The sequence below is a fragment of the Cytobacillus oceanisediminis 2691 genome (genome assembly GCF_000294775.2).
In the GTDB taxonomy this organism is placed as follows: domain Bacteria; phylum Bacillota; class Bacilli; order Bacillales; family Cytobacillaceae; genus Cytobacillus; species Cytobacillus pseudoceanisediminis.
Genome location: NZ_CP015507.1, coordinates 346,029 through 386,866, shown reverse-complemented (window position 1 = coordinate 386,866; position 40,838 = coordinate 346,029). Strand labels below are relative to the sequence as shown.

The window sequence follows — 40,838 nt, the reverse complement described above, 5'->3', positions numbered from 1 at the left end:
CCGTATCATATCAATGTGTAACGTGCCAAGGTCTCTGACTCCAGAGAGGTCTTACCCTTCTTGCCTTTGACAAAGGATAAAATGTAGCTTTCTGCACGCAGGTAAGGCATCAGCCCTCTCGATTTACAAACGTTTATGGAGCTCAATCCCTTCAACCATATGGCTTTCGGCCCGCCACCTAACTGTCTACGCTTAAAGACTAAAGTTACCTTTAGCCCTCCAAGACTCGCTACGAGCGAATGGCTAGTTCTTACTCGGCGGGAATCCCACCCGCTATATGATACGACCTACGCTCGGCCGCACACCTGCCCCGTTTGTTAAACAAGAAAAAAGATCGCTCCAGCGATCCATTAACTCCTTGTTAGCCTAATAAATACATACCTCTAATTTTGAAACTAACTCTTTGTATTTAGCAAAAAAATCTCTTGTCGGCAGAACAGCAAAATATGAAGAGACTTGAGCATCGGCTAGTAAACATTCATCATAAATTAAACTAATGTTCAATTCCTTTTGTGGTTTTATTCTCTTTTGAACTAGCAAGTTTGCCAAATCCCAATATAGCTTTTGCCCCATTTCATCAATAGATCTTTCTATTGAAAAACGACCTGCAAAGCTGTTCCACCACACTTCGAATGTTTTATAAGTCTCATTAAAATCCATTAAAGTATCTGCATCAATTACAAATAACCTTTGATAAAATAAATCCTTTTCTTCATTAAATATTTTTACATCAATTTTATTATCATCAGAAATTCTTTGTGAAATCTCATTCCACAGTTCTTTATATTTTAATTCAAAGTCTTCTTTAAACATCATTTTTGTTGATAAATAAGGGAATTTTAAATCCACTTGATTTCGATTTTGATTGAGAAAAATATTTTGTAGGTATATCAAAAAGTTCAAAGCAAAGGATGTATCTGTCTTCATAATTAATGAATTTTCCATAATTCACACTCCCTTTGATTAATGTCATTATTTCAACACTTAGGGAAATACTCAAACATTTCTTCTTTAACTAACCTGCTCCTTTAGTTCAATAAAAAAAGCCACCGGGTATGGCAGCTGGAGCTAAAAGTAACCACCTTTTACTTTAAGTAAATTCCTTCTATAGCTTTATCGTTTTGCTTTAATAATTAAAAAATGGGGATTTTTCATAAGTCTTTCATACCTAACCAGATCTAATGATTTAAATTCTATTGTTGGTTGAGGTTCGATTATGTTTTCGATAGAAAAATACTGAAGAATCTTGTTCAATATTTCATTCAAAGGCCGACGGTAAAATGGGACATCTATCAACTTACCTTGTCTTTCCCATTGATCAATAATAAGCTCGGTACAAAAGTACTCCTTATCTTTAGAAAATTTAATATCCATAAATGGGTGATGGGTTGAAAATTGTAGTATCCCTCCTGGTTTCAGAACCCTTTGAAATTCACTAAATAACCTATTCCAATCTTGAATATAATGCACTACTAGTGAACTAATTATGAGATCGAAATAATCATTTTGAAAAGGCAGTTCTTTTTCAAGATCTAGATTAAGAACCGACGCTTTGTTACCAACACGCCTTTTAGTAGCTGCTACCATTTCAGAACTGATATCAGTTGCAGTGACTTCTGCACCAAGCTTTAATAACTTATCTGTATACCAGCCTGCTGCACATCCTGCATCAAGTACCTTGAGGTTTTTCATATTTGATGGGAGAATGTTTAACATTGCCGGTCTTTCATAAAATATGTTAAATGCATTCTTAGTGTCAACATTGTGTTCATAATCACTTGCAAGTTTATCGTATGCTTCTCTAACTCTATAGCTAGACATATCACACATCCTTACGGCATTAATAAAAAAAGTTCAATTTTATTACATCTGAATTCAACAAAAAAGAGCTCAACTCCTTCTAAGTTAAGCCACTCTTTAAATATACTTATTGAATTAAACTGCCCCTCAGTTCAATAAGAAAAGCTGCCTTTAATGGCAGCTCCAAACTTATTCAAGTCGGTTCCAAGTTATTAGTCCTACATTTCTTATCTCAACTTCACCATTACTAAATAAATGAGGAATGAAAGGGAACAAACCATACCTGTTACCTCTTTCATTTTGAATTTTGTAATATTCAAATGTTTCTCTTGGTATTCCTTTAATTTCTTTATAATCCTCAATATCCAATAGCTTAATTTCGTCCTCTTCTATATCTTCAGCTGGACCTCTGTATTTTTCTTTTGTATAAAAGTAATAAGCATTCTTATTATTTTTGAGTTTCTCAATGGGGATTTTGAAAAAGAGCTGATTCTCTTTAGTTTTTATACCTAAACTGGTTAATGCTTCATAGACGTAATAGGGATGTAGAGGTAAAAAATGAAGAACATCATTCCATAAACAATTAAGTTTTGGAATCTGTCTAGTCAGTAATTCTGTTCTCTCCGGTTGGTCGAAATACTTCTTTGAATACTCGTTATACAAATTAGGATGAGCTTCCTTTAATGAATTCAGAGGAATTAATCTGTCTCCCTTTATCTCTCTTGGAACCATATGATATACAAAACTCTGCACCACAGCACCTCCAGGTTTTAATAATATTCAATTAAAACCCCTTATTCTCCTGCAAAGTCTTGCTCCACTAACCAGCCCCGATAGCACAATGAAAAAATTTCACAGTGAAAATCACAGTCAAAAACGCTGTTGTAAAATTATTAAAGGATTCCGATTTGAGGTGCTATTTTAAAAAAAGCACCGAAATGACAGTCCTTTTGACATTTCAAACGACATAAAAAAAAACTCGCCCTAAAATTGGCGAGTTTTCACTGTTATAAAATTCCAACCCCTCTTAATAAAGTACCCTATAGTTTAAGTGCATTTTTTCACAAAGTTTACTTCTTGCTTCATAAACTCAAAAAAACCGCCTAATAAATAGCGGTAAAATAAAAGGGATTTAGTGAACATCAAAGTAAAAAACTTTCTCAGGAAGGTACTTCCTATTTTCCGTTCCTTAAAAGAATTTAACGTATATACACGATCAAATTTGGTGGGACAGGTTCAAAAATATAAACTTCAGGATTATTAAAAGGCTTGTACTTCAGATAATCTGCCAGATTAGTCATACTTTCCCAATACTCTTTCATTAATTCCTCCTTTGAAGGTAATCCTTCAACAAGGTACTCTTTCCCTCCGCCAGGGATAGCTTCAATATGAGCAAATAAATCACTTGAAATATCGAAGTTAAAAACTAGAATTTTATCACTAGAAACAGGAAAACGAAAGTAAGGTATTTCAAATGGTTCCAAATCTGCACCAAAAGCAACTTTAAAATCAATCCATTTGGGAAGATTTACGGGTCTGAAACGCTCTGTTAGTTGTGGAAAGAAATTAGCACCTCTTGAATACCATCCTGTTGCTGTTTTATGATTTAACCCTTCCTTTAAAACCCTTTGGGGACTAATATTTTCCCCGTTATTATTGTGAATTACCATATGATATAAAAACAAAGAATTACCTCCTTCCAAATACTTCCTCAATCACTTTTATTTTACCGCATATTTACAAATGGTTAGAAACCTTTATTGACTAACCTGCCCCTATAGTCGAATAAGAAGATGAGCATCAGTAGAACTCTGTGTTAACCGGCAGCAACCATTATTTAATGAGAATTTTTAATATAGGAATTCATTAGGTCTGTTTCTTTCTTTAATAAGTTTGATAGGAAGATTAATTGAGGAAATGGCTCTAATACTAAATTGTGATCGATGTCTGTTTGAAGGAGAGAAATTCCATCTAGTTTATGATAGTCGTTTAATGTTATGGCATCATTACAAATAAGATCTATATTTGCTGGAGTTAGCAACAATAACCCCTTTGTCTCTGAAGAAGGAATAGGTTTTGTTAATGCATATGAAAGATACATCACCGTATAGGAGGCTTCTTCACTCCCTTTAATTAGTATTGGAGAAATTGGTTCATTTACTTTTACTCTAGCTGGCTCGTCATTCCATTCTTTAAGATAAAATGTTTTCTTAGGATTTAAAGGAATGATGTTTAACTTAGCCTCTTCGAAAGCTTCCCGCTTTGCCGTGGCTAATGCTGTTTCATTACCTTTTCTGTGTCCTCCTAATCTAACCACCCCAAGTTTATCTCCATCTTTTGTTGGACCTACCTGAAATATAAATAACCCTTTATACAAAACATAGGCACCCGATGTTCTTACATCTTTTGAAATATCCATTTTTCTACCTCTCCTTGCACCTTCATAGAATTTCTGATTATTTAGGATTACAAAAAGCTGCCGATGGAAGCAAAACTTTTTACCTCTTTACCCTAGTTTATGAATGGGAACGGTTTGACATTAACCATTTAACAGCTCTCTAGAGGGAATTGTTGCAGCCTATTACAGGAGTACTGCACTTTTAGTCAACTCTAAAAAGGGCTGCATTTAATGCAGCTACATTTTACCATTCGAAATTAGGAAGCCATATTTTCATCTATATTTGAATCAATAAACTTAAAGTATGGTAGAAATATACCTAATAAAGCCGTCGCACAAATGATTGAACCAATCATTAAGTATAATGTACGAATCCCCCAGATTTCAGCAAAAAAACTACCAACAAATACACCTAATGGCATAGCTCCTCTAATAATGAAGAGTCGTACTGATGAAACCTTCCCCATTAAGTTATTTGGGACAGTTTGTTGAATTATTGTTATATTTTGCACACTAAAAAATGCCATAGCAGCCCCAGCGATAATCTCAGTGAGAATAGCCAAAATGATACTATGATTAATACTTAAAGAGATAAATGTTAGACCACCTACAACTAATGCTCCTAACATTACCACCCTACGACTTTTATAAGTCACTTTCCCAACCAATATTGAACCTACTACGTAACCTAAAGGAAAGCCTGCCATAAAATATCCATATTCGGAGTAACTCCCCGATAATTCCTCAGTTATATATGGTAGAGTGATTACCATTGTTACCCCTACCCCAAACTGTACAAATGCCAAGAAAACTCCCAACCAAACAATAATAGGGTGTTTGAAGAAATAGGATATACCTTCTATAAATTGTTCTATCCAAATCTTCCGTACATCGGTTGTTACTTTCGTCTCTTTTATTAATAACAATAATGTTCCACTTGTAATAAGTACGACACTAACAAAAATTAATGTCGGAATAACACCTATGTACTCTACAACGAAGCCACCTAATATTGGAGCAAGGAATGTCACTAATCTGACCGTTCCATCAATATAAGCATTTGCAGTACTTAATTGCTCTTTACATACTATAGTTGGTGTAATTGCTTGATTAGCTGGTGTATAAATAGGAGTAATTAAACCTACTATTATTTGAACTGCATATATATGCCACGTTTCGAGGTTTCCCATTAATAAGGCAACAAGTGGAATTAGGAATATTAGTCCTCTAGCCCATTGAGAAAATATCATAATCCACTTTCTACTCCATCGATCAACAAACGGACCAATGAATAATTGTAAAATGAGAGACGGTAAGAAATATAGCAACCACATACTTCCTAATGCCATTGTTGAATTCGTTAACTGATATATAAGGATCGAATTACAAAAAGTACCAAAAGCACCTCCTAATTCAGAGACACCATTACCAAGCCAAACAAAAACAAATGAGCGATTCTTCCAAATACCACTGCTCACACCATCACCCCTTTATATTTTGGTCACTTATTCAAATAAAGGATTAATTCTTTAGCTAAAGATTCAACAGATTTCTTTTTAAGTGAATACTTTAAATCGCTTATTTCGACTAGTTTAGCTGCCCTAAGTATCTTAAGGTGGTGGTGAATCGTAGATTTACCAAGGTTTAATTGGTTCGTAATTTCTTGTAAAGTTTTGTCTTCTTCGTACAATAATTTGACAATACGCAATCGCACCTCATCGCCCAATGCCTTATGTTTAAGTACAAGAAAGTTGTTTGGAGTGTATCTATCATATGGAGAGATACTTTCATTAGCTATTGGATAATAAAATACTTTTGTCCCCTCTATATCTGCTTCTATATTCCAAGGTCGATAAATATATTGTGGGATTAAAAGAACATTATTTACACTTGGTTCCGGTAAATAAGTTACTCCTCCAGTTGACCATTCAACTAGTTCTTCAGGAGTCATTTTCTTAAGCATTTCTTTTTTTGTCTCATAATCAGTTCGTAAAATTGCATTAAGATTCTCTATATCTTTTTGTATAACAATGTCATACCATCCTGTCATCACGCCAATTAGGTGTTTTTTTAGATCATCAACATTTGAATGACTTATGAATTCAATATATTGAGGAAAAAAGGGATTATCGCTTGTTAACATTTTCATTTCATTGATTCCTGCCTCATCACCTACGGCCGCTTTCTTTCTAATTTCCTGAAATTCCATTCCTATAAAGGGTAAACAAATAAATTTCAATTCATTATTAGGAATAACCTTTATGTAAGAAGTGAACTGCGAAATATTAGAAAACTTCTCCTTGTGTAGTAATTGAAGTATTGCTTTCCACGTATTATTCCTCTCTACATATTCTAAATGTTCCAGTAATTCCGTTGATAAAGAACCTTTTATTTCGTTCCAATAATCTAGCGGTTTTTCTAATGTCTTAATAAGTGGTGTATTTGTTATTGCTGCTATCCCCAAAGCACATTCCCACAACACTGAGTAATCAAGCTGAATTCTATAAGTTTCTCTTTTCCTGCTAGTAAGATTAAGAACCTCCAAATATAACACCTCGTTTTCACTTATTAATTCGTCCGTACACCTAATATTCTATAGTTATCGAACAAAGTATTCAATATTTTTAGAATATATATTTAATAAACGTAAAAACCCCTCCTATCAAGGATAGTCAAGGAAGGGTTTCAGATATGGAGCTATTAAATAAAACTGCCCCTTTTGTATAATAAAAAGGCCACCCAATTTGGCAGCCGTATATCAATTAATGCACCCGTTTATTTAGCTCAATGTATCTTAAATCAAAATTCGATATAAAAAGGATGAAGTTTTTCGTTTAAACAAAACTCAATTCTTTGCCTGAAATTTTTCCAAGTGACCATTTCCAAGGCTTTTTTAACTGGAAAGAAACCTACCTCTAAGCTCTCTGGAGATGTTCTCAGTTCTCCTCCGATTGGTTTTCCCAAAAACAATGTGTTACATATAGAATCACTTACATTTTGATATACTCCACAAAATTTTAAAACTTCAATATCTATACCAGTTTCTTCTTTTGTTTCCCTGATTGCAGCGTCCTTTAATGATTCTCCTTCTTCAACCTGTCCCCCAGGCATTTCCCATCCTCTGCGAGGACCTTTAATTAATAAAACCTCTTTTTGCTCATTAAGTACGATAGTTGCTGCTGAAACAATATGTTTTGGTGGTAACATATCCTGACCTCACATTAATAGAATACTTAATTAATTCGCTACTTTTTTTCTTTCACCTTCTTCAAGGCACCGCCCCTTTAATTCAATAAAAAAAGCCATCTGGGATGGCAGCTATCATAATCACCTTTATTAGAAGATGCAAGAAATAATTTCTGCTATTTCTTTATGTGGAGTTCTTCCCATTCTTCTAAAGATACCTTTTCATTCTCTCTTAAATGTTCAGGTACTTCAACGTAACACATCAATTCTAAACTATTTCCATCAGGGTCTTCAAAATACACAGAAGCATTTCCCTGATAAGGTCTAACAAAAGGTTCTACAGATGTTCTACTTCCAAATGGAACAGCTGAAATCCCTTTACTTTTTAACCATTCTAAGGAACTTTTCATATCCTCATAAGAGATAGTAAAGGCTAAATGCCTTAATGATGGGTGGGACGGGGTTTTAAACTCTTTCCCTTCCCATAACCCTAGCCAACTTTCCCCTTCAACTATTCAGAAAAATGCGGTTTTCGAACTACGCCAAGCTAGCTTTAACTGTAACTCACGATAAAATTCAATAGATCTATCTAAATCTTTGACAGGTAAATGAGCTTCATAAATCCCTTTAATCATTTATATAACCTCCTTACATTCAATTTTACATTCCTACCAATTTATTACCTCCAGGTATAGACTGAAATCCCCTACAACTTTTGCTGTAGAAATATTTTAAGCCCATTTCGCTGTTCAATAACGCTGCCCGTTTGTTCAATAAAGAATACTAAAAAAAGCGTCAACCCTATTCGGAATATACGCCACCTAATTTGTTAAGCTGCCTGGCTTTGTTAGCTGAGCCTGAAGATAAGGTTAGTTTAGCTGCATTAACCTGCATAGCTTAATTATTTTTTTTAATAAGTTTAATTACTCCCATTATCCCCCAAACACCAATCGATAAAGATACAGCTATTAATGCCAAAACGATTAAAATACCAACTATAGTTCCCAACATTATTATCTCTCCTTTTACTTCTATAAGGATGTTAACTAATCAATCAAAGTCAATCTTAACTTTCTATTAAGTTATACGGTGGATTACACAGATGGTTTCTATATTTTTTATGTCACTAAACTGCCCCGTTTGTTAAAAAAGAAAAAGCCACCTGATTAGGCAGCTGATATTGAACATAGGCACCTTATTGTATTAATAAAGGTTGGTTTAATCAATTCTTCTAATTTTATGAAGGATGTTATACCCTTGTAACACCTGGCTATATAAGAATTGCTCCTCTAAAAAATATCTTTGTTTAAACTATCCTAGGGTTGGATGAGTAGATTCAGTTGAATAGATTCTTTCAGAATGAGTCAATATTCTCTTCAATTTCCCTCGATCAATCTCATAACCTATTCCCAATCCTTCTGGAACCTGGATGTATCCATTTTCCATTGTGATTTCGGGCTTTACTATATCATCTTCCCAATAATGAGAAGAAGGGGCTGTATCACCAGGCATTGTGAAATTAGATAGTGCTGTCATATGAATATTATGTGCTCTTGCTATTCCAGTTTCTAGCATTCCTCCGCACCATACAGGGATATTATGCTCTTCACATAAATCATGGATTCTAATAGATTCTTGGAGCCCTCCAACACGGCCGATTTTAATATTTATGATCTTGCAGCTGCCAAGTTCAATTGCCTTTCGTGCATCTTCAAAACTATGAATACTTTCATCAAGGCAGATTGGTGTAGAGATGTTTTTCTGCAAAATAGCATGATCAATAATATCATCATGGGCCAAAGGCTGTTCAATCATCATGAGGTTATATTTGTCCAACTTTTTGAGGTGTTCAATATGCTCTAAGGTATAAGCGGAATTAGCATCAGCCATAAGGGGGACATCGGGATATTTCTTGCGAACAGCATCAATATATTCAATGTCAGCTCCTGGGGCAATTTTTACTTTTATTTTTTTAAATCCTTCCTTAACATACATCCCTACCTTTTCAACTAATTGGTCAGGTGTTTCTTGAATACCAATGCTTTTTCCAACAGCTATCTTTTTCTTTTCTCCTCCAAGAACCTCTGATAATGAACTTCCATTTTTTTTAGCAAAAACATCCCACATGGCCGTTTCAAGGGCAGCTTTTGCTATTTGGTTTCTGCGTACAAAAGAGAGCATTTTATGGACTTCTTTAGGATGGGAGATTTTTTTTTGAATAACTTTAGGAATAAGGAAATCTTTTAACATATAAACTGCGGTATAAGTTGTTTCCTCATTATAATATGGTTCATTGCTGGTAACCGTTTCTCCCCAGCCTGAGATACCAGATTCGTCAATTGCTTCAACGATACAAACATCCTTAGTTTGGATAGTGCCAAAACTTGTAGTAAAAGGGGCTTTCAAAGATACCCTAGTATGATGCAGTACCACCTCTTTTATATAAATTCCTTTCATATCAACACCCCTTTTTACTATGTAGAATGATAATTTCAGATAAAATATTTATTCCATTGAGTAAGGAATCTCTATTAAAAGTCATATTCGGATGGTGTAGGCCAGGTTTTAGGTCGCATCCTAGCCCAACCATAGTTGCTTTTAAATGTGGCTTTTTAATCGTATAAAAATGAAAATCATCTCCACCAGGTGTAATCAGGGGGGCCGCCAACTTTTCTTTACCTAAACAATTAACAATTGCTTGCTCAGCCATTTCTAATGCCTCATTGCTGACTTCAGCTGCCGCAATTCCATAATCATTCGTCAAAACGATATCTGTATTAAAAAGTTCACTGGAGGATTGTAAAATTTCGAGCACTCTCTGTCTTAATTTTTCCATAATTTCATTTGTCTGCGAGCGTAAATCAATAGCCAAAGAAGCACTGCCAGGTATGATATTCGTATTTTTTCCTCCTGAAATGAATCGAGTAGCTTTTATTGTGTGAGCCACATTTGGATCTAGGTGAATTGTATTAAAGGAATTTAGAATAGAGTTTCCAATTTCAATTGCATTATGAGTTAAGTGAGGACGAGCACCATGTGCATCATCTCCTCTGATTTCAAATTCCATAGAACCTGTGGCACCATGCATAATAGCGGGAGTAACATAGCCATCTGGTGTTTCTTGGACTGGTCTTAGATGAATCCCATATAGAAAGTCGACATTATCAACGATTCCTTTATCTACTAGTTTTAGTGCTCCTGCACCAACTTCTTCTGCAGGCTGGAAAATAAACCTTACACCGACCTTGTCTTTAAGACCCTCTAGCTCTTGTATTTTCCAGAGAACGCCCAAAACCATAGTCATATGGGCATCATGTCCGCATGAATGATTAGCCTGTAATTCACCGTTGACCACTTGCCAGAGTGCATCCATGTCTGCACGAATTGCAACAATTGGCACATCTCCTGAGAAATCTCCATAATCCCCTATTACTCCTGTACAATCCTCAAACGTTTTGACTGAACATCCTGCCTGTTCCAAACGCTTTTTAATATATTCTGTCGTATTAGTTTCTTTCCAGCTTAGTTCTGGGTGTGAGTGTAAATAATCAAATGTTTCATCGATCTTCTCTTTTAGATAAGCTACCATTGTTATCACCTTTCATTGAATATAGTATCGATTAGTGGGATTCACAAAATCGAGCTTTCCTACCTTTTGGGCTATATGGAGCAGAAGTGCGTTTAAAACAGAAAAGGTTACAGGCCCTTTTTCCAATAGGGACTTTTGTGATGTGTTTATAGTTAAAACAAGATCTCCATATTCCACAATTGGTGAGATCTGTGAATCCGTAATGACGATAATATTATTCCCATTTGATTTTGCCTCTTTTGCTAATCTAATTGATTCCAAAGCATATCGATAATAGGAAAAAATTAAGACCGTATGTTCATTACCATCTTTAGTGATACCAACATCAGTTTCAGGGCGATATAAAGTGGTGTTATCCAAAAGACTATTTAGAACGTATGAAAACCAATGTGCATAAGCAAAAGATTGGTAATACCCCACTATTTTTACTGAACGAGAACCAACAATCTGATCAACAATATTTCTAGCAATATCCCATTCAATATTTTTTGCAACCTGATGGATAATGCTTTCATCAATACTCATTACATTTTCAAACGAATCAGATGTATCGGGAGAAACCTCTTTACCTGGCGGCTGAATCGTTAACAATCTGTATTGGACATCTTTTTGTAATTCTGCAAAGCCAATGTAGCCTATAGCTTTACAAAAGCGGATAACCATTGTCTCGCTTACATCAATTAAAGAAGCTACTTTTTTAGCTGGGTGAGTGGCAAATAAAACTGGATTGGAGAGTAATGATTCAGCTACTTTTTTTAATCCTTTAGTTAAGGAATTATAGTGTTTGTTTGTTTTTTCAATATAAGACATGTTTCAACTCCAAAATAAAGTATTTAATTTATTGTTGTTAAAATAAAGTTTATGCTTTATTATAATAAAAGTCAATGAATATTAAGAAAATTCAAACGGAGGTGTTTACAATGGAGAAAGCAAAAGAAAAGAAAGGGTTAAAATGGGGTATACCTGATGCCTATGTTATTTTATTTGGTATTTTAGCCCTTATGGCGGTTTTGACTTATCTTATACCAGCTGGTGAGTTCTCTAGAGAAGAAATAGAAGGTATAACAATGGTAGTACCAGATAGCTATCAACAGATAGCTTCCTCACCTGCAAGTCTTCTAGACATATTTCTTGCCATTCAAGAAGGGATGATTAGTTCCGCTCCTTTGATTTTCCTAGTATTAATCATTGGAGGATCGTTTGCAGTTATCGAATCAACTGGTGCAATTGATGCAATGATTTTAAAAACGATAGAAAAAACTAAAAATAAAGAATTACTTTTGATAACAGTTGTGTGTATTCTCTTTTCAATTTTTGGAGCACTAGGGATTATCGTTAATGCGGTAATAGCATTTATACCTATAGGTATCATTCTGGCACGTTCAATGAAGTTGGATGCTATGGTGGGTGTATCAATTATATATCTTGGAGCATACGCAGGATTTAATACCGCTTTCCTTGACCCGCTAACAACAGGTACTGCACAGCAAATTGCCCAGCTGCCTTTGTTTTCTGGTATCGGGTACCGAATTGTCATTTATATCACAATACTAATTACAACCATTGCCTACATTGCTTATTATGCAAATAAGATAAAAAATGATCCTGCTAAAAGTGTATTGGGGAATACCCCTTTTCCGAAAATCGAAGAGAAAAATCAGTTAAATAAACAAGTTGTTCTCACTGGTGTACATAAACTTGTGTTGTTCTGGCTTGTAATCGGAATCGGAATCTATGTATTTGGGGTTTTTCAATACAATTGGTCTTTAAATGAGATGGCTGCAATATTTCTAATAATTGCAGTGGGAACTGCGATCATTTCAAAGATATCACCAAACAAACTTATTGTAGAATTCTTTAAGGGTGCTAAGGGATTAGTGTATGGAGCAATGATTATTGGAATGGCTCGTTCCATTGTAGTGGTGTTAGAAGATGGGAAGATTTTAGATACAATTGTTCAGGGTATGGCAAATCTGATGACACCTTTTACTAGTGTTATGGGTGCGTTGGTAATGTTTATTGCCAACTTATTATTTAATATCTTAGTTTCTTCCGGAAGTGGCCAGGCCGTTATAGTTATGCCAATTATGACACCATTGGCAGATATTATGGAAATTCCCAGACAAGTTGCAGTACAAGCATACAAAATGGGAGATGGCTTTACTAATGTAATAACACCTACATCTGGGATATTGATGGCAAATTTAGCAATTGCAGGTGTATCGTGGATAAAATGGATTCGGTTCATTTTTCCATTACTTATGATTTGGATCATCCTGGGATCAATTGTCCTTGTAATCGGCGTATGGATGAATTGGGGACCTTTTTAAATTGCGTTTTTAGAGCTGCCAATCACAGCCTGGAAAGTTATAATGAAGGTATACTGTAATTAAGAGCCTTCTTTTCTCTTATATAGAAAGAAGGCTTTTTTATTGTTATTAAAATACAAGTGCATCCTACCTGACCTTCATAATATCTTTTAAAATATCATTTTTTATACTCACCTTGTACCTCCTCCATAGCTTTTTTTATTCTGATTATTTAGGTAACAAAATTTCTGCCTATGGAAGCATACCTGTTTACTTTTGGACTCTTAGTTTATGAACAGATCAGTTTGACATTAACTGTTTGTATTGTGTTTTATAATAATAAAAGGGATGCCTGTACTTTTGAAACTGCTTCTTTAACTAACCTCCCTCAATAAAAGAAACGTACACACCCGATTACTCCTGATTTCTTAGATTTTCATAGCTGCCCCGTTAGTCGAATAAAAAAAGAGCTGCCGATCTCATTAGATCTTCAACTCTTGCACCCGTTTAGAATATAAAAAAACTAGAATTTTTATGCTAATATACCAAGTAAATCTAATTGAAAGACTATTACTATGAAAATTACCAATAAAAACATTTCACTAATAGTCAGAATAGATTGTTTGGGGTTCTGTGAATACTTCCACTCAAAAAATGCCCTTATCCCATAATCTAATACAACAAAAATGACTAATGCAAATACCCAAAGTTCAATAGAAAAGCTTTGGAAAAGCACTAAATAAAGGAAAATTAAATTGGTAATAATAGAAGAAATTCTTAAACTCCAATCAATTTTTCGATGTATTTTGTTTATGTGGTTATAAGAAAAAAATTCCTTTTTCTCTTTCTCGATATTAAGTGTCTTTCTCAAACAAAGCTTAACTACTGCAATAAGAGCAAAAGTAAGTAACGCAATTATTGCCAATTTAGCCAAACTTAATAATCCCCCTTTTTAAACTCTACTGCCCCATTTGTTCAATAAGAAAGTGATAACCAAAACTATATAAAGTTGACCAATTTATCCTTAGAACAATAACTACATTGCTTAACTTCTCTTTTGATTTCGCCTTGTTTCTTAAATTTATTACAAATCTGATTAACCTGCTGCCTTGGTTGAATATTTAAAACCTCAGACAGGCAATCATCACAATAAATATCACTTGTACTTTTTAAGAGTTTTTGTATTTTTTCAGTATTAGTCACTACCGATACCTCATAATATTTTTATTTGTTTCTTAATGCTTATTATTCCTTATTAAGCTAAACTACCCTTTAGCTTAATAAGGAATTCGAGAATAAAAGCGTTTATCCTTTCACGATCACTTCCAGTGTTAGTAAAAATTGATATAATAGTATTCATTTACTTCTGTCTTTCTTCCATTTATAAGGTTTACTTGACCAATTATATAAAAGAATAAATAAGAACATCATAAAAGATATCCCTATATTATCAACCCACTTAACCTCTTTATTAACAATAAACTGACAAACAATTGATACTACAAAAAATATTAACGGATATCTAATGCTTTTTTTAAGCAAATTGTCACCATTTTCAATTCCCTCTTGTGCTAACTACCCCCGCTTGTGCCCTTTACATTAAAAGAATGCTCCTTAATGACTTTCCTTCAATGTCTTTTTATATCGAAATAACTCATCAAACCACATACTAAAACTCCTAATCCCAAAAAAACAGTAAAAAACCAATTCTCTTCCCAACTTACAACTACACTATATAAACAAGCCAATGCAATAATTAATGCTGCATATTTTGCTCGCAGTATTTTTATTATTGAAGGTTTTACATCATTCAAATTATTACACTCCAATTTGGATAATTTAGTGACGTGAGTGCTATACCTACATTAAGTTATTACTGACGTACCATCCTAAAAGCCAACCAATGATTCCGCCTATAATTCCTAAATAAATCATTGCTGACCCTTGCTTACTCCTCTGGTAATCTCGCCTTATTACAACTCCTATGCATATAGGGAAAAACAATAGCATAGGCGGCATTAAGTTAAAAGTTAATAAGATGACAGATAACCACCCAATTGTTAGGAGTATACCTTTACCATTTTTTTGTTCATTTCCCATCAACTCACCTCATTTAATACCCTAAATTTTACATTTGTTTCTCATTCTATCATATAGAGAGCTTTAAAATAATAATTTCTTTGATTATCTAATCTGCTTTGTTACTTAGATAAGAAAAAGTAATTCATGTAAACGCTAAAATAAAAGTTGACCACTTTAGCGCAATTCGCTAACCAAAAAGTTGACCACCCTTAACACCCAATCCCTTATCATAGAGTTTGTCGAGAACTTCATGATTCGGGAGGAAAAAAAGGATGTTAAAGATGGCTAATATAGAGCTTATCAGAAAATTGCACTTTAAAGAAGGTCGTTCTATACGACAATTAGCGAAAGATCTTACATTATCAAGACAAACCATTCGAAAAGCTTTACAACAGAATAAAATTCCAACCTATCAACGATCAAAGCCGGTTACCAACCCGGTCATCGACCCCGTTAAACCAATTATTATCCGATGGTTAACGGACGATGAAACAGCCCCCCTAAAACAGCGTCACAGTGCTGCTCAAATCCACAGACGCTTGGTGAAAGAATATGGCTTTAAAGGTGGAGAATCCACTGTACGCCGTTTTGTACGCCAATATAAGCAGCTCAAAGAAACTCCTAATTCCTCTATACCGTTGGAATTCGATCCCGGTGAATTTGCCCAATTTGATTGGGGGGAAATCATTGTGCTTTTAAATGGGATTGAAACGAAGGTAATGCTTTTTTGTATGAGACTTTTGTATAGCCGTAAGATTTTTGTAAAAGTGTTTCAGCATCAACGGCAGGAGGCGTTATTTCAAGGTCACGCAGATGCCTTTGATTATTTCGGTGGTGTCCCGAAAACGATTGTCTATGACAATATGAAAACAGCGGTAAAGAAGGTGTTAGAAGGGACCAAGCGTGAAGAACAGGAGGCCTTTATCCAGTTTCGATCATACTATCTTTTTGATGCCCAATTTTGTGCACCCGCAAAAGGAAATGAAAAAGGACAAGTAGAGAAACTAGTTCAAACAGCACGAGCTCAATTTTTAGTTCCCGTTCCACAGGTAAGTGACTTACAGGTACTTAATCACTATCTTTTAGAACAATGTGATGCCTATGAAGAAACCTATGTTCCAAAAACGAAAGAACAGGTGGGTGAACGATTTTTACTAGAGAAGCAACAGCTTCTGCCGATTATTGGTACTCATCCTTGCGCAAGGAAGGTAAGAGCCTCTGTCAACAGTCTTTCGCTTGTTAATTTTGAAACAAACGCCTACTCGGTACCTACTAGGTATGCCGGTCGGAAAGATGCACAAATAAATGCTTATGTAAATCACATTGAAATAAACATTGACGGAAACTGTGTAGCCAAACATGAGCGTTCATACGAAAAGCTTCAAGAAATTTTTGAAGTGGATCATTACTTGGATGAACTGGAGAGAAAACCAAGGGCCATCCAGCATGCGCGCCCAGTTCGAAGAGCTAATCTTCCACCAAGTTATCAAGAATTTTATAAGAGAAGTCTTTCAAAGTATGGGCATGGAAAAGAGTTTATTCAACTATTAAAACTCCATCGGGAGTTTACGATGGAAACAGTAGAAAGGGCAGTGGCAAGTTGTGTAAAAGAGCAGCTATATACAGCTGATAGTGTAAGGCATTATCTTTACCTCATGACTCAGCCGGAAGCAACAAAGCCAGCCCCAATAAAATATGAAATGGAGCAGTCCGTCACCGTCAAGGCTCCTACATTTAGCCCGTATGACCAACTATTACAGAAAGGGAGGTATATTCACTGAATACACACCATTATCAAATGGATGAATATCTAAAAAGGCTGCGCTTGCCGACTATACGTGAACAAGTTGACGCTTATTTGCGCGAAGCAAATGAGCAACAAATTACCTATGAAGAATTTCTCTTTCAATTATTATCGATTGAAATAGCTGAGCGAGAAATCAAAAAGAAAGAGTTAGCCAGAAAAAAGGCGCAATTCCCTGTACATAAGGACCTCCTCTCTTTTCAATTTGAGGAGGCTCCCCACGTACCAAAAAGACGCATTCTGGACATCTTTCAAGGAGAGTACATTCAGCAGAAAAGGAATGTCATTTTTATTGGGAACTCAGGTACAGGAAAGTCGCATTTATCAATTGCGTTAGGGGAAGAGGCGATTAATCAAGGCTATACTGTCAAATATTATACGGCCGCCCGCCTATCGAATGAACTGATGGAAGCCCAAGACGAAAAAAGGCTCCTCCAGTTGGAGAAACAATGGTTGGCTGCAGATGTCACGATTATTGATGAACTTGGCTATATCCCCTACCACCAGAGAGCAGCCGAATTACTGTTTCAATTTTTTTCTACTCGTTATGAAAGAGGAAGCATGATTATCACTAGCAATCGGGAGTTTAGCCGATGGGTAGAAGTTTTTCACGATGAACAGATGACCGCCGCCTTGTTAGATCGAGTGACTCACAAGGCCCACATTATCCCAATGAACGGAGAGAGTTATCGTCTCAAAGAAACATATTCGAAGTAACAAGAGGGTGGTCAACTTTTACATGAGCGACATGGTCAACTTTTGGGTTGACATTTACACTGTAGAGATTATCCGAGGAATGAATGAATCTGGAAAGCGAAAAGTACCTGATGACTCACCAGTGGATTTTATTTCAAAACGTTGGAAAAGGCATTTATACGAGGATGATGGTACAACAATTAATCGTCATTACTATGAAATGGCTGTTTTAACGGAACTTCGGGAGCATGTTCGGGCAGGAGATGTTTCCATTGTTGGTAGCAGGCAATATAGAGATTTTGAGGAATATTTATTTTCAGAAGATACATGGAATGAAGCGAAGGAGAATACGAGATTATCAGTTAGTTTATCATTCGAAGATTATATGACGGAGAGAACCAAAAGTCTTAATGAAAGGTTAAAGTGGTTAGCTGCCAATTCCGTTAAGTTGGACGGAGTTTCTCTTGAAAAAGGAAAGATATCAATTGCACGCTTGGAAAAAGATGTTCCGGAAGAAGCAAAAAAATTTAGTGCGAGCCTGTATCAGATGCTACCAAGAATAAAATTAACCGATTTACTCATGGATGTTGCTTATATAACAGGATTTCATGAACAATTCACTCATGCTTCCAATAATCGAAAACCGGATAAAGAAGAAACGATTATTATTATGGCAGCCCTTTTAGGAATGGGAATGAATATTGGTTTGAGTAAGATGGCTGAAGCAACACCCGGACTTACATATAAGCAACTAGCCAATGTATCTCAATGGCGCATGTATGAAGATGCCATGAATAAAGCACAAGCCATATTAGTAAATTTTCATCATAAATTACAATTGTCTTCCTATTGGGGCGACGGTACAACATCCTCATCGGATGGTATGAGAATGCAGCTAGGTGTTTCATCACTACATGCAGATGCAAATCCACATTATGGAACCGGAAAAGGAGCAACCATCTATCGTTTTACTAGTGATCAATTCTCTTCTTACTACACCAAGATTATTCATACTAATTCAAGGGATGCGATTCATGTTTTAGATGGTTTGTTGCACCATGAGACGGATCTAAACATAGAAGAGCATTATACAGACACGGCCGGTTATCAATACCTTTTATAAAAAAGTTAGAATTTAAGTGTGTTCTTTCATTATAGACATGTATTTAAAGAATGATTTAAAAATGACTAACGATTCAAAGTCGTTAGCCATCTATTCAATAATCGCGCCTGATTGCTTAATATCAGAAAATTGAGAAGGTATTGCGAAAGGCCCCTAAGTTATTTTACTAATACACACTTTTGCACAATTAGGGGTAGCAATAACATTTTATCCTAAGAGAAAAGAGATATGTCGGAACAACATAAGAATTAACCTTTACATTATATTTTTTCAAGTTTTCCTTTTAATTCAACCAACTTATTCTTAATAAAAGGGTCTGTTTCTTCAGGTAACTGTTCTAATTTAAAAAATTCAGCTTCAATTGCTTGATTTGCATCAGGCGTTACTTCACCTTCATAGTCCGTACATAAATATCCTATTGCGACGATGTGGTACTCATCTTCACCACCCTCTAGCTTCGTATAGAGATCCAGACCAGAATAAACACCAAATAATTGTAATGAATTTATCGTTAGCCCTAAATCATCTTGTACATTTCTTTTAATACATTCCTCAACTGACTCATTTAACTGCAATATTCCACCGGGAACACTCCATGTTCCACCTTTGTATCTATTCAGTAAAATTTCTCCTTGATTATTCATGATAGCTACACTTGGTCGTACTATTATCAAAGGCGAATTTCCAATCATTTCCCTCATATTTTCACAATAATCCATAAAATCCTCCTACGAAAATTGATTAATGAACTTTGTAACATTTCCTAAACAACAACTACCTTGAGGATTATTTATCTCGCACCCACACCGATTTTCTTTTATATTTTCACGAATATGTTCTACTGGATTAGGGGGAATTCCTTCTTCAGAATATTGTTTAATTTTTTTTTTTGTCCAATCAAAACAATAACAAATTGGTGTAGTTACTGAGCCATCTTTTTGATGAACGGCTACCTTTATGTCAGATACAAGGTACTTTTTATTATTCGTATCAAAATAGACTACATCACAGTCTTCAGTTGAACAAAAATAGTGATTTTCTTTAGCGTTTAATGTTTCTAATGCAGATGGTTTAAGTAATGATTTTAGTGTAATCAATTTTACATTTTTAGCTTTATTTTTACATGATGGACAATTACCATTACTATCAATTTTTATTTCATTAACGTTACTACAACAATCTTCCATCATTCTTCCACCTTTACAATTTATTATTTCTATAAAAATTCTTTTGCTTTCTTTTCTTAATCCATTAAAGTTTCGATAATAGGACATTCATAAATATTTTTGTTTTCAGGACATCTTTCTTTAAGGTCTATCAACATTTGTTCAATTTTTTTAAGATCTTCAATTTTACGCTCGATGTCCTCTAATTTAAGAACAGTGAAATCATATATGTCACGGCACTTTGCTTCGTTGTGATCGACAACCCCTAGCAATTTATCAATTTCATTTAAGGTAAATCCCAATTCCTGCATCCGTTTTATGAAATTCAATCGATCAACCGTTTGTAGGGAAAACATTCGGTATCCTTTTTTGGTACGATTAGGTTCTGGAATTAAACCTAAACGCTCATAATACCGAATGGTCTCCTTGTTAACACCACACCTCTCAGCCAGTTCCCCAATACGATATTGCATCTATCTCACCTCATATATAGTATAAACCCTGTACCATAGTACAGGGTCAAGAAAAGTATTATTTACTAATCGATCTTACTATCTTAAAAAAACTGCCATTTTTCAATAATCCTTATTCGGCAATTTGGCGTGATTGCGGAATACAACTTATCTTTTAATGGCATTTTACACAAAAATATCAAACTGGGAAGGGAAAATTTTTGGAACTTAAATTCCCTCATAAATCTTCCCAAATTGAATTTTTAGTTGTTCTTTAATTTCTTTATTTTCCTTTTCTAAATGCTTGACTCGCTTTCGTAAGGAAGCGATAATTACATCTTTTGATGTGTCACTCATATTCCTTTTAACTTGTTTTATTGAGGGGAGACCTTCTTGTTGTTTACGAAGTGTTTCGATTCGATCTCGGAGTTCTGTATTTCTGTATAGAAATGCCTTTGAAACCCCTGATTCTGCAGATACAGAGTTAAAATTGATTTTCAGTTGTTTTTTTATCATCCTTTTGATCGCTTCTTCAACTTTTTGAATGGTCTTTTCCGTTTTCAACTTTGCGTGTTTTATAATACCTTCGGTATTTGGGTTTTCATTAGACATTTTGCATCACCTTCTCACGTTCATCTCCAACATACTCACGTCTAGGTTTTTCTAAACCAAAGATACCACCAGTATGTAGTAAACCACTTGCTAATTCTTTATATCTTTTTAATTTGGGTTCAATTAACTCAATGGAACGTAACCTTCCGGATTTTTTGTATACTTCAATATCAGCTTCCATTTTAAATATCTGTTCTTGATAATAGTCGAGAAAAGTCTTGTCAACGTGAAAACTTCGGCAATTGTTTTTAATACACGGTGGTTCCAAGGTCTGTTCAAGAAAATCACAATGAAGTTTTGGGCTTTTTACACAAAACCCATGATCTAAACGAATAGAGTCCATATTGTGACGTATCCACTCCAGTTCAACTCCATTTTCTTCAGCCTGTTGAGCTAAATCAGCGACAATAACTTCTCCATGAGTATCTAGTCTTACTGCGCCATTATCTCGAGCCTTTTCCCATTCATCACGGAGTGTCTGGTCATGAATTTGGGCATAGACTAATGTCATTTCAGGACTGGCATGTGCCATCAGTTTTTGAACATGAAGGATATTCATTCCGTTATTAATCAAATTAACACCGTAACGGTGTCGAAATGCATGATTTTTAAACCAATAAATTTCTCCATCCTTGTCCTTAATATTACATCTGTTTGCTAGTTTATTAAGGTTCAGCTTAATGGAATCCTGCGATATGGGATTACCCATCCTTTTCCCTTTTAGTACTGGAAACAAATATTTCTTAGGGTTCGTGTCCAAAGAGTATCTCTTTTTTGTAAGTTCTTGCTGCGCTAAGACAACATTAGCAATTTCTTCTGAAATAGGAACTTTATGATTTTTATAACTTACTTTCCTTTGATCTCCGATAATCCACCAGCCATCTTCTTGATTTACTAAGCAGTCAATTTTAAGTGATAAAACGTCACTAATACGAAAACCTGTAGCTTCCATTAGAAGAATTATAGGTATATGTTCTGAGGAAAGTTCGTTAATATGGAAAACTAACTGTTCCCATACTTCATCCGGAATATATTTAATTTCATCAGCTTTTGCTCTTTTCTTTTTAGGGATATCCTCAATTGACAATAGTGAAATAACTGACTTTGTCGGGGCTTCTTCCCATTCGAATTTCTGTATATATGAGATAAACGTTTTAAGATCTATTAAAAAACGATTTACATAATTGTGATCTGGATTAATTAAATATTTTCCCTTTTTAATAGTGGAATGTCGTAAGTATTCAATATACTCTTCAATATCCATTCTAGATAGGTCGTTTAATTCTTTCCATTCAGGATGTTTATCCTTCAAAAAGGTGAAGAAAAACGAAAGTCTATTTAAATAACATATTGCTGTAGAAAAGCTGATGGATTGCTGCACAACTAGGCGAGTCTTTATATATTTTTTAAATAATTGTCTATAAGGTTGCGGAACCTTCGAAAAGTCTATTGAATACCTACTGATTGTATTGTTATAATTAATCTTCAATTTTCGTACATCCCAACAATCTTTATCTGTTTCTTCTCGTTCATCATAAAAGTGATAATAAAAATCATAAACTTGAAGAAATAGTCTAATATACAATGATGGTTGAACTGTTGGTGACATCCATGGTGATGACTTTTTCCGGTGTACAATCTCAACTGATTTTCCTTTCTCTACAAGAAATGTTCGATATTCTATTAGAAACTTTTCTTTCGGAATATCAATAATAGAATCTAAATTAGCATAATATCGAGAGATGAATTCTGTAAAAACTTTAAGACATGGAGAATAATGCATAAAAGCATAGATAATCGAAATCCTTGTCTCCTGTAACCCCTTATAAAAATAATATTTTAGTTCATTTTTTAATCTAAGATTGTGTACCTTATCAAAAATCAATTTTCTATTCCAATCATAATGTTTATCCAAGAAGGGGCATTCTTGTACATTCCACACATCATTTGCCCAATATCCAAGTAATGGTTCATTTATCTGTTCCAGATGGTGGGGAAGGGGTTTTACTTTGAATGTGCCATGTATCATTATTTATCTCTTCTTCCCATTTTTTTATTTGATTGAGCTTGTTTCCAGCTTTCACGTATGGTTTCATCGGATGAATGGATATAAGTCTGTATGGTTGTTTGAACGTGTGCATGCCCTAATAACCTCTGTATGATGGCAATATCTACTCCTGCTGCATGTAACTCTGTGGCATATGTATGCCGGAGCATATGAGGGGTAAAATCTATTTCTGTTTTTTTCTTCATCCTTTTAATTAAGGAACGAACAGAACCATCAGTCATTGGTTTACCACGATTAGGTCCAGTTAAGGAGATAAAAACATAATTGCTATCAATTTCGTAAGAATGAAAGTCTATTAGATAATCTTGAAAGAGATTCATAGTCTCAATAGATACATAAACTTTTCGTTTTTCTCCATCGGATGTTTTGGATTTCCTAACCGTAATAGCATTTTTACCTATATCAAAATCCTCTACCCACAGAGAAAGGGCCTCTCCAATCCGTAATCCCCCTTCATATAAAATACGGAATAATAATTCATCTCGTATATTACTGCACGCATCATGGATCACTTGGATTTGATTTTTACTCAATGTTTTGATTAAACGCTTTGGTTCCTTAATCTTTAAAATGTTTTTATCATAAGAATTCCCTTTTGTAATGTGATGAAGGAAAGGTTTAAAAGGCTTAAAACGACCGGGGACTTGCTTTTTTAATTGATCATTTACATTTCCCCCATAATCCTCGCTACGAGACAAATAGTCATAGAACCCTATTACACACGTTATGATGGTATTAACCGTTTTTTCTGATCGTTTCGCCAAGGTTTCTTCAAAATAAGTGACTTTTGTTGATTGATCAGGAATTCTCAGCCAACCGATGAATTGAGCCAAAATATCAAGGTTTACTTCTTGATATTCTAATCCACACTCCTCTAGGAATTGAAAGTAAAGCTTTAGATGATAACAGTATGACTTTAGTGTGCTTTCAGCTTTTCCAATGTTATCTAAATACTTTATATACTTTGCAACTGAAGTAACTGGATACCCCCCATTGTCAATTAACAGAAATCTTTTCTTCTCATGAATGAGAACTTCTTGTACTTTCAAAATTATCCCCCCATGGTCTAAAATCATTTCGTTAGATACTATGTATCCATAAAATTCATAGTATACATAATGAATCTATAAAGAAATGAAAAAGAAGTAGTTGATAACATAAGATACGTTAATAACTACTTCTAATACTAGTTCAATTAAAGCCGGTTATACAGACCAAATATTTGGACTGACTCATTTATTAGGATTTAATTTTGCTCCAAGAATAAGAGATTTATCAGATTCGAAATTATTTACAATAGATAAAGCAAGTGAATATCCAAAATTAGAAGCCATTTTACGTGGACAAATAAATACAAAGGTCATTAAAGAAAATTATGAGGATGTTTTGCGATTAGCTCATTCTATACGAGAAGGAACAGTTTCAGCATCCCTTATTATGGGGAAATTAGGTTCTTATTCAAGACAAAACAGCCTAGCTACAGCCTTACGTGAGATGGGACGAATAGAAAAAACTATCTTTATTCTTAATTATATTTCAGATGAATCTTTAAGAAGAAAAATACAAAGAGGATTGAATAAAGGAGAATCTATGAATGGACTGGCACGAGCTATTTTCTTCGGAAAGCAAGGAGAGCTTAGGGAACGAACCATACAGCATCAATTGCAAAGAGCCAGTGCCTTAAACATAATCATCAATGCCATCAGTATCTGGAATACTTTACATCTAACAAAAGCAGTTGAATATCAAAAACGGTCAGATAGTTTAAATGAAGAATTATTGCACCATATGTCACCTCTAGGTTGGGAACATATTAATTTATTAGGAGAATACCATTTTAATTCCGATAAAAAAGTTTCGTTAGATTCTTTAAGACCATTGAAACTTTCTTAACGTTGTTAAAAATAGAGAATTCGTCAGGAAAATAGGCTTATCGTTGTAAATCCGCATTTTCCTGACGCTACCCCTATTTAAATATATTCATGAATTCTCCTGCTTTTTCTACAATGCTTTCCTTCAAATCTTCTGTTACAACATCCATGTCAAAACCATTTTTTTATATACATACCCGGGAATACTCCAAATATTGTGGCCGGATTCTTTTGCTTTTTTTTCCGCTGCAAAATATAGATCGGAATAGTTGTATTCACCATATAAATAAGCGACTCTTACTAATCCCTCTAAGATAAGAATTTGTTGTATGCTTTTTCCACTAATAAAAGCGTGAATTAAGTACCTCCCATATTTATCCGTAATATCAGCATTGGGATCACTTTCAATCTCAATTTCTTTACCCATTATTAGAGTGGTTAAAAAAGCTGTGCCTTCAGGACCAAACTTTTCAAAAGTTTTCGTTGCTTCAGGAGCGTTTATTCCCAAAAATCTTCCGGTTACCTCTTTATTTAGTAGAGGATCGAAATAACGAATGCTATCACCGTCAGTTACGGAAGTTACTGTCACCTTCCTTCTAGTTGCGGATTCAGTTTTTTCATTTTTATTACTTGGTTTTAGATTAGGTTTTGTCTCATAATTTCCATTTTCTTTATACTCTGGGTATATTATACTACCGGAGAATTGGGCATGTGAGACATTGATAAAGTATACCAATGTCTTTTCTGAATTATTTCTCAAGTCTCTTAAGGATGGCATTTTTTATTTCTTTAGGCTTACCCACTTCGATAACAACTTTATCAAAATCATGTCCTTCCAAAAGTAATTGAACCACATTATTAGGATTTGAATAATGAAGGAAATATCTTTCTGCTTTGTATACGAATCTTCCTGCCTTGTAACCATTCGGTAGAGAAGTACCTCCGATTCTAAGTGCTAACCAGTGTAGTTTGAAACCACTCGTTTCTACACCCTTTATATCTTTATATGGAAGTCGAAGTTCTTTTTTTAAACCGGCTAACATAGTTAAACCCGTAAATTTTATAATCATTTCATCTTTCTCGAACAATACTTGTTGACTCATAAAAAACACCACCTCATTGAAAATTAAACAACATTCCGTTTTTCCTTATTTTAACATATTATTTCGCGAATTGCTCAAATCTCACTTCTGCAAAGCAGTTGGAAATAATCACTTTCTATTGAAGCATCTAAACCGCAGAACTGACTTACACTCTAACATTTGTAACCTCCTTTAAAAAATTCTAAAGGAACAGCATTAAAATATATATTCCTTCTTCCCAATTTATCCTTACTATTAGAGTCTTCCATACTTATCTTCTAAAATTGAAATTACTAGTTCCTCGATTGTATTTTTTGACTTAGCAGCATCTTCCTTAATTTTTCTCTTTAGTTTAGAAGGGATAGCGATTGCGAGGACTTCCAAGTCACTGTCAATAAACACTCCTTCTAATCTCTTCGAAATATCTCCCTCAATTATAGATTCTTCAAGTAAAGAAAAAATGTAACCTGGTATATCATCTTTAATTAAAATGGGTTTTACTTCAACGGTGATCTTGTTTTCTTTATCTAAAAAAATCTTTATGTTTTTTGGCCCTAGTTTAGAGTAAAAGAGACCCATTGTTCTATAGAATTCCTGGGATTCTGTAAAATGGAATTTAGCAAAGCCTTTCTGTGTTTTATATCCTATATCAGGAATTTTTTTCACTGGTTTATAGCCTGCTTTTTCAATTTCCTCATACGGGATTTGCTCTCCATTTTGGGTTTGAAGAAAGGGCTGCAACTCTTCGTTTAGTAATAGAAAATTACTGTCTTTACCTTCCGGAGAAAGAAACTCCTGGAACCAGGCATAGTTTTTATTTTTGTCGTAAAAATCTTTCCCTTCATTCCTTTTCTGTTCCTCATAAAAAGATTTAAATCGCTCAAGTTCTTCTGGGTCAATGAAATAAAATTCTCTTCCCTTATATAACTTTTTCTCGGCAGCAAGTAATCCTTGTTGAATGTATTGAAAAATTGTTGCTGTATGAAGGCCAAGTAATTTGCTAGCTTCTCCAGTAGTAATTCCCGGCTTTCCCTTTTTCTTTTTTAATTCCTCAATATCTTCTTTGTAGAATAATTTAGTGTTATCAATGTGCCAGTTGTCTTCATAAACCGGCTTTAATTCCCCTTGCTTTACATATTTATGAATAGTTGATGGCTTAAGCTTAAGTATCTCTGCAGCTTCATTTGTTGTTATCATTTCTCTTTCTTTATCCATGAGTTTCACCTTACTTTTTAATTTGTCTATAAAAAGACCAGCAACATTGCTGGTTTTCAATTCTAATTCGTTCTATCTAAGATAATCATACTATAATACAATTTTATATATAAGTTTAAGTGGAGATTATTTCCTAATCACTTTTAAAGATGTTTTATTTCTTATAGAGGTTTCTAACTCTTTAATATCTTTATTATCACATCCACATACGATGCCAATCCAATAACGAGATCCGTTTACTGTAATATACCCTCCATCGTCCACTATAGAATGACAAAATTGACAAGTAAATACGATATTCAAGGATTTCCCACCTGCCTTTAGAAAAGTATGAGTTGCTCAAATGTAATTTCCGAACTTTCCTCGGAAGCTATTGAAAAGGTAAAAAGAGAATGATTTGAACTTGTTTCTTCTATTATATTAGTAACTTCTTTGAACTCCTTGAACCAATGGAGCAAAAAGCATCCCTTACATTTAGTTAGTTCAATATCTTCATAGAAATGAGCATTAGTATTCTGAGGCAATAGATAATAGTGAGAAAGCAGGATATTACTATACCCTGCTCTTCTCCAAAACAATTTAGCTTTATAAATCTTACCCTGTTCAAGATCTATATTCGTGCGTGGGGGCTCAGAAGCGTGGTCCTCTTCTTCAAGGATATGAAACCAGTCACAGTCGAAACATCCAAAATGTGCATTGGGGTTATTAAATATAGATACATAATAATGATTTGGTCCATTAGGAAATAAAAAATATGTATATTCTTTACTTAAGGAACACAACAACTTATCACTGCCAATATACTTGCTTTTAAGCATTATATATCCCCGTTTTTTAGCAAGCCTTTCTTCTTGCTATATTCTATAAAATCGTCAATGTATGCGTTTACTTCTTTGATTTTTGGATTTTCTAGAACCACTTTTTTTAGGGACTTTTTTAAAATTATGTTATCGTCTCCCCAAATTAATTCAATCTCTGCGGTTGATTTTCTTTTTGTGGATAGTTTCCGTACTTCTATTCTGAGACCTGCTTTGATATCAGAAAGGTAATAAGTTGTTATTTTTATATTAACTTTCCCCTCTCGCACCTGTTTATCAATGAATTCAAATTCTTCTTTCATAAGCGTCCTTCCTTTACCATCCGAAAGTCCTCAATGAATTAACAAGGCGTTCTTATTATCGGGTTTTATATATTTGAGTTCCATAGGCAATTTACACCACAGTTATGATGAACTATGGTGTAAACTGCCTCTTAAAACGTTATAAACAATCGATTTTGTAACATAGAAGCGTAATCTTCAGCTTCTAATTTTGTGTCAAATAGTCTCAGAATATTAGAAACTGTAAGATGATAGTAGCTTCGCTTCGATTCGTGATCGATTTTATAAGCTTTCATTTTGCCCCTACCTCGCGCATTGAGAACCACTGGAATAACACTTTCCCGTTAACAAAATAACCGGTTCGAACACCAAGCCATTCCCCTGTTGATTTCTCCCATTCTTGACGCCCTTTAATTAATTTGTCGATGCTTGCTTTCTTGGACACTTTATCAATCGCCGCTTGGGTGCACTGGATTTCTTTCTCACCATTTATCAGGATCCTTACAGGATATTTAGTTCCTGGTTTAACTTCATAGATAATGCCTACTTCTCCAGAAGATTTCAATTTTACGGGACGTCCACAAACCACATCTTCGTCCTTAATCACAGTTCCTTCTGTCATTGACCATTGGTATCGAGGAAAATATTTTGTTAATTGTTTAATAACCGCTTCTTCGCCTAACTTTCTTAGTTCGTCCTGAGTTTGCCCTTCACTTCCATTAATTTCAACCGAAATTGCTGGAAGATGGAATGTTAATGTTTTTTTCATTCTAATCAGCCCTTCTTAAAATTTTTTAGTGTGTTAGGGAAGTCTCCAATTAAAACCTTAGCCTCGGTTGATGGAAAACCTTTCATTGAAATGAATATATCAAAACGAATAACTATTGTCTAGTTATTTATAAAATGTGTATTAAATAAATAAATAAATATAAAACGATTATTGATTATTATATATAGACAAATAACTCATTTTTCTCTTATCATGTACTATAATAAAAGTATTAAAATAAATTAATAGTTCATTAAATAGAAATTTATTTATAATAAAATCTAAGCAAAGTTAATTATTTCTAATAAATTTAGTATTAAATTTATTAGATTTAAAAGGAGGTTAAATAAAATATGGAACCACGTGAATTAGTTCTTACTGAACAATCTAATAAAATCTTCACCCTTGATTTGATAAATAAAGCTCAAACAATTTCTTCTTTGGTTACTTACCTTCTAGATGATTCCTTACATAAAAAAATGAGCGATATTATAGATAAAGACGGTGAAGCAAACTTTTCACTTTTTAACGATATCGAAATGATTTATTATTACGCGCACCAAAAAAAGGATTTAAATGAGAAGAAAAATCGAACAGAAAATACAAAGCGGGAATATCTGAGGGATCTTCTTTTGTTCTATCAGCAGCTGCTGGAACAAGCAGAATTGCTAGAAGTCGAAATTAGAGATGTTCAAGAGTATCGACTATTGAAGAATCTAACACCACGAAATATGAGGAAATACCAAGAGTGGTTGAAGGAAGCTCCACTTGGGAAAGGGGGTAAACAATATTCTGTAGCTACCCTAAGTCGAAAAACAGTTGTAATGAGAGGGTTCTTAAAGTTCCTGTACGAAAATCAATACATTAAGGTGTGGCTTCATCAAAAAATGTTAAGCAGCAATGTTCGTTCATATGATCGTCCAAATAAAGAAATGAGTTCTGTGGAGGTAATTAGCTTAGTCAATTACTTCAGAACTCATCCCATCCTTTACGGATTGATATCAGTATTGGCCACAACTGGACTCCGTATACAGGAGCTCTGTAATGCAAAAGTTAGCGATCTCGCTTATTTAGATGGAGAATACTGGCTTACAGTTATGGGAAAGGGACAAAAGGAGCGGCAGGTATTAATTCATCCAAACGTTTTAAAGGCCATAGAGGGATTTCGTAAAAGAAGAAGGCTAGATTTTAAACTCGATCCTTCCGATAGCTCCCCTTTGTTTACTACTTCTAAGGGAAAGGCCTATGGATATAAATATCTGTCGAATTATTTAATCACAAAATTAAACAAAGCTGATTTGGACTTTATTAAAATGCGGAAGAATCCTATAACCCCTCATAGCTTCAGACATGGTTTTGCTCTAATTAGTGCTGACCAGGGTGCGGATTTATTGACCATTAAAGAAAGTCTTGGTCATTCCGACATCAAGACGACTCAGATATACTTACAGAGAAAAATGTTACGTAAAAATAATGCTGCTCATTCTTGGAAAAACTCTGAAATCATTAACCAGATATAATTTAAAGACCACATAAACGATGTTGTGTGGTCTTTATCCTTTTATTAAATTTGATCCCCGACTCTTCTTCGTTGACACAATTAAAAAGCGAATCATATTTTGCTTGATTTTGGTTCCAGAATAGTAAATGGTATTGGTCCAATCGATTCTTTTACTTCGTCCCCCATACCACCATCACGAAAAGTCCGATAAATATTATATGTCTCCCTATCAAACCTTAGCCTAGTTTCATCGTGAAATCCCTCTGAACCCCGATTGAAAACGGTGTGAGTGAATTTTCCGCAAAAATGTTCTTGCTCATCCCATAATATTATAACTTCTATATCAAAATGCCTTGTATTTGTCCCGTTGCCTATTCCTCGACTCTTCTTAGTGTCCTCTTGTCCTGGTTCTAATCTAGGCGTAATATCACTCTCGGTATGTACGTCTCTTGTCCATAAAAGTTTGAATGTGACTCCAGGTATTTCATCTTCCTCAAAATCCAAGTGTGTATAATTTTTAACAGTGAGTTTACATCTTTTAGTATAATTTTTGTCATTCATAGAGCAAAACCTCCAAATTTCAACTTCTTTTCTATTTGTTAGAGTGGCTTTTTTGATTTATTCTATTCGTAACTCTGCCAGATTTAACTACGTATGAAATTGATGCTTACCAATAACAAACCAATATACTTTTCAGATTGTTCCTCATTTACAACAAAGGTAATAAATAGGATAGTTGTTTTAGTAAAATAAAAATTCCAGTAAAAAGTTTATTTTGCTCTACCTAATCTTGTCCATCAGCACCCCATTAAAATAGACAATTCCCACTCCTATACTTTTGCTTAAGAAGAAAAAAGCTGCGCGATTATCAGTTGATTTTGAACATAAGTACACTATTTAAATTGTTTTCCAAATAGTATTGTTTCAATATAATTTTGCATTCATCGAGCTTTTATAGTTTTGTTTTTATAAGTGCTGACCAGGGTGCTGATTTATTGGCCATAAAAGAAAGTCTCGGTCATTCCGAAGAATACCCAGATTTACTTACAAAAAAGAATGCTGCGAAAAAATAATAATGCTCTGGTATTCTTATTCTTTACAGGAAAAACCACATCCATATATGGTAAATCAAAAAGCCAATAAGCGCACTTTTCAAACAAAAAATGCCGATATTATAGAATTTTGCCTTTTGAGCACAAATACAACTGTTGATATAAATTTGCGTTTGCATATCTTTTACCCAATCATTTGATTCAGAATTATCCATTCTATATTTATATGAGAAATAATTGTGCTTCGATATATCACCCCAAAAAATATTAGAAGAAGAGACCATGTGTGGTTGCTTATATTTTCGGGGATTAATCTTTGCTTTCAATCCATTAAGAAAACACCACATAGCTGCCACCAATAATATAATGGTTAGTCCAAATAACACAAAAAATACGGCACTCTTAATAGATGATTCATTCCATAACTGTAATGTTTTTGAATGGTTTTCAAGTGTTTTACTAAAATCCTCATTCGAAAAAATAAAACCGATTAATACTCCCGTTGCTCCTAAAGCGAAAGATATTTTTGTATCCATATTATTGATCCAAAATGCAATTCTTTGATATTCAAGCTCCAAATCTTCTTTTGATAACATTTTTGGCACTCCTGACTAATCCATTGATATAATCAATTTAACAACAATATTTGGAAATGGGAAGTGAAAAAATGAGTTTAGATGACCTGAGGAAAAGTATAGAGGAAGAAATTCAAGGAATGTTATCTTCAGATTTCAAAATTGAAATTACAGAAACTACCACAGTTCCGAGCTTAGATGATATCGGAATTACCTACCCTAACTTTGTAACTGGTATACAAAAATGCAAGCTAATTGAAACCTGTGTTCTTTACATAGATTTAAGGAAGTCAACGGATTTAAACTTATCCCATAGAAGAGATACCATGAGTAAGCTTTATTCTACTTTTATCCGTTCTATAATGAAAGCAGCAACACAATATAATGGTAAAGTAAGAAACGTCGTTGGAGACCGGGTAATGGTATTATTTGATTCTGCAGAATGTTTTGGAAATGCTTATAAGACCGCGGTCCTACTTAATTCTGTTGTAGCAAAATTATTAAATAAGCATTTTATTAACAATGAAATTAAAGCTGGCGTGGGAATTGATTATGGGAAAATGCTTGTAACAAAGGCTGGTATCATTAAAAAAGGGTATGAAAATACTAATTACAAAAGTTTGGTATGGTTAGGAAAGCCAGCTAATATCGCCGCTAAATTAACGGATTTGGCAAATAAAACTATAACAAAGCAAACTCTACATAAAAAAGACGTCATTTGGGAGCGTTTAGAATTTCCATTAACACAAAAAGATTCATGGTTACCTTATACTCCTGAGGAGTTTTTGGAAAAGAGGTTAAAGCGTATTGGTTGGACAAAGAAATTTGAACACGTGGATCAGTATTATGATTATCATTATGTTATTCAAAAAACAGAAGTAAAAAGTGATGAGTTTACTCATTCCCCAATTTTAATGACTGAAGTGGTATATAAGGGTGTTTTAAAAGAAGCAGAAGATATGTCTTCTGTTAAAGATGGAAGAATAAAAGAAGAGACGAAAATTAATATCCCAGGATATAACGGAAAAGTATATGGGGTGGATACTTGGTTTGCGGCTTTTGAATAATATACAAAAAAGCACATCAATTAAACCATTGATGTGCTTTCTGGAGGTTTTAGGTACCCTACTTCATTGTAAGATTAATAGATACTTATTTTTTATCACAATAGAGCAGTTTGTAGTGCCTGACTTAACATGGAATCAAAACTATCTAAAGATTGAATTAATGTTCCAGAGGGTTTATCAAGTTCATGATACATACCTTCTTGTAGATCTAAACAGTACCAGGCTGTATCAGAGTCCCCAAAAAATATATATTGCTTTTGCCAATCATTTTTATACCATATCTCATTAGTTTCAATAAGCCCTTGAAGATCCTCATCCTCTTGGTCATCAACACCATAAATGACCAATCCATTAAAGTCTAATCCATTTACAGTTTTCAAAAGCTCTATATAAGTCTTTGGTAAATCCATATACCCTAATTTCCCCAGCATTTTCAGTTGCAACTTTCTTATCTCTAAATCCGTAACTGGATCCCTTAGCGAACTGCCATATTTCTCTTCAATTTTCTTTATTTCATTCAACAATTCTTTCCATTGGGCCATATCTGTTCATCCCTTCTTTATTTAAAAGGTTCCGGTGGGTAAACCTCATCTTCAAAAATTGGCCAATTAATTTTCTTGCTTTGTGTAGGAGTTAATTCTCTTGTTAGAGAGTTTTGTTCATTGGTAACCGCCTTATGAAATGGATCATTTTTTATCAATACCAGGTTAGTGAAATCATTAGTTCCACCATCATCTAAAGGTAAATTGTGATGGACTTGCCATCCCTTTGGATTAAGGCCATCTTTCATTCTGGCAATATCATTTTCATCTAACCCAGCTTTCCGAAGATATTGTACTCTTATCGGATCGTTAGCAAATGTTTTAAGGAAACTTTTCTTAACAGAATTATTAAATGTCCTTCTTAATTGCGCAGTTTCTTCTGGATTTCTTTTTGTATATATTATTTCTTCTACTTTTACGCCTTTTAAGTGGACCTTGTTTCCCTTTAATGTACCAATAAAGTAATTATCTTTTTCAATTTTATCTGTAGGCTTGGCTACATACCCCTCATCTATCATCTTCTTAATCTGTGTCAAGGGGTTATGAAGTACATTGTAAGGAACTGGGCCCTGAGCCACACCTTTCACCATTGCAGGAGTTGGTCCATGCGTCTGAAAAGAAAGTCCCTTCCCTTGGCCTACCGTCTTGGATATTGTACCGGCTTTACCAATTCCTTTATCCCCGAGAATACCAATTCCAAGGGAAGTCAGGCCATAGGTAAAGAAGGCTGTCCGGCTTTTGGCATCCCCATTTACAACATCCCGCTCCCAGGCACTGGTGATAGCAGACCATATGTATTTCGGCATATCAAGAACCTGACGTACTTTTCCTATGGGGTCATTTAAAATGCGTAAATAAAACTCCTGGTGCTTCCTTTGATTTTCTAGCAGCTGGTCACGGTTAAACAGCAATTCACTACCTAAAAACAGCGGACTGAACGGTCCCATGATCTTTCGTCCCAGCTCATAGGTAGACTTAAGGCCTTCCAAAGTATCTCCTACAGCTTCAGAAGCCCCCTCAATGGCTCCTTCAACCATATCTTGAAGGAGACTTTGCTCCCTTTGTGGACTAGGATTCGATATTTCATCATGGAAATCCTCCCAATTAAGAGCTCTTGGCTGATAATGGGCCAAAGATAAGTTGCCGCTTTGGAGCATGCCAGCCATTTTTTTATGTACTCTTCCATGTTATCTAAATTTTTTAAGAGGGGGTCAAGCGCTGCAGTTTCCCGATGGTCAAAGGCTTCTAATTTTTCAACTGTTCCCCGGCTTGAGTCCTGGGCATGCATTGATGCTTGGATAAAGCGGTTATCTTCCAGCAGCGGCAGCGGGACAATATCGCTTACAGTTTTTATTACTTCATTTGCTTCTTTAGTTAGTTCAGAGGTGATCTGAAGAGTGTTTCTTAGGCCCAATTGTAGCTCATTCTCAAGGAATTCCTGGCGGATGAATCCTGCAGGAGAAGATTCAAAGTCGTTGATTGTGTTTTCTAGACTGTTTAAATAGGATTGGTAATCTTCAATCCAGGATTCAAAGAATAGTAGAAAAGGCAGGTGGCTTTCCTGGTAGAAGTTTATAATCGACCTGCCGCCATCTCCTTTGAAAGAATCTTCATGAGAGACGATAAACTCCTTGATGGCCATTTGAACATGTTTAATCTGATTTTTAAGTATATTCAGTTGATTACTTGTATGTTGGATACCTAAAAGTAAATCTTTCACATCTAATACTTTCAACTTTAATCATCTCCATACTTAAACTGTTCACCAGACAATCACACATTCCACATTTTTCTATTTTTATATTAATTTACTCATTGAACTAGTTGAATAGGGATTTTGATGTGAAAATTTCTTATGTATTCCGTTCTCTTTTGCAAGCAAAGACAAATAACTTATTGAAAGTGTATCTAGGCGCTTAATTACTTCTTACAAACTAGGCACTCCCGTATGCTCTCTTCATTTAAGATTTCCTTTAAATCTCCGCACCAGTAGTAACTTCCATTCTTTTCTTGATTATTAATAACCTTTTGTTCAAAAAATCTAATATTAATATGAGGACAACTTGCCATATGTAATGTCTTAATTTTAGTTGGTTTATCCTCTATAAGGAAATAACCAATTTTATTATTTCTATATTCATTAAATTCATTTATACTGTTAATTTTAATCATTGTTCGCCCCTACTGTTATTTGTGATTACTATATTAACAACGCTGCTTTTATAAAACTAATCTTCTATGTGCTTAACAAACTCTACTTTTTTCTCTTTCAAGTTTGGTTTTGCAAAAAAATGAGCATTTTTCCAAGCGAAGGACTGTGTATGAGAATCCGATTTATCCCACCACGCTTCATGTTCATATGCTGATTTTGGGAGTGTGAACCCTAGAATGTCTTCTACCTCAAAAAAAGTCATTTTAATACTCTTAGTCTTTTGGAACTTTTAAAAATTTTGTAGCGGTTCGTATTTGCTATTTCTGTTACTCATTCTTATCACTCCTTAGGAAAGCTTTATAACTTTTAACTAGATATCATTATATTTCCTTTTGAATATATTGGAAAGGTTGTAAGTCGAACCTCCCCAATTTAATGTAGATCTGCTAAATGACTTGATTTATAAGCCTTTATTGTTTTACTTTTCCTTTATAACCATTTCTAGGGAGGTATATTTTGTCACAACAGTCCAAAAAACAAATTACTGAAAAAGATAAGAATATCCTTAAAGCGTTATGTGAGTTATACAAAGAAAAGCAGTCAGGTGTAGGGCCATCCGAGATCGAACAAAAAGTCGGAAGAGATAAATACGATGCAGCTGCTTACTGTAATTTATCTTTGAAGAAATTGATTGAGTTTAATTTAGTTGAGAAATTTCCGGAGGGTAAGTATAGACCGGCGGAAAAAGAATAAGTTTAAAGATCAAAGGTCTCCCTTTGATCTTTATAGGTAGCGACTATCAAAATCAGTTTTAAATAAAAAATATTTCAATCCCAATAAACATAATAAATAAAGCTGAACTAGTTAATATACTTAAGACATGTCGTTTAGAGTCCTTCATATACTTTCTTTCAAACAATAGTTAGAACTAATTAGCATTGATCAAATAACGTATCCCTATTAATGTAAACAAGGTAATTATTAGTATGCTTCCTATCATTTCCTTAATTTTGTTGCCAAGGTATCAGGTACATATGAAGTAAGAAGTTTAACTATAACCTTTAAAGTACCAATACTGTTGGGAGTCTTCCTCTCCTGCTTTACTTTTACCTCATTTGATCTTTAGCCTATTTGAGTCAACCGGCTTACTGCCCAATCGTTTTATCTGCACCCTTCAGATTTAATTTCCTTTTGCCTTCCTTCCCCGAATGCAAAACAAAATATCCGACCATACCAAAAAACAAAAATGTTCCTATTATAACCAAGCATCCTGAGGCAAAAGTGATATCAGGGTTATTCAGATTGACGGACATCTCACCATTTATCACTTTAACAGGATTGAGATAGGTGAATGGTAGCAAATGAGCAATGGATGAAAAAATTTTGGTGCTTGCGGCATAACCCGATATGCTGATAATAACTGCAACTGCAAATACACTAAATTGATTTTTGATAAATATTGAAAGAAACACTGATAGTATGATTAAAAATACTAGCATCAAGCTAAACAGTGTGTAATTTTCCAGGACGACACTGCCCAGGGTTTCCAAATGGAAGCCGGTGTTCCACCCAATAGGGCTTTGACCGTTGTATGATGGCGTATTGACCACGGCGGCACTGTCATAATGAACGATTGGATATTGCCAGTCTCCGATTCCATTTGCTATCATCCCGACCAGTACCACAAAAAAAACCAGGATCGTCCAACTAAAAAAGCTCAAGCAGGAAGATGCAATCAGCTTTCCAAGAAAAACTTGTTTGACAGATAAAGACTGCGTCCGTATGAACTGTATGGTAGGACGTTTTCCTCTTTCCTTGGCAAATCCTCCTCCAAGAAGAAAGAAAAAAACAATGATTATATAAGAAAAATAATGTGTGAAATAATAATAAAGAGAATATAGACCACTATTTCCAACCTTTTGATTCCGTTCCATCCATTGCTCATTTGTTTCATGCGACTGTTGGTGGGTCCAAGTGGTGTAAATTGTTGGATTGAATGGACCAGCGATCATCAGATCCACTTGTTTTTCCATCATCCATTTCTTTTCAGCCAAACTTACATCAATTGTAAACTGGCCAAGCTGTAGAACCTGACTCTGCAGAAAGCCCGTATTATCAAAATTGCCGTTTGCAGCTTGCAGTTCAAATAAGTGATACTCTTGTAAAGGGCTAAGTTCATTTTGGTAGTAGCCTACAACCGCTTTATTTAATTTTCCCAACCGCTCTTGAGATATTTGCAAAATTTGTTCCAATCTATCGGCGTATCCCTTATCTCCTTGATTATTTTCAATTGAACTGGCTGCTTCTTCATAATAAGGAATTATGACTTCTTCTATCACTCTGGATTCTTCCTTTAGCCCAGAAATATACTTCTCCGCCTTTTCATTTTTTTCAAAGGTAAGAATGACTGATCCAAGGACAACAAACACCGACAAAACGGACATCACTTGCAGCAGCAACCCTTTTCTCCATTCTTTCCTCCACTCAAACAATATAAAATTTGGTAATGACCTACTGAACAACTGCGTCCTTCCTTTATTAAAAGGTTGATGAAGAAAGGAGAAAAGCTTCTTTTCTTCCCTTTTTAGAAACCGGCCCGCTACTAAAAGAAGGATGAAGCTCCAAGCTAAAGCCCAAATCAAGTATAGGAGGTCCGTCTTTGATGGGGCCGTCATGATTAACCGGTTAACCATGAGCGAGTGAAAAGGGTTGTACGGACCCTGTAAAACAGAAAAAATTCCCGTCAAAATATAGCCTGAAAGCGAGGAAAAAACAGTCAGCATGACAGACAAAAAGGAATTCTTAGTCCAGCTGCTGAACAAGAAAATGAGGCTGAACAGAAACGCATTCGCGCAGATAAAAAACAGAATGGCACGACTGATAAATTGATACATTGGAATAAGAACTGCCGATTCCCCAATCCCAGCTATCACTGGATAGTGAATGCTTAAAGGATGCTTTTGAAACAGCAGTGGAATTAGGATGCTGACTCCTATTACAATCAAAACAAAAAGAACTACTGCCAGTAGCAGGCTCACATACTTGCCTGCTACCAATTGCCAGCGGGGAATCGGCTGGGTGGCCAGTGTGGACCATGTATTCTGCTCCTTTTCTTGCGAAATGGTGTTCCCAAATAGGAGGACCATAAGCACCAGCCCGATAATACCAAAAAACACCAAGCTGGATTCTTTCATGATAAGTTGAGGAGAAAGAGGGTACTCTTCATCCTCATAAGGCAAATCGTACTTTTGAAGCCAGTTGCTTTTTTGAATCCTGGATTGGAGCTCAACTCGAGGAATACCGGAGAATTCCCCTCCACTATCTATAAAGGTCTGCAAATACGAAAGAAACTCCACTTCTGGCTTCGCAACGTGCTCCCAGTTTTCTTCCGAAACAGCCATCTTCCATTGGAATAAGGCACTCAACATACTCTGGATTACAGTAAGCTGTTCAGCAACCAGTGTATTTTCTGGTTTGTCCACTTTCTCTTGGGTTAATTGAGCTTGGATGACTCTTGTTTCGTCTTCCAAAGACTGAACATCTGAATAAGCCCGTTCCCTCATTTCCGGGTATTGCTGGTAATTATAAATATAGATGGTGGTTATGTAGAGAAAAACGATAAAGAGGAGCCATAAAAATTTCTTTTGCCGCACCAACTTTTTCAACTCAAACATGACATACATCATAGCTCGGGCCCATTTTCCATATAAATCATTTGATATCTATCCTCTGAACCATACACCTTTTTCTCAACATCAAGGGTGCCGATGCAGTGCTCCCCCATCATTAGGATGAATGTTTGCAGCGAACAATCCTCACTTGAAAAAATGAACTTTCCATTTTTATATGAGACATGAACCTGGTTATCTTTTAAAATAGCTGCTGCCCTTTCTTGATCATCAACAAGAACATGGTAAAATATCTTCTCATATGCCGCTATATTTTCCTCTATCAGTACTCCGCTCTTAATGAACAGGATATGGGGAGTCAGCCGATCGATTTCCGCTAAATTGTGGGAAGATAATAATATACAGGTACCTTTCTTATGTTCTTCTAATAAAAGATCCCTCACCCGGATGGCGCTTGTCGGATCAAGGCCATTCAAGGGCTCATCCAAAATCAAAAGTTTCGGATCATTCACAAGCGCCATCGTTAATAGAAGATGCTGTTTCATACCGAGGGAATACTTTCCCACCTTTTTTTTCAGATAAGCATCCATTCCAACCCGCTTTGCGGTCAACATCAGTTTTTTACTCTCGATCCCCTGCATGTCACCGATGAATTGTAGATGGTCGTATCCAGTCAAATAGTCATAGAGAACAGAATTATCCTGCATAAATGAAATCTCTTTAAAAATTTCGGGATTTTTATTGTCTTTATTCAAAATAGAGACATCTCCCTGATCGGCTTGCTGTAAATTTGTGAGGATATTCAACAGTGTAGACTTCCCCGCTCCATTTGGGCCGACCAGTGCCACGATTTTGGGTTCGTTGATATGAAATGAAATGCCCTTTAATACCTTGTCTTTCCCGTATGTCTTATGTAACCCCTCTACCGAAAGTATCATAATCCTCCTCCTTATATTACTAACGGAATATTTATAAATTTTATAAAATTATACAGCGGGA

41 protein-coding genes and 3 pseudogenes are annotated in these 40,838 nt (G+C 34.9%); 8 read left to right on the top strand and 36 right to left on the bottom strand.

The features are described 5' to 3' along the window. Positions 1 to 366: 366 nt before the first annotated feature. The 12 genes and pseudogenes from A361_RS29115 to A361_RS29060 all read right to left on the bottom strand — a co-directional run bounded on the left by A361_RS29115 (position 367) and on the right by A361_RS29060 (position 11,783). Positions 367 to 945, bottom strand: a complete 579-nt coding sequence (locus A361_RS29115) for a hypothetical protein (RefSeq protein WP_019380256.1) — start codon at positions 943 to 945, stop codon at positions 367 to 369. Between the two features lie 168 nt (positions 946 to 1,113). Beyond that, complete coding sequence (locus A361_RS29110; RefSeq protein WP_019380257.1) at positions 1,114 to 1,821, bottom strand: class I SAM-dependent methyltransferase; 708 nt, start codon at positions 1,819 to 1,821, stop codon at positions 1,114 to 1,116. Between the two features lie 168 nt (positions 1,822 to 1,989). Next, on the bottom strand, positions 1,990 to 2,532 hold the full coding sequence (locus A361_RS29105) for a group-specific protein (protein ID WP_180321110.1): 543 nt from the start codon (positions 2,530 to 2,532) through the stop codon (positions 1,990 to 1,992). 467 nt (positions 2,533 to 2,999) lie between these two features. Then, positions 3,000 to 3,485 (bottom strand): hypothetical protein, encoded by a 486-nt coding sequence (locus tag A361_RS29100; RefSeq protein WP_019380259.1) that lies wholly within the window; start codon positions 3,483 to 3,485, stop codon positions 3,000 to 3,002. 152 nt (positions 3,486 to 3,637) lie between these two features. Then, the gene (locus A361_RS29095; RefSeq protein ID WP_019380260.1) at positions 3,638 to 4,219 is read right to left on the bottom strand and encodes a hypothetical protein; all 582 of its coding nucleotides are present in this window, start codon (positions 4,217 to 4,219) and stop codon (positions 3,638 to 3,640) included. A gap of 236 nt (positions 4,220 to 4,455) precedes the next feature. Further along, positions 4,456 to 5,676 (bottom strand): MFS transporter, encoded by a 1,221-nt coding sequence (locus A361_RS29090; protein WP_019380261.1) that lies wholly within the window; start codon positions 5,674 to 5,676, stop codon positions 4,456 to 4,458. A 23-nt stretch (positions 5,677 to 5,699) separates the two neighbouring features. Next, positions 5,700 to 6,743, bottom strand: coding sequence for an ArsR/SmtB family transcription factor (locus tag A361_RS29085; protein ID WP_019380262.1), 1,044 nt, complete (start codon positions 6,741 to 6,743; stop codon positions 5,700 to 5,702). Positions 6,744 to 6,997: 254 nt separating this feature from the next. Next, positions 6,998 to 7,405 (bottom strand): NUDIX hydrolase, encoded by a 408-nt coding sequence (locus tag A361_RS29080; protein WP_019380263.1) that lies wholly within the window; start codon positions 7,403 to 7,405, stop codon positions 6,998 to 7,000. Between the two features lie 155 nt (positions 7,406 to 7,560). Continuing rightward, positions 7,561 to 8,019: pseudogene (locus A361_RS29075) on the bottom strand (VOC family protein). A 676-nt stretch (positions 8,020 to 8,695) separates the two neighbouring features. Beyond that, complete coding sequence (gene menC, locus A361_RS29070; RefSeq protein WP_019380267.1) at positions 8,696 to 9,841, bottom strand: o-succinylbenzoate synthase; 1,146 nt, start codon at positions 9,839 to 9,841, stop codon at positions 8,696 to 8,698. A gap of 1 nt (position 9,842) precedes the next feature. After that, positions 9,843 to 10,973: a M20 peptidase aminoacylase family protein gene (locus A361_RS29065; protein WP_019380268.1), complete on the bottom strand. Its 1,131-nt coding sequence runs from the start codon at positions 10,971 to 10,973 to the stop codon at positions 9,843 to 9,845. Positions 10,974 to 10,985: 12 nt separating this feature from the next. Continuing rightward, the gene (locus A361_RS29060; RefSeq protein ID WP_019380269.1) at positions 10,986 to 11,783 is read right to left on the bottom strand and encodes a MurR/RpiR family transcriptional regulator; all 798 of its coding nucleotides are present in this window, start codon (positions 11,781 to 11,783) and stop codon (positions 10,986 to 10,988) included. A 110-nt stretch (positions 11,784 to 11,893) separates the two neighbouring features. Between A361_RS29060 and A361_RS29055 the strand changes: the two genes are divergently transcribed. After that, a complete protein-coding gene (locus tag A361_RS29055) occupies positions 11,894 to 13,303 on the top strand; it encodes a YfcC family protein (RefSeq protein WP_019380270.1) in 1,410 nt (469 codons plus the stop codon). A gap of 511 nt (positions 13,304 to 13,814) precedes the next feature. Here A361_RS29055 and A361_RS29050 read toward each other — a convergent pair. From A361_RS29050 to A361_RS29040, 3 genes are all read right to left on the bottom strand, one after another. Beyond that, entirely contained in the window at positions 13,815 to 14,216 is a 402-nt protein-coding gene (locus A361_RS29050; RefSeq protein WP_019380271.1) for a DUF4181 domain-containing protein, read from the bottom strand. Between the two features lie 65 nt (positions 14,217 to 14,281). Beyond that, the gene (locus A361_RS29045) at positions 14,282 to 14,485 is read right to left on the bottom strand and encodes a hypothetical protein (RefSeq protein WP_019380272.1); all 204 of its coding nucleotides are present in this window, start codon (positions 14,483 to 14,485) and stop codon (positions 14,282 to 14,284) included. A 425-nt stretch (positions 14,486 to 14,910) separates the two neighbouring features. After that, positions 14,911 to 15,096, bottom strand: a complete 186-nt coding sequence (locus tag A361_RS29040; protein WP_019380273.1) for a hypothetical protein — start codon at positions 15,094 to 15,096, stop codon at positions 14,911 to 14,913. A gap of 540 nt (positions 15,097 to 15,636) precedes the next feature. On the opposite strand from A361_RS29040, the gene istA reads away from it, so the two are divergent. The 3 genes and pseudogenes from istA to A361_RS29020 all read left to right on the top strand — a co-directional run. After that, the gene (gene istA / locus A361_RS29030; RefSeq protein ID WP_019380290.1) at positions 15,637 to 17,145 is read left to right on the top strand and encodes an IS21 family transposase; all 1,509 of its coding nucleotides are present in this window, start codon (positions 15,637 to 15,639) and stop codon (positions 17,143 to 17,145) included. Positions 17,146 to 17,162: 17 nt separating this feature from the next. Then, complete coding sequence (gene istB / locus A361_RS29025) at positions 17,163 to 17,885, top strand: IS21-like element helper ATPase IstB (RefSeq protein ID WP_019380289.1); 723 nt, start codon at positions 17,163 to 17,165, stop codon at positions 17,883 to 17,885. 52 nt (positions 17,886 to 17,937) lie between these two features. Further along, a pseudogene (locus A361_RS29020) lies at positions 17,938 to 18,972 on the top strand (Tn3 family transposase); the annotation flags it as partial. A gap of 275 nt (positions 18,973 to 19,247) precedes the next feature. On the opposite strand, the gene A361_RS29015 reads toward A361_RS29020, so the two are convergent. From A361_RS29015 to A361_RS28990, 6 genes are all read right to left on the bottom strand, one after another. Beyond that, a complete protein-coding gene (locus A361_RS29015; protein WP_019379931.1) occupies positions 19,248 to 19,706 on the bottom strand; it encodes an NUDIX domain-containing protein in 459 nt (152 codons plus the stop codon). A 9-nt stretch (positions 19,707 to 19,715) separates the two neighbouring features. After that, entirely contained in the window at positions 19,716 to 20,174 is a 459-nt protein-coding gene (locus tag A361_RS29010) for a putative iron-sulfur cluster-binding metallochaperone (protein WP_019379930.1), read from the bottom strand. Between the two features lie 56 nt (positions 20,175 to 20,230). Further along, positions 20,231 to 20,626: a mercury resistance transcriptional regulator MerR1 gene (gene merR1, locus A361_RS29005; protein ID WP_019379929.1), complete on the bottom strand. Its 396-nt coding sequence runs from the start codon at positions 20,624 to 20,626 to the stop codon at positions 20,231 to 20,233. A gap of 207 nt (positions 20,627 to 20,833) precedes the next feature. Further along, on the bottom strand, positions 20,834 to 21,217 hold the full coding sequence (locus A361_RS29000) for a DUF6262 family protein (protein WP_019379928.1): 384 nt from the start codon (positions 21,215 to 21,217) through the stop codon (positions 20,834 to 20,836). After that, positions 21,210 to 23,246 carry a tyrosine-type recombinase/integrase gene (locus A361_RS28995; RefSeq protein ID WP_019379927.1) on the bottom strand — a complete coding sequence of 679 codons (2,037 nt, stop codon included), beginning with the start codon at positions 23,244 to 23,246 and terminating at the stop codon, positions 21,210 to 21,212. Before A361_RS28995 ends, A361_RS29000 begins: the two co-directional genes overlap by 8 nt. After that, on the bottom strand, positions 23,246 to 24,334 hold the full coding sequence (locus A361_RS28990) for a tyrosine-type recombinase/integrase (RefSeq protein WP_019379926.1): 1,089 nt from the start codon (positions 24,332 to 24,334) through the stop codon (positions 23,246 to 23,248). The genes A361_RS28995 and A361_RS28990 overlap by 1 nt, the downstream gene beginning before the upstream one ends. 151 nt (positions 24,335 to 24,485) lie before the next feature. Between A361_RS28990 and A361_RS28985 the strand changes: the two are divergent. Further along, positions 24,486 to 25,178 (top strand): annotated as a pseudogene (locus A361_RS28985) (Tn3 family transposase); the annotation flags it as partial. 135 nt (positions 25,179 to 25,313) lie between these two features. Here the strand turns inward: A361_RS28985 and A361_RS28980 are convergent. The 6 genes from A361_RS28980 to A361_RS28955 form a co-directional block, all read right to left on the bottom strand. Further along, the gene (locus tag A361_RS28980; protein ID WP_082919478.1) at positions 25,314 to 25,934 is read right to left on the bottom strand and encodes a thermonuclease family protein; all 621 of its coding nucleotides are present in this window, start codon (positions 25,932 to 25,934) and stop codon (positions 25,314 to 25,316) included. Continuing rightward, complete coding sequence (locus tag A361_RS28975) at positions 25,906 to 26,259, bottom strand: hypothetical protein (protein ID WP_019379923.1); 354 nt, start codon at positions 26,257 to 26,259, stop codon at positions 25,906 to 25,908. The genes A361_RS28980 and A361_RS28975 overlap by 29 nt, the downstream gene beginning before the upstream one ends. A gap of 234 nt (positions 26,260 to 26,493) precedes the next feature. After that, positions 26,494 to 27,453, bottom strand: a complete 960-nt coding sequence (locus tag A361_RS28970; protein ID WP_019379922.1) for a helix-turn-helix domain-containing protein — start codon at positions 27,451 to 27,453, stop codon at positions 26,494 to 26,496. Positions 27,454 to 27,773: 320 nt separating this feature from the next. Continuing rightward, entirely contained in the window at positions 27,774 to 28,271 is a 498-nt protein-coding gene (locus A361_RS28965; RefSeq protein WP_019379921.1) for a hypothetical protein, read from the bottom strand. Further along, positions 28,271 to 28,573 (bottom strand): hypothetical protein, encoded by a 303-nt coding sequence (locus tag A361_RS28960; protein ID WP_019379920.1) that lies wholly within the window; start codon positions 28,571 to 28,573, stop codon positions 28,271 to 28,273. Before A361_RS28960 ends, A361_RS28965 begins: the two co-directional genes overlap by 1 nt. A 271-nt stretch (positions 28,574 to 28,844) precedes the next feature. Next, entirely contained in the window at positions 28,845 to 29,321 is a 477-nt protein-coding gene (locus A361_RS28955; protein WP_019379918.1) for a hypothetical protein, read from the bottom strand. 353 nt (positions 29,322 to 29,674) lie between these two features. Between A361_RS28955 and A361_RS28950 the strand changes: the two genes are divergently transcribed. Continuing rightward, positions 29,675 to 30,841 carry a tyrosine-type recombinase/integrase gene (locus A361_RS28950; RefSeq protein ID WP_019379917.1) on the top strand — a complete coding sequence of 389 codons (1,167 nt, stop codon included), beginning with the start codon at positions 29,675 to 29,677 and terminating at the stop codon, positions 30,839 to 30,841. Positions 30,842 to 30,933: 92 nt separating this feature from the next. Here A361_RS28950 and A361_RS28945 read toward each other — a convergent pair whose 3' ends face one another. Continuing rightward, positions 30,934 to 31,383 carry a hypothetical protein gene (locus A361_RS28945; protein WP_019379916.1) on the bottom strand — a complete coding sequence of 150 codons (450 nt, stop codon included), beginning with the start codon at positions 31,381 to 31,383 and terminating at the stop codon, positions 30,934 to 30,936. 535 nt (positions 31,384 to 31,918) lie between these two features. After that, positions 31,919 to 32,470, bottom strand: a complete 552-nt coding sequence (locus tag A361_RS28940) for a Pycsar system effector family protein (RefSeq protein WP_019379915.1) — start codon at positions 32,468 to 32,470, stop codon at positions 31,919 to 31,921. Between the two features lie 71 nt (positions 32,471 to 32,541). On the opposite strand from A361_RS28940, the gene A361_RS28935 reads away from it, so the two are divergent. Beyond that, positions 32,542 to 33,516 carry an adenylate/guanylate cyclase domain-containing protein gene (locus A361_RS28935; RefSeq protein WP_019379914.1) on the top strand — a complete coding sequence of 325 codons (975 nt, stop codon included), beginning with the start codon at positions 32,542 to 32,544 and terminating at the stop codon, positions 33,514 to 33,516. A 95-nt stretch (positions 33,517 to 33,611) separates the two neighbouring features. On the opposite strand, the gene A361_RS28930 is transcribed toward A361_RS28935, so the two are convergent. From A361_RS28930 to A361_RS31575, 5 genes are all read right to left on the bottom strand, one after another. Next, positions 33,612 to 34,058, bottom strand: a complete 447-nt coding sequence (locus A361_RS28930; RefSeq protein ID WP_019379913.1) for a YrhA family protein — start codon at positions 34,056 to 34,058, stop codon at positions 33,612 to 33,614. A gap of 17 nt (positions 34,059 to 34,075) precedes the next feature. After that, complete coding sequence (locus tag A361_RS31115; protein WP_019379912.1) at positions 34,076 to 35,095, bottom strand: HNH endonuclease signature motif containing protein; 1,020 nt, start codon at positions 35,093 to 35,095, stop codon at positions 34,076 to 34,078. Continuing rightward, a complete protein-coding gene (locus A361_RS31110) occupies positions 35,056 to 35,793 on the bottom strand; it encodes an LXG domain-containing protein (protein ID WP_051005530.1) in 738 nt (245 codons plus the stop codon). Before A361_RS31110 ends, A361_RS31115 begins: the two co-directional genes overlap by 40 nt. A 185-nt stretch (positions 35,794 to 35,978) precedes the next feature. Next, positions 35,979 to 36,230, bottom strand: coding sequence for a hypothetical protein (locus A361_RS28915; RefSeq protein ID WP_019379911.1), 252 nt, complete (start codon positions 36,228 to 36,230; stop codon positions 35,979 to 35,981). A gap of 56 nt (positions 36,231 to 36,286) precedes the next feature. After that, on the bottom strand, positions 36,287 to 36,478 hold the full coding sequence (locus tag A361_RS31575) for a DUF7662 domain-containing protein (RefSeq protein WP_420480838.1): 192 nt from the start codon (positions 36,476 to 36,478) through the stop codon (positions 36,287 to 36,289). Positions 36,479 to 36,726: 248 nt separating this feature from the next. Here A361_RS31575 and A361_RS28905 point away from each other — a divergent pair, with 248 nt between their 5' ends. After that, positions 36,727 to 36,963, top strand: coding sequence for a hypothetical protein (locus A361_RS28905; protein ID WP_019379909.1), 237 nt, complete (start codon positions 36,727 to 36,729; stop codon positions 36,961 to 36,963). Positions 36,964 to 37,355: 392 nt separating this feature from the next. Here the strand turns inward: A361_RS28905 and A361_RS28900 are convergent, their stop codons facing one another. Both A361_RS28900 and A361_RS28895 read right to left on the bottom strand, forming a co-directional pair. Next, positions 37,356 to 39,884, bottom strand: coding sequence for an ABC transporter permease (locus A361_RS28900; protein ID WP_162272031.1), 2,529 nt, complete (start codon positions 39,882 to 39,884; stop codon positions 37,356 to 37,358). 8 nt (positions 39,885 to 39,892) lie between these two features. Continuing rightward, positions 39,893 to 40,777, bottom strand: a complete 885-nt coding sequence (locus tag A361_RS28895) for an ABC transporter ATP-binding protein (protein ID WP_019379907.1) — start codon at positions 40,775 to 40,777, stop codon at positions 39,893 to 39,895. Between the last annotated feature and the right edge of the window lie 61 nt (positions 40,778 to 40,838).

Excerpts from the sequence above, each read along its gene's own strand:
- A361_RS28970 (WP_019379922.1), bottom strand. The coding sequence starts at position 27,453 with ATGGATAAAGAAAGAGAAATGATAACAACAAATGAAGCTGCAGAGATA.
- A361_RS29110 (WP_019380257.1), bottom strand. The coding sequence starts at position 1,821 with ATGTCTAGCTATAGAGTTAGAGAAGCATACGATAAACTTGCAAGTGAT.
- A361_RS29095 (WP_019380260.1), bottom strand. The coding sequence starts at position 4,219 with ATGGATATTTCAAAAGATGTAAGAACATCGGGTGCCTATGTTTTGTAT.
- A361_RS28935 (WP_019379914.1), top strand. The coding sequence starts at position 32,542 with ATGAGTTTAGATGACCTGAGGAAAAGTATAGAGGAAGAAATTCAAGGA.
- A361_RS29000 (WP_019379928.1), bottom strand. The coding sequence starts at position 21,217 with ATGTCTAATGAAAACCCAAATACCGAAGGTATTATAAAACACGCAAAG.
- A361_RS28930 (WP_019379913.1), bottom strand. The coding sequence starts at position 34,058 with ATGGCCCAATGGAAAGAATTGTTGAATGAAATAAAGAAAATTGAAGAG.
- A361_RS28945 (WP_019379916.1), bottom strand. The coding sequence starts at position 31,383 with ATGAATGACAAAAATTATACTAAAAGATGTAAACTCACTGTTAAAAAT.
- A361_RS28900 (WP_162272031.1), bottom strand. The coding sequence starts at position 39,884 with ATGTTTGAGTTGAAAAAGTTGGTGCGGCAAAAGAAATTTTTATGGCTC.
- A361_RS28995 (WP_019379927.1), bottom strand. The coding sequence starts at position 23,246 with ATGATACATGGCACATTCAAAGTAAAACCCCTTCCCCACCATCTGGAA.
- A361_RS29015 (WP_019379931.1), bottom strand. The coding sequence starts at position 19,706 with ATGGATTATTGTGAAAATATGAGGGAAATGATTGGAAATTCGCCTTTG.
- merR1 (WP_019379929.1), bottom strand. The coding sequence starts at position 20,626 with ATGCAATATCGTATTGGGGAACTGGCTGAGAGGTGTGGTGTTAACAAG.
- A361_RS28940 (WP_019379915.1), bottom strand. The coding sequence starts at position 32,470 with ATGTTATCAAAAGAAGATTTGGAGCTTGAATATCAAAGAATTGCATTT.
- A361_RS28980 (WP_082919478.1), bottom strand. The coding sequence starts at position 25,934 with ATGCCATCCTTAAGAGACTTGAGAAATAATTCAGAAAAGACATTGGTA.
- A361_RS28960 (WP_019379920.1), bottom strand. The coding sequence starts at position 28,573 with ATGAAAGAAGAATTTGAATTCATTGATAAACAGGTGCGAGAGGGGAAA.
- A361_RS29115 (WP_019380256.1), bottom strand. The coding sequence starts at position 945 with ATGGAAAATTCATTAATTATGAAGACAGATACATCCTTTGCTTTGAAC.
- A361_RS29060 (WP_019380269.1), bottom strand. The coding sequence starts at position 11,783 with ATGTCTTATATTGAAAAAACAAACAAACACTATAATTCCTTAACTAAA.
- A361_RS28895 (WP_019379907.1), bottom strand. The coding sequence starts at position 40,777 with ATGATACTTTCGGTAGAGGGGTTACATAAGACATACGGGAAAGACAAG.
- A361_RS29080 (WP_019380263.1), bottom strand. The coding sequence starts at position 7,405 with ATGTTACCACCAAAACATATTGTTTCAGCAGCAACTATCGTACTTAAT.
- A361_RS28955 (WP_019379918.1), bottom strand. The coding sequence starts at position 29,321 with ATGAAAAAAACATTAACATTCCATCTTCCAGCAATTTCGGTTGAAATT.
- A361_RS28965 (WP_019379921.1), bottom strand. The coding sequence starts at position 28,271 with ATGCTTAAAAGCAAGTATATTGGCAGTGATAAGTTGTTGTGTTCCTTA.
- A361_RS28950 (WP_019379917.1), top strand. The coding sequence starts at position 29,675 with ATGGAACCACGTGAATTAGTTCTTACTGAACAATCTAATAAAATCTTC.
- A361_RS28915 (WP_019379911.1), bottom strand. The coding sequence starts at position 36,230 with ATGATTAAAATTAACAGTATAAATGAATTTAATGAATATAGAAATAAT.
- A361_RS31115 (WP_019379912.1), bottom strand. The coding sequence starts at position 35,095 with ATGGTTGAAGGAGCCATTGAGGGGGCTTCTGAAGCTGTAGGAGATACT.
- A361_RS29065 (WP_019380268.1), bottom strand. The coding sequence starts at position 10,973 with ATGGTAGCTTATCTAAAAGAGAAGATCGATGAAACATTTGATTATTTA.
- istB (WP_019380289.1), top strand. The coding sequence starts at position 17,163 with ATGGATGAATATCTAAAAAGGCTGCGCTTGCCGACTATACGTGAACAA.
- A361_RS29105 (WP_180321110.1), bottom strand. The coding sequence starts at position 2,532 with ATGGTTCCAAGAGAGATAAAGGGAGACAGATTAATTCCTCTGAATTCA.
- A361_RS29010 (WP_019379930.1), bottom strand. The coding sequence starts at position 20,174 with ATGGAAGATTGTTGTAGTAACGTTAATGAAATAAAAATTGATAGTAAT.
- menC (WP_019380267.1), bottom strand. The coding sequence starts at position 9,841 with ATGAAAGGAATTTATATAAAAGAGGTGGTACTGCATCATACTAGGGTA.
- A361_RS28975 (WP_019379923.1), bottom strand. The coding sequence starts at position 26,259 with ATGAGTCAACAAGTATTGTTCGAGAAAGATGAAATGATTATAAAATTT.
- istA (WP_019380290.1), top strand. The coding sequence starts at position 15,637 with ATGTTAAAGATGGCTAATATAGAGCTTATCAGAAAATTGCACTTTAAA.
- A361_RS29055 (WP_019380270.1), top strand. The coding sequence starts at position 11,894 with ATGGAGAAAGCAAAAGAAAAGAAAGGGTTAAAATGGGGTATACCTGAT.